We start from the raw sequence: 56,425 nt of genomic DNA, 5'->3' as shown, positions 1-56,425 counted from the left end.
TCGGCGAGGGCTGGTCTCCGGGGTGCTCACCGCGGGCAGCGCCACCGGGCAGCTCATCTTCCTCCCCGTGATCGCGACCGCCGCCGAAGACATCGGATGGCGCGGCGCCTCCTCATCATCGCGGGCGGCGCCCTCGCGGTGATGCCGCTCGTGTGGATCTTCCTGCGCAATCGTCCGAGCGACCTCGGCGTCGCGCGCTACGGCGATACCGCACCCGTCGCGGCTCCCGTGGACACTCCCCGAGGCTCGGCGTGGGGCGCAGCTCGACTGGCACTGACCACACTGCGGGATGCCGCCAGGACGAAGACCTTCTGGGCCTTGGCGATCGGTTTCGCGATCTGCGGCGCGACGACCAACGGCCTCATCGGCACGCACTTCATCCCCAGCGCGCACGACCACGGGATGGCGACCACGACCGCCGCGGGGCTGCTCGCGGTGGTCGGCGTCTTCGACATCGTGGGGACCGTGTTCTCTGGCTGGCTCACCGACCGCGTGAATCCGCGCATCCTGCTCGCCGCGTACTACGCGCTGCGCGGAGTGAGCCTGCTGTTCCTGCCCAGCCTGCTCTCGGCCGAGGTGCAGCCCAGCATCATCGTCTTCATCGTGATCTACGGGCTCGACTGGGTGGCTACCGTGCCCCCGACGATCGCCCTGTGCCGCGAGGTGTTCGGCGACAGGGGTCCGCTCGTCTTCGGCTGGGTGTTCGCGGCGCACCAGGTCGGCGCCGGGATCGCCTCGGTGCTCGCCGGACTCGTCCGCGACCATACCGGGCACTATACGTTCGCGTGGTTCGCCGCCGCGGGCCTCTGCGCCGTCGCCGCTCTCGTCAGCGCGACGATCCGTCGCCACCCCGCCCCGGCGCGCCGTTAGCACCGCCCCGCCGCGGCCGAGTGCACGGGAACCTGTCGAGTGCACGGCTTCGCGACGCGAACATCCCGTGCGCTCGACGAGAACCCGTGCACTCGGGAACACCCGCGCACTCGGCGCGCCGCGCTACAGCACCTTCGAGAGGAAGTCCTGCAGACGTTCGTTCTTGGGGGATCCGAAGAGCTCGGCGGGCGCGGCCTCTTCGACGACGACGCCGCCGTCCATGAAGACCGTGCGGTCGGACACCTCACGGGCGAAGCCCATCTCGTGCGTCACCAGGACCATGGTCATACCGCCATCGGCCAGATCACGGATGACCTGCAGCACCTCGCCGACCATCTCGGGGTCGAGGGCGCTCGTGGCCTCGTCGAAGAGCATGATCTCGGGGTCCATCGCAAGGGCACGGGCGATCGCGACGCGCTGCTTCTGCCCTCCGGAGAGGGATGCCGGCTTGGCATCGGCCTTCTCGGACAGCCCGACCCGCTCGAGGAGCGACAGGGCCCGCTCGCGCGCCTCGGCCTTCGAGAGCTTCCCGCACTCGACCGGCGCCAGCGTGATGTTCTCCAGCACGGTCATGTGCGGGAACAGGTTGAAGTGCTGGAACACCATGCCGATGCGCTGGCGCACCTCGTCGAGCTTGACGCTCTTGTCGGTGAGGTCGACACCGTCGATGATGACGTGCCCGGATGTGGGCTCCTCGAGCTTGTTGAGGCATCGCAGCAGAGTCGACTTGCCCGAACCGGACGGGCCGATCACCGCGACGACCTCGCCGTCCTCCACCGCGAGGTCGATGCCCTTGAGCACCTGGTTGTCCCCGAAGGACTTGTGCAGATCCTTGACCTCGATCTTGCTCATGCGTTGAACGTCCTCTCCAGGCGGTTCGCGAGCAGCGTCAGCAGCGTGATCACGACGAAGTAGATGATGGCGACGATCGTCAGGACCTGGGCCGACAGGTACGTCGACGCGATGATCTGACGGGAAACGAAGGTGAGCTCGGCGAGGCCGATGACGCTGATGAGCGAGGTGTCCTTGAGGGTGATGATCCCCTGGTTCACGAACGACGGGATCATGATGCGGAACGCCTGCGGCAGCACGACCTTCTGCATGGTCTTCCAGCGTGAGAGTCCCAGCGAGCGCGATGCCTCGGCCTGACCGGGGTCGACTGCCTGGATGCCGCCGCGGATGATCTCGGTCATGTACGCACCGGTGTTCAGCGACAGCGTGATCGCTCCGGCGACGAACGGATCGAACTTGAGATCGGGGATCAGCTGCGGGATCGCGAAGAACACGAAGAACGCCTGGATCAGGATCGGCGTCCCGCGGAAGACGTAGACGTAGGCCGTCGCGATCCAGCGGAACGGCGCGAACTTCGAGATGCGCCCGAACCCGAAGACGATGCCGAGGATGAAGGCGGCGACCACCGCGACGATCGTGGCGAGGATGGTGAGCCAGAGGCCCTGCATGAGAGCGGGCCAGTACTTCACCGCGACCGAGATGATGTCGGTGGGCTGCGCCGCCTGCGCTTCGTCGCCGGACGCGAGGTACGTGTCGACGATCTCGTCGTATTCGCCCGAGTCCTGGAGGTTGGCGAGTCCGGTGTTGAACATCTCCAGGAGCTCGGTGTTCTGCCCCTTGTTGACCGCGAACCCGTATTCGCCGCCCAGCTCCGGTTCGCCCACAAGACGGAAGCCGGACCCCTGCTGGATGCCGTACGCCAGCACCGGGAAGTCTTCGAAGTAGCCGACCGCCTGGCCCGCCTTGACGGCATCGACCATGTCGGTGGTGTCCTGATACGGCGTGACCCGGAAGCCGAACTCGTCTTTGTTCTCGTCGGCGAAGGTCTGTCCCTGGGTGCCCGTCTTGACGGCGACGGTCTTGCCGTCGAGGTCGTCGAGGGACTGGATGTCGCTCGCCTCGAGCACACCGAGCTGGATGCCGCTCGTGAAGTACGGCTCGCTGAAGTCGAAGGTCTTCTGCCGCTCCTCCGTGATCGACATGCCGGCCATGACCGCGTCGACCTGGTTCGACTGCAGGGCCTGCACGGCGGCGTCGAACCCGAGCTGGCGGATCTCGACCTCGAACCCCTGGTCCTTCGCGATCGCGCGGAGCAGGTCCATGTCGATGCCGACCAGCTCGCCGTCGGCGTTCGTGAACTCGAACGGCGCGAACGTGGTGTCGGTGCCGATGACGTACTTCTCGCCGTCGTTCGCGGCGGTGGCGGGGGCGGCTCCGGCGAGGAGCGCCCCGACGGCGACGAACGCGACGAGGGCGGCGGCGCCCACGGTGCGTGCGGCCCCACGCAGGCGGCCGGGCACGGCGGATGGATTTCGGATCACGACGTGTGCTCCTCGAGTCGACAGCAGCGACCGGACGACCGCCGGGAATCCACCCTAACCCTGCCCGGGCGGACCACCAGAATTCCGGTGCGGCCGCCGCGGGGCTCAGCCGACGGGAAGCCGCACCCCCGTCGTCCGATCGAAGCAGTGCAGCCGCGCGCCGCGGTGGTCGATCATCACGGCGTCGCCGACGTCGTACGATCCGAAGCCCGGCACGCGCACCAGGAACTCGAGATCGCCGACCGCGACGTGCACATCCGACACGTTGCCCAGCGGCTCCACGGCGACGACGTGGCCGTGCGGATCCTCTCCGGGGAGAGGCGCACGCACGTCGCACTCCTCCGGGCGCAGACCCGCGCGGATCTCGTCCTGCCCGACGGCGCCGATGTCGAGCGCGAACGCGGTGCCGGGAAGGACGTAGCGCCCTTCCTCCTGCCTCTGCACCGTGAACAGGTTCATGCGCGGCTTGCCGACGAACGAGGCGACGAACTCGGTCGCGGGCTCGTGGTAGACCTCGTAGGGGCTGCCGTACTGCTCGAGCCGCCCCCTGCTCATCACGGCGATCCGGTCGGAGAGCGTCATCGCCTCCTCCTGGTCGTGCGTGACGTACACGCTCGTCGCGTTGAGCTCGCGGTGCAGTACCTTCAACTCGCTGCGCGTCTGATCGCGCAGCAGGGCGTCCAGGTTCGACAGCGGCTCGTCGAACAGGAACACCGCCGGACGCCGCGCGATGGCCCTGGCCAGAGCCACGCGCTGACGCTGCCCTCCGGAGAGGCTCTTGGGCTTGACGTCGAGCACGTGGTCGATGTCGAGCCTGCGCGCCGCATCCACGACCCGCCGATCGATCTCGTTCTTGGGCACCTTGCGCATGCGCAGGCCGAACGCGATGTTCTCGTACACGCTCATGTGCGGATACAGCGCATAGTCCTGGAAGACGAAGGCGAGGTCGCGCTTGTCGGGGTCGAGGTCGTCGACCCGGCGCCCGTCGATGAGGATCTCGCCGCCGGAGATGTCCTCGAGCCCCGCGATCATGTTGAGCGTGGTCGTCTTGCCGCACCCCGACGGGCCGAGCAGCGAGACGAAGTGCCCGTCCTCGATCACGTAACTGAGGTCGGAGACCGCTTTGCGCGCCTCGTGTCCCCGCTTCGGACGTCCGTAGGTCTTCTCGACGTCCACCAATTCGATCTGAGCCATGATCAGCCTTTCACCGCACCCTCGGTCATGCCGCGGATGATCCACTTCTGTGCCACGAGCGTCAGGATCAGGACCGGGATGGCCGTGATCACGCCTGCTGTCGCGGCGGACGTGTAGTCCATCGCGAACAGCCCTTGGAATGCCGCCGTCTTCACCGGCAGCGTCACCGCGTTGTTCGACGTCAGGACCTTCGCGAGGAAGAAGTCGCTCCAACTGGTGATGAACGCCAGGATCGCGGTCGCCGCCATGCCGGGCGCCGCCAACGGGAAGGCGATCCGGTACATGATCTGAAGCCGGTTGCAGCCGTCGATCCGCGCCGCGCGCTCCAGGCTCGGCGGGATGTCCTCGAAGAATCCGACGAGCATCCAGATCACGAGCGGGAGGATGAACGCCGTGTACGTCGCGATCAAGCCGAGGATCTGGTCGTACAGGCCCACCGAGCGCAGCAGGATGAACAGCGGAACGGCCAGCACGATCACCGGGATCGCCTGCACCGTCATCATGCTGAGCAGCAGCGGCTGGCGCCCGCGGAACCGGAAGCGCGCGATCGCGTAGGCGCAGGCCGCGCCGACGGTCATGCAGATGATCGTGGTGGACAGCCCCACGATCGCCGAGTTCGCCATGGGGATGAGGAACGTGCCGTCTGACAGCAGCTGGATGTACGACTGCACCGTCAGGTTCGACGGCGACAGATCCGGTGTGCGTCCCTGCAGGGCGCTCGACGGATAGACGCTGAAGACGAACATCCACAGGAACGGGGCGAGGAAGAACGCCATCACCCCGATCAGCAGGATGCCGCACACGACGGCCGTGAGCCGTCTGCGCCCGCGTCGGGACACCCTCCTGGCGCGGGGGCGCTGCGCCGTCACCAGCGCGGTGGTGGTCAGGTCAGGCATGCGATTCCCTCCTCTTCCTGCGGAAACCGCCGAACAGCAGGATCCAGAACACGGCGACCACGAGCACGAGGATCATGATCCCCACGGCCATCGCGGAACCGTAGCCGCGGTCGAGATTGCTGAAGTTGACCAGATACGCGAGGAAGTTGATGGTCGTCGTCCCCTCGGCCGGCCCACCGGAACCGCCGGTGAGCACATAGATGGTGTCGAACACCTTGAGCGACCACATCGACTGCACGATGAGCGCGAACATCAGCGCACCGCGCATGTTGGGCAGGGTGATGCGCCAGAACGCCCGCCAGGGGCCCGCCCCGTCGATCGCCGCCGCACGATAGAGGTTCGACGGGATGCCCTGCAGCGCCGCGAGCATCAGCAGGCACAGGAACGGCAGCAGCTTCCACATCTCGGCGAACACCAGGATGTTCATCGCCAAGGCGGGGTCGCTGAGCCACTGCACGTTCTCGTCGATGAGACCGAGGCTGCGCAGGACCGTGTTGGCGATGCCGGTGCTGCCGTCGAAGATCAGCTTCCACATGATGCCGTTCACCACCGGCGGCACCGCCCACGGCACGAGCAGCAGGACGCGGGCGAGCGTGCGCCCGCGGAACTCCCGGTTCAACAGCACCGCGATCGCGACCGCCAGCGCGACACCCCCGATCACGGTGATCACCGAGAAGTACGCCGTGCGCTCCATCGCCCGGTGCACAGCCGGGTCCGTCATCAGCTGCCCGTAGTTCTGCAGACCGATGAACGGATGCTCCATCCCGAGCTTGTCGTTCCATTCGTGGAGCGACATGAACACGGCGTACCCCATCGGGTACCCCAGCAGCATCACGATGATGAGCACCGCCGGGGCGATCAGCATCATACCGAAGCGCAGATCGCGCCGACGACTCCTCTCCGCGAGGTTCACGCCCATGTGCCCGCCCCTACTTCAGGTACTTCTTCACGAGGTCCTCCGCGGTCTTCTGCGCCGAGGCGAGGGCCTCCTTCGGCGACGTCTTGCCGTTCATCGCGTTGATGAGCTGCACGGAGAGCGCCTGGTCGAGCTCGTTGGACCATGGGGTCCCGTAGCGCTTGGTGACGTAGTCCGTCGACTCCTCATAGGTCGAGAGGATGGGCAGCGCCTCGCGTGCGGCCGGGTCGGCGAGCACGGTCTGCGACACGGGGAACCAGCCCTCCTTCTCGACGATGTCGGTCTGCACGTCGCCGGTCGTGACGAACTGCAGCCACGCCAGCGCCGCCTCCTTGTTCTTCGAGAACTTGCTGATCGCGAAGCCCTCGGAGCCGTCGATCGATGCCGAGCGCACGGAGATGCCGGGGAGCAGGCCGTTGCCGACCGAGGCCGCGGTCGCGGCGCCGTCGGCCGTGGCCACCGCGTACTGGAACGGCCAGTTGAACACCATGCCGGTGTTGCCGCGGGCGAAGAGGTCGGCGAGGTCGGAGGCGTTGGTGATCTGCAGCGACGACGGGTCCATGACCTTGTGCACCTGCAGCAGCTCGACGAGCTTGGTGAGGGCTTCGACGCCTTCTTCTCCCGCGAAGGTCGGCCGGTAGTCGGCGTCGTAGAACTCGCCCCCGTTCAGCAGGAGCATGCGCAGGAAGTTCTGGTACGCCCCGGCCGGGTTGCCCATGTCGCAGGCGTAGCCGTAGCGGTCGCCGGTGGTCAGGGCCTTCGCGGCGGCGACGAACTCGTCCCAGTTCGCGGGGCCGACTTCGGGGTCGAGGCCCGCCGAGCCGTACAGGTCCTTGTTCCAGAACATGGTCTGTGCACTGACGAACTTCGGCAGGCCGTAGACCTTGCCGCGCCAGGAGACGGCGTCGAGGGCCGGCTGGATGAGGTCCTTGGGGATCGCCGAGGAGTCGAGCTCTTCGAGCCAACCCGCCTGCCCGAACTCGGCCGACCATCCCGCCCAGGTCATCACGACGTCGAACGACGAGTCCTGCGCGGCGAACATCGTCGCCATCTTGTCGTGCAGGTCGTTGAAGTTGCCCTGCTGGTAGGTGACCACCTTGATACCGGTCTTCTTCTCGAACGCGGCGATGGCCTGATCCTTGAAGACGCTGTTGGTGTTGTCGTCGAGGATGCTGATCTGTCCGGACGGCGTGCCGCCGCCGGAGAGCGGTGCACCGCTCTGCTGCTCTCCTGGCGCGCACCCGGCGAGGGCGATCGCGCCAACGGCCAGTCCGCCGAGCTGGAAGACCTGACGCCGGGAGAATCCCCGGCTCATCGACGATGATGCATTCATTTCCTTGCTCCTTCGTGAAGTTCGTGACGATGGGGGTGACGCGTGGATCGGGTGACGCGGTGGTGCAGGTTCATGCGGTGGTGCAGGTTCATGCGGTGGTGCAGGTTCATGCGGTGGTGCAGGTTCATGCGGTGGTGCGGGGTGATGCGGGGGGTCAGACCGAGATGTCGACGACTTGTCCGGACTCGAGTGCGGTGTGCACGGCCACGATCGCCGCCGTGATGAGCAGCCCGTCGTGCGCGTCCGGCACCTCGACCTCTTCGCCGCGCACGAGGCGGACGAAGTCGGAGACCATGTCGATCGGCACGCCGTGGATGCGGCCGGCACGCTCGTACACCGCCGACTGCACGAGCTGTCCGCGGTCGGCACCGTAGTCGATCACTCCATCGTCGGCGCCGTCGATGTGCACGACGTGCGCGGCGGACTGGATCTCGTAGCGGAAGTCGAAGACCGAGGGCATGGACTCGGGCAGCACCCACGAGGAGTTGAGCGCCACGTGCGAGCCGTCCGCCATGGTGAAGATGGCGTTGACGCGGTCCCAGGTGTCGATGCCGGAGTCCGAGAGCCGGTCGCGTGCGCCGACGGCATACACGGACACGGGAGTGGTGCGGCCGATCCAGCACGCCAGGTCGAGGGAGTGCGGCATGAGGAACCATGCCGGCGAGCTCTTCGCCGACCAGGAGAGCATCTCGGTCGGCACGAACACGGTGTCGTTGAGGTGGATGATCTGGGCGCTGATGCGGGGGTCGCCGTCGACGCCGAGCCGGTCGCGCACGGCGGAGTACCGCACGTTCCACCGGTTCTCGAAGCCCACCATGACACGGACGCCCGCCGCCGCGGCCTCGTCGAGGATGGCCCGAGCGTCGTCGACCTCGGTCGCCAGCGGCTTCTCGATCATGAGGTGGAGTCCGGCGCGGGCACTGAGCACGGCGGCCTCGCGATGCGCGAAGTCGGGGTGGCGATCACCACGGCGTCGAGCTCGGGGTGGGCCGACAGCAGGTCCTCGGTGCTCGCATGACCCGGAACTCCGAGCTGGTCGACCATCGCCGCGAGCACGGCGGGGCTGCGGTCGCAGATCGCGACGAGTTCCGCATCGGGGTTCTCCTGGAGCGCGCGGGCGAACATCCCGCCTCGGATCCCTCCGCCGATGACTCCGACTCGTGCTGACCTGCTCAGATTCACTGCCTACCCCACTTCGTCATGGATCGTCCCGCGCGCCGCGAGGTATGTATGACACTAAACCATACATTCTTCCTTGTAAACTGATCCGTAGACGGAGCATCGCCGCCACCCGTCGCGACCGGAAAGGCAGGTGCCATGGCACCGTCCCGCAAATCTCAGCCCGACCTGGTGTTCTCCGACCAGTCCGCGCGTCGGCCCCTGATCACCACGAGTGCGATCGGAGCAGCCAACCGCCGTCGGGTCCTCGAGACCCTGCACCGCCTCGGCCCGTCCAGCCGCGCTCAGCTGGCGAGGTCGCTGGGCGTGAACCGGGCCACGATCGCGACGATCCTGCAGCCGCTTCTCGACTCGTCCACCCTCGTCGAGGGCGACCCCGTCGCGCCGTCCGAGGCCGGAGGCAAGCCCGCCCGTCCGCTCTGGTTCCGCGACGACGGACCATGGCTCGGAGCCGTGCATCTCTCCCCCGACTTCGTCGTGGCTGCGCGGATCGCCTTCGACGGCACGATCCACGAGATGAACCGCGCCGAGTACAGCCGTGACGCCTCCGCCGAAGAGATCATCGAGCGGCTGCACGACGTGACCGACGCCTGCTTCGCGGGAGTGCAGCTGGTCGGCATCGGCGTCGCCGCGGCCGGCATGGTCGACACCAGCACGGGGAGCGTCATCTCGATGCATCTGACCCCGGGCCTCAACGGGCTCCCCGTCGTCGCGCTCCTCCAGAAGCGCTTCGGCGCGACCACGCTCGTGGACCATCACCCGCGCGTGCAGGCGCTCGGCGACCGCTGGTTCGGACTCGGCCGCGAGGTGCAGGACTTCGCCTCCGTGTACACCGGGGAGGCGCTGGGCTTCGGCATCGTGCACGGCGGCGAGGTGCTGCGCGGGGAGAACGGCGCCGGCGGAGAGTCCGGCCACACGATCGTGCAGCTGGACGGCGCCCTGTGCCGATGCGGCCGCCGCGGATGCTGGGAGACGGTCGCGACCCTCGGTTGGCTCCGCGATCGGGCAGCGGCAGCCGGACTCCGCGGTGCGGAGACCCTCGACTCCCGCGCCCTCGCCGCGTTGGCGGAGGACGGGTCGGAGGGCGCGTCCTCCCTGCTCGACCTCTACGCCAGGAACCTGGCGATCGGCATCGCGAACAACGAGCAGATCCTGGCTCCCGGCCACTACATCATGCACGGCGACGCCTGCACGGGCGGCGAGGCGATGCGGGTCGCGCTCCGGAACTGGGTCACCCGACTCGCTCCGGAGCGCGGCCGCCCCCGACGGTCATGTTCGCCGACGACCCCGACCAGATCACTCTCCTGGGCGGGGCCGGGCTCTCGTGCTCGTCGGTCTTCAGCACGCAGGCGTGACCTGCGGCGCCGACCGCGTCAGTCCTGCGGGATCGCGATCCAGTACTGCCGCACGCGGGGAGCCCCGGCCTGCGAGGGGTCGATCACGCCTTCGAGCTCGCCCCCGGCGCCTTCGATCGTGCGGATCGAGCCGGAGTTGTCGTCGTCGCAGGTGAGCATCACCCGGTCGTAGCCTTCGGCCCTGGCGCGCCGGAGCAGCAGGCGCAGAGCCTCACGGACGATGCCTTCACGGCGACGCGTCGGGATGACCGAGTAGCCGATGTGCCCGCCGAACCTCCGCAGGTAGTCGTTGAGCTCGCGCCGGAAGGCGATGAAGCCGACGACCTGGTCTCCTCCGTGATCCAGAAGTGATCGCACGGGACGCGGTCGTCCGGCAGCGCGGCACCCGGGGTCGCGTACAGCTCCGCCATCGCGATGAAGGCCTCGCACGCGGCCCGATCGGGCACGACCCCTGCTCCAGGCCCGCACCGTCGATGTGTCCTCCGTCGAACTCGGCCACGGCGGCGGCCCAGGAGTCGAAGAGGTCGATGGTCGGTCGGGTGAGGGCGATCGTCATCACCTCAGCAGACCAGATCCGGTCCCCGTGCGCAAACCGCCGGTCGCCGGACGCTACTCCGGACGCGCGGGCTCGGAGGCAGCCGCATCCGCCTTGTCGTAGCGCCCGAGGAAGAGGGATGCGATCAGGGCCACCACGATCACGGACGCGGGCAGCAGGATCGACTGCGACATGCCAGCGGCGAAACCCTCCGCGACCTGCGGGGGCAGCGCACCTCCGCCGATGCCGGCCGGGGCGTCGGAGAGACCGGGAAGGTTCGCCTCGAGCCGGGACTGCATGAAGGCGGCGATGGATGCGGAGCCGATGACCGAACCGATCGTGCGTGTGGTGTTGTAGATGCCGGCGCCCGCGCCCGCCTGACGCGGCGGCAGCTTGCGCGTGGCCGTGGTGGCGAGCGGTCCCCACATGCCGGCGTTGCCGATACCCATGAGCGCCGAAGGGAGCAGGAACATCCAGATCTCCGTCTCCATGTTGATCAGGGCCGCGTACCAGACCAGCGCACCGGCGACGCAGAGGAGGCCGGGGATGAGGATGATCCGGGGGTCGACCCGGTCCAGGATCTTTCCGGCGACCGGAGCCAGCGCGCCGGAGAGCACGGCCATCGGAATCAGGAGCAGTGCCGCCTCGGTGGGCGTGAGGCCGCGTGCGCTCTGGAGGAAGAACATCATCGGCAGCGACATGCTCGTCACGGTGAAGCCGACCGCGGCGATGGCGACGTTGGCCCCGGAGAAGTTGCGGTCGCGGAACAGCGCGAGCGGCACGAGGGGCTCGCTGCGCGTGCGGGCCTGCTGCACGATGAACAGGGCGAGCACCACGAGCCCCGTGATGATCAGACTCCACACGGAGATGGGCCCCCAGATCACGCCCCAGTCGAACTTCTCGCCCTCCTGGAGTCCGAACACGATCAGGAACAGGGCCACGGCGCTCAGCACGACGCCGACGATGTCGAAGCGGTGCGGATGGGTCGCGAGCTTCGGGACCAGTCGCCATGCGAGCACGAACGCGACGATGCCGACGGGGATGTTCACGAAGAAGATCCACTCCCAGCCGAACCCGTCCACCAGCAGACCACCCACGAGGGGCCCGACCAGGGTGGCGACACCGGCGGTCGCACCCCACAGGCCCATCGCGGCGCCTCGGCGCTCGGGCGGGAAGGTGCGGGTGATCACGGCCATCGTCTGCGGGGTCATGAACGCTGCACCGAGCCCCTGCACCGCACGGGCGGCGATGAGCATCTCGAGCGACTCCGACAGGCCGCACCACAGCGAGGCGAGCGTGAACACCGCGAGCCCGATGAGGTAGATGTTCTTCGGGCCGAAGCGGTCGCCGAGTCGACCGGTGATCAACAACGGCACCGCATACGCGAGCAGGTATGCGCTCGTGACCCACACCACGTTGTCGAGGTTGTTCGTGTTCGGGTCGAGCGCGGCCTTGATGGCCGGGTTCGCGACCGAGACGATCGTGGTGTCGACGAGGATCATGAAGAAGCCGATGACCAACGCCCACAGGGCCGGCCACGGGCTCGCGGGCCTGTGACCGGCGGAGTACGTGCCGGTCGTGGTGGGGACGGAGGCCGTGGAGCCGCCGTCGCGCGCCGATTCTGTCATTGTCGTGCTGCCTTTCTTTGAGCGCGGTAGCGCTCGGAGTTCGAGAAAGCGGAGGGACCCCAGGGGATGGCGTCGGACTCGAGACGGGAGAGCAGCGAGTCGAGCCAGCGCAGTTCGGCGTCGAGCATCGCTTCCTGTCGTTCGATCTCGACGAGCACCTGCGGGGGGACGCCCTTCGCCACGGCCGTGGAGAAGCCGTCGCGGTGCAGGACGTGCGATTCGGCGAGAGCGTGACGGCGTTCACGCAGGAGCGGGATCACCTCGTCGCGTTCGAGGTTGTGCGCCTCGGCGAGCGCGATGCGGGCATCGGTGTCGCGGTCGATGCGAGGCAGCGCACGGCGCACCCAGGCGACGACCGCCTCCCGTCCGGCGGCCGTGAGCGTGTAGGTCGTGCGTTCGGGGCGGTTCCCCTCCCGATCGACGCCGACCTCTTCCAGCAGTCCGGCTTTCTGGAGCCGCGCGACCGTGTGGTACAGCGTGCCGTTCGTGACGGCGAGCAGACGGTCGTCGTGGCGCGCGCGGAGCAGCCGCACCATCTCATAGGGGTGCATGTCGCCCTCGCGCAGCAGCGCGAGCACCATCACCCCCAGCGGGGTGAGCGTGTCGACGGCGTCCTTCTTCATGATCCCTCTCAAATAGTCCACATGGACTATACAGCCATCGGGCGGGATCGCGCACAGGACTCCGGGATAATGGGCGGGTGAGCACCCCTTCAGAAGGCACGGCACAGAGCATCCCCGGTTGGCGGCACATCTACTCGGGCAAGGTCCGCGACCTGTACGCCTCGGAAGACCCGGAGGACACGCGCATCCTCGTCGTGGCATCCGACCGGGTCAGCGCGTTCGACTTCGTGCTCTCCCCCGGCATCACCGACAAGGGTGCGCTGCTGACGCGATTGAGTCGCTGGTGGTTCGCACAGCTCTCCGACTTCCCCGACCACATCGCCGAGGGTGAGCTTCCCGAGGCCGTCGCCGACCGCGCGATGCTCGCGCAGTCGCTCGAGATGCTGCCGATCGAATGCGTCGTGCGCGGCTACATCACGGGGTCCGGCTGGGCCGAGTATCAGGAGAGCGGCACGGTGTGCGGCATCCCGCTGCCCGCCGGTCTGCACAACGGCGACCGACTGCCCGAGCCGCTGTTCACCCCGGCGTACAAGGCGCCGATGGGCGAGCACGACGAGAACATCACGTTCGAGCGCGTCGTCGAGCTGGTCGGTGCGGACCGCGCGGCCGAGCTTCGCGACACCTCACTCGCGATCTACGCCCGGGCCGCCGCGATCGCCGAGGAGAAGGGCCTGATCCTCGCCGACACCAAGTTCGAGTTCGGGACGGATGCCGACGGCACGCTGCGACTGGCCGACGAGGTGCTCACGAGCGACTCCTCCCGGTACTGGGACGCCCAAGCCTGGCGCACCGGCACCACCCCGAGCGAGCGCATGGCGAGCTTCGACAAGCAGATCGTGCGCGACTGGCTCGCCGCGAACTGGGACAAGCAGGGCGAGCCGCCCGCACTTCCCGACGAGGTGGTCGAGCGCACCGCCGACCGCTACCGCGAGCTGATCGACCGCCTGGGGGCCTGAGCCGTCAGGCGGACTCCATCCGTCGCACGTCGGTGTGCACGAAATCGTCGCCCTTGAACAGCAGCGGCTCGTCGCGCGTGATCGCGAGCGCATACGAGAAACAGTCGCCGTAGTTCAGGCGAGCGGGGCTCCCCGATCCGCGGCCGTAACGCGCATAGGCGTTTCCCGCCAGGCGCGCCTGTGCCTCGTCGACCGGAAGCACCGCCACGGCAGCGGAGCGCAGCAAGACATCGAGTTCACGCACCATCCCCTCTCCGGCCTTGCCATGGAGGACGATCATGCACTCGGTGAGCGACGCTGCCGAGATCATGGGATCTTCCGTCGCGAGGCGGAAGGAGAACTCCGCTGCCTCCGCCTCCTCCATCAAGATCGCGACCAGAGCCGACGAATCGACGATCACCGGGGCATCCCCGCCTCGTCGTAGAGCTCATCCATGATCTCTTCTGTGGTGCGGCCCGTCCGCGGAATGAGTCGGGCTCGCGCGACCACGGCGTCGATCGCCGCCCGCTTGCGCTCGATCTCCTCCTCTCGGCTCTGCTCCAACTCGGCGAGCCGGCGACGAACCGCATCCTCGACCGCACCCGTCTGACTCTGCCCCGTGAGGGCCGCCAACCGACGGACGAGCTCATGCGTCGTCTCGTTCTTGATGTTCAGGCTCATGTCTACCATTCTACCGCGCCTTCTACCATGGGAGACGGCGCTCAGGGAAAACTCAGGAATCGGTAGTGTTGCTCCAGCACTCCTGCCATCCCCCGAACCCTGAGGAGCCCGCATGGCCCTGTGGAAGCTGCATGGAAACGGTCGCACGGTCGAGCCCGGCGCCGTCGTCCGCCCCGATGAGCGACTGAACTGGCCGGCGACGATCGCGATCGGCCTCCAGCACGTGGTCGCCATGTTCGGCGCGACCTTCCTCGTCCCGATCATCACCGGATTCCCGGTCGCCACGACGCTGCTCTTCAGCGGTGTCGGCACGATCCTGTTCCTGCTCGTCACGCGCAACAAGCTGCCCAGCTACCTGGGCTCGTCGTTCGCGTTCATCGCGCCCGTCACGGCCGCGACCGCCTCCGCGAACATGGGCACCGCCCTCGCCGGCATCGTCGCGGTCGGTGTGCTGCTGGCGATCATCGGCGTCGTGGTGCACACGGTCGGGGTCAAGTGGGTCGACCGCTTCCTGCCGCCGGTGCTCGCCGGCACGATCGTCGCCCTCATCGGGTTCAACCTCGCAGGGGCCGCGCACAACAACTACGCCGCAGCCCCCGTGACCGCGACGTTCACCCTCGCGATCACTATCCTCTTCGCGGTCGTGTTCCGCGGCTTCCTCGGCCGCATCTCGATCTTCCTCGGCGTGATCGCGGGCTACATCTTCGCGGCCTTCCGCGGCGAACTGAACTTCGAGGCCGTCGAGAAGGCCGACTGGGTCGGCCTGCCCACCTTCCACCTCCCGAACTTCACCGAGCCGGGCACGCTGACGGCTCTCGCGATGTTCCTCCCGGTGGTGCTGGTGCTGATCGCGGAGAACGTGGGCCACGTCCGCGGCGTCGCGACCATGACGGGTGACGCGACCGTGAACGAGCAGACCGGCAAGGCGCTGATCGCCGACGGCGTGTCGACGACCCTGGCCGGTTTCTTCGGCGGGTCGGGCACCACGACCTACGGCGAGAACATCGGTGTGATGGCTTCCACGCGCGTCTACTCCACCGCCGCATACTGGGTCGCCGGTGCGGCCGCGATCCTGCTCAGCCTGTCGCCCAAGTTCGGCGAGGTCATCAACTCGGTGCCCGCCGGCGTGCTCGGCGGCGTGACGACCGCCCTGTACGGCCTGATCGGCGTCATCGGCATCAAGATCTGGGTCGACAACCGCGTCGACTTCTCGCGCCCGGTCAACCAGTACACGGCAGCCGTGGCCCTGATCATGGCCGTCGGCGGGTTCATGATCAAGGACGAGGCATCCGGCTTCGAGCTCGGCGGCATCGTCATCGCCACGGTCGCGGCGATCCTCATCTACCACCTGGGCAACCTCATCGCCCGGCTGCGCAAGACCGGCGCCGACGACCCGAAGCCCCTCGAGGCCGTCGGCCCGCTCGGCGGCGACCCCGCGTAGGCAGGACAGCGCACGCACGAGACCCCGGCCGCCTCTCACGAGGCAACCGGGGTCTTCGCGTTTCGCGGCAGCGTCTCAGGAGATGACCGCGAGCACCCCGTCCGCGGCGACCATCGCCGAGAGTTCGGCACGCTGCGACAGGGTGCCTCCGCGGTGCGCGGGCACCGTGGTCTCCATCTTCATCGCGTCGAGGACGGCGACCGGGTCGCCCTCCGCCACCTCGGCGCCGTCGTCGACGAGCCACCGCACGAGCGTTCCCGGCACCGGCGAGCGCAGTTCCGTCGGATCGGCGACGGATGCCACCGCCGCGGAATCCGCCGGACGCCCGAGACCGGCGAGGAGAGCCGAGGGCAGACCGAGCATCACGCGTCGCCCGTCGATCTCGACGGGGAACCGCTGCAACCCGGCATCCGCCACGGCTGCCGACCGCGGCTGCATCTCGAGCTTCGGCAGCAGGGCGCTCTCGATCCACTGCGTGTGCACCGCGAAGGTCTCGGTGGCGAACGCCGGGTCGTCGAGCGCCCGCAGGTCGAACGGGATGACGGTCGCCGGGCCCTCCACCACGAGTTCCCGCAGCGCGCGTCTCGCACGCACCAGGGCGGCGTCACGCGTCTCCGCGAGCACGATCAGTTTGGCCATCATCGAGTCGAAGGCCGGCTCGACGACGTCTCCCTCATCGATGCCGCTGTCCCAGCGCACACCGGGACCCCCGGGTATCCGGAGCTTCTCGACTCGACCGGGGCTGGGCAGGAAACCGCGGCCGGGGTCCTCGGCGTTGATGCGGAACTCGAAGGCGTGCCCCTGCGGTTCGGGCGTCTCGGTGAAAGACGGTCCCTCGCCGAATGCGATCCGGAACTGCTCGCGCACCAGATCCGCCCCTGTCACCGCCTCGGTCACCGGATGCTCGACCTGGAGCCGCGTGTTCACCTCGAGGAACGAGATCGTGCCGTCCGCCGCGAGCAGGAACTCCACCGTCCCCGCACCCCGATACTCGACCGCGCCGCAGATCGACCGTGCCGCCTCGTGGAACCGTGCCCGCTGCTCGGGTGAGAGTCCAGGGGCTGGGGCCTCCTCGATGAGCTTCTGGTTGCGCCGCTGCATCGAACAGTCACGGTCGCCGACGACCACGACACCGCCGCGACCGTCGCCGAGCACCTGCACCTCGATATGCCGTGGGCTCTCGAGGAAGCGCTCGACGAAGCACTCCCCGCGGCCGAACGCCGCGATGGCCTCACGCGTCGCGGCATCGAAGGCCTCGGCGACCTCCGACAGCTCGCGTACGACCTTCAACCCGCGGCCGCCCCCGCCGAACGCGGCCTTGATCGCGATCGGGAGTCCGTGCTGCTCGGCGAAGGCGACGGCTTCCTCCGGGCCGGCGAGCGGCTCGTCGGTCCCCGCGGCGAGCGGAGCCCCGACCTGCTGCGCGATGCGTCGCGCCGTCATCTTGTCGCCGAGCGCGTCGATGCTGTCGGGCGTCGGTCCGATCCAGACCAGTCCAGCGCCCTCCACCGCCCGCGCGAACGCCGCACTCTCGGAGAGGAACCCGTACCCCGGGTGCACGGCGTCTGCTCCGGACTCGCGCGCGGCGGCGAGCAGCGCGTCGATCGACAGGTACGTCGTCGCCGCGGTATCGCCGCCGAGACCCACGGCCTCGTCGGCCAGACGCACGTGCAGGGCATCGACATCCTGGTCCGCGTACACCGCGACCGAGGTGTACCCGGCCTCGGCACAGGCGCGGACGACGCGCACGGCGATCTCTCCGCGGTTCGCGATCAGCACCTTTGTCATGAGGTCTCCTTGACGATGAAGCGGACGCGCACGCCCGGTGCCAGCTGGCCCGCGAGATCGAGGCTGCTGTCGGTGAGGGCGCCGATGATCGGATAGCCGCCGGTGAGAGGGTGGTCGGGCAGGAACAGCACGGGCTGCCCGTCGGGCGGCACCTGGATCGCACCGGTGACCGCGCCCTCGCTGGGCAGCTCGCCCCGGTGGAGCGCTCGAGGGGCACCTCTCCTTCGAGGCGGATTCCGACGCGATCGGAGCGGGGTGTGACGGTCCAGTCCTGACCGGTGAGAGTCGCCAGCGCCGCCGGTGTGAACCAGTCGTCGCGCGGGCCGAGGGTGATCTCCAGGTCGACGACGTCGCCGGGTTCCGGGAGCTCTCGCCCCGGGGCATCGAGCTCGACCGGGTGTGCGGCGGCATCGCCGATCGGGACCAGGTCGCCCGCCGCCAGGGGCATCGGCCCGAGTCCTGCAAGCGTGTCCGCGGCGCGGCTGCCGAGCGCCGGCGTCGTATCGACCCCGCCGCGGACCGCGATGACATAGCGCAGCCCGCGTTCAGGGTGGCCGAGGGTCAGCTCGTCACCGTCGACCGTGGCGAACGGCTCTCCGTGCGTGACGTCGCGCACGGCGCCATCAGCTTCGGTCAGTGTGATCGTGCCGAGTGCCCCGGCGACAGCGGCGACACCGGGGCCGTGGAACCGCAGCACCGCTCCCCGACGCTCTCCAACACGGCGGCCTCGGTCGTGTTGCCCACGGCACGGTTGGCGTCGCGCATCGCGCGGCGGTCGGCGGCCCCGGACGCCGAGACTCCGAGCGCCGCATAACCGGGGCGCCCGGCATCCTGCACCAGCAGCTGCAGCGAGGGGCGGACGATCTCGACGGCGGGGTTCGCGCCAAGGCCGCGAACATCCGCATCGGCAGGTCGCGCGGCCGCACGCAGTGCCTCGTCGCTGCCTCCGTCTCCGCCGAGTCGAGCGCTCGCCCTGACGTGTTCGAACCGCACGGTCGTCCCGGGTGACAGCAACGCGGGAGGAGTGCGGTCGATGTCCCACATCACGGCGTCCGTGCGGCCGATGAGCTGCCAGCCACCCGGACTCTCCCGCGGGTACACCCCGGTGAACTGCCCTGCCAGCGCGACCGAGCCGGCGGGCACACGGGTGCGCGGCGATGCTCGGCGCGGCACGTCGAAGAGCGGGTCGCTGCTCACCACGTAGCCGAACCCGGGGGCGAAGCCCGAGAACGCGACCCTCCAGTCGGCGGCGAGGTGGCGGTGCACCAGCTCCCCGTCGAGACGCCGAGCAGAGAAGCCGCCTCGTCGAGGTCTTCCCCGTCGTAGCTCACGGGCACAGTGGCCTCTCCGGTCTCCGGCAGGTGATCCGCGTCGACCCGTGTCGATGACAGCACCGCCGCGAGCTCTCGCGCCGACACGCGCAGGGGATCGAAGCGCACCAGTACCGTCCTGGCTCCGGGGATGCGCTCGACGATGCCAGGCACGTCCTCCCAGGCGAGGTTCAGCCGCATGGCCTCGTCGAGGTCTGACGCCTCGACGAGCAGGGCCCGATCGGATGCCGTGAGGATGCGCATCAGACGATGTACTCCGCATCCGGGACGTCGGTGATGAACATGTACCCCGGGGCGTGTGTGATGGCGAACGGCGGCTTCGAGGCCATGATCGCGGCCTGGGGCGTGACACCGCACGCCCAGAACACCGGCACCTCGCCCTCGCGCACCTCGGGGGCGTCTCCGAAGTCGGGGTGCGCCAGGTCGACGATGCCGAGCGACGCGGGGTCGCCGATGTGGACGGGAGCGCCGTGCACCGCGGGAGTGCGTCCCGAGATCTGCACGGCATCGGCCACCCGATCCGCGGCGATCGGACGCATCGACACGACCATCTCACCGCTCAGGCGCCCCGCCGGGACGCACGCGACCGCCGTGCGGTACATCGGCACGTTCCGTTCGAGCTCCTGGTGGCGGATCGGGATCCCCGCCTGAACGAGACCCGATTCGAACGTGAAGCTGCATCCGATGAGGAACGCGACGAGGTCGGGGTGCTCTGCCCAGACCTCCGTCGCATCGTCGACCTCCTCCGCCAGCTCGCCGTCGCGCCAGATGCGGTACCGGCCGATGTCGGTGCGGATGTCGCTGCCCGGCGCGAGCCGAGACTCCACATCGCCCTGCTCGATGACCTCGAGAACGGGGCACGGCTTGGGGTTCCGTTGCGTGAACAGCAGAGTCTCGAAGGCCCAGTCGGCCGGCACGGCGATGAGGTTCGCCTGGGTCAGCCCCACGGCGACTCCGCTGGTCGGCTCGGCGCGCCCCGCCCTGATGGCGGCACGGGCGGCGCGGGCGTCGGCGAGTTGCTCGGCGGTGGCGAGAACGGTCATCGCGCGCCCGCGAACGGCGCGATGGTGATGCCCGCATCCTGCAGCATCCGCCTGGTCTCCGCAGCCATGGCGACCGAACCAGGGCTGTCGCCGTGCACGCAGATCGACTGCGCGACCACGGGCACGTCGGAGCCGTCGATCGCCCGGATCACGCCGTCGGACGCGAGACGCACCATGCGCTCCGCGACCTCGGAGGGGTCGTGCAGCACGGAGCCGGCCTCGGTGCGCGAGACGAGCTGACCATCCGGCTGATATGCCCGATCCGCGAAGGCCTCTGCCGCGATGGCGAGACCGGCACGCTCGGCGACGTCGAGCACGACGCCGCCCGCGAGGCCGAGCAGGACCAGACTCGGGTCGATCGCGCGGATCGCCGCCACGACGTCCTTCGACTGCCGCTCGTCGCGGGCGATCGTGTTGTACAGCGCGCCGTGCGGCTTGACGTACGAGACCCGTCCGCCGACCGCGGAGGCGAGGCCCAGCAGAGCGCCGAGCTGATACTCGACATGCGCTTGAAGGGTGGCCGAGTCGATGTCGACCTTCGTGCGCCCGAAGTTCTCGTAGTCGCGGTAGCCCGGGTGCGCGCCGATCACGACGCCGCCCTGCACGGCCGCCGCGAGCGTCTCGCGGATGCCCTCGGGGCTGCCCGCATGGAACCCGCACGACACGTTCGCACTCGTGACGATGCGCAGCATGCTCTCATCGTCGCTGACGATCCGATCGGCGACGTTCTCGCCGAGGTCCGAGTTCAGGTCGATGGATGTCATGCGATCACGCTCCGATTCCGAGGAAGGCGAAGATGGGGCCGACCGAGACGATACCCATGTACCAGGTGAGCAGCGTCACGAGCGTACCCGCCACGAGCAGCCACATCGGGTACTTCTTCGTGCCGAGCAGGTCGCGGCGGAACCAGCCGATGTACATGAACACCGTGAGACCGATCGGCAGGATGAGTCCGTTGAAACCGCCGACGAAGACGAGGATGGCGGCCGGCGCCGTGCCGATGGAGAGGTACACGATGAGCGAGACGACGATGAAGGCGACGGTCGCCAGCTGCAGCGCCCAGCCTCCCTTGAGCTTCGCGGTGAAGGTCGAGAGGAACGTGGCCGAGGTGTACGCCGCACCGATGACCGAGCTGATCGCCGCGGCCCAGAAGATGGCGCCGAAGATGCGCAATCCGGCGTCGCCGAGCACCGCGCCGAACGCCTGACCAGCGGGGTTCGCCGCCTGGCTCGACAGGTCGAGCGCGACCCCGGAGGCGACGACGCCGAGGATGGCGAGGAACAGCACGTAACGCATGATTCCGGTGACGAGGATGCCGTTGGCGGCGGCGCGCATCACGGGACCGGCGTGCGCGGGGCCGGTGTGGCCGGAGTCGAGGTAGCGGTGTGCGCCGGAGTAGGTGATGTACCCGCCGACGGTGCCGCCGACGATCGTGGTGATCGTGGCGAAGTTCAGCTCGTCGGGCAGGAAGGTCTGCCGCAGCGCCTCGCCGATCGGGGGCTGGGAGACGAAGGCGACGATCAGGGTCATCACGATCATCCCGATGCCCAGGACGATGAGGACGATGTCCATCACCCGGCCGGCCTTCTTGATCAGGAAGATGATGATCGCGAGGCCGGCGGTGAGGACGCCACCGACCTTGGGGTCGATGCCGAGCAGGGCGTTGAGCCCCAGCCCGCCTCCGGCGATGTTGCCGATGTTGAAGGCGAGACCGCCGATCACGACGAGGACGGCGATCACGTGCCCGGAGAAGGGGATGGCGCTGTTGGCGAGCTCGCCCGCACGCTTTCCCGAGGAGGTGATCATGCGCCACACGTTCAGCTGCACCGCGATGTCGATCAGGATCGAGACGAGGATGGCGAACGCGAACGCGGCGCCCATCTGCGCGGTGAAGGTGGCGGTCTGCGTGATGAAGCCGGGGCCGATGGCGCTGGTGGCCATGAGGAAGATCGCGCCGATGACGGCGCTGCGGCCCGCGCGCTTCTTCGCGGTGGCAAGGCGGGTCTCGTCTTCGGGGGACAAGGATGCGGGGGACTGATCGGACATGTGCGGGGGATTCCCATCGTCGTTGGTGGGTGTCGATAGACACTCAGTGTAGAACGTATTAGAGAGGATTGTTCAACAATCATGTTTCGATCGTGCTACGGCGTGGTTGCGTTTCTGTGATCCTCGCCGCCCCGGGCACCTACGATGAAGGCATGAACCAGCAGGGCATGCTCGCCGACGTGCTCCGTCAGCGCATCATCGACGGCGACTTCGCCCCGGGCTCCCGCCTGTCGGAGTCGACTCTCGCCGAGCAGTTCGACGTGTCGCGCAACACGCTCCGCGAAGCGTTCCGCGTCCTCGCCGAGCAGGGGCTGGTCGAGCACATCCCCCACCGAGGAGTCTCGGTGGCGTCTCCGGCCATCGCCGACGTGATCGACATCTACCGGGCGCGCCGGGTGATCGAATGCACGGCCCTTCGCGAGTCGGAGCCCGAGCACCCCGCGGTCCAGCGGATGAAGGATGCCGTGGACGCCGCCGAGGCCGCCGGCACCGGGGCAGGCCACGACGACGCGTCCGCCTGGCGCGCGGTCGGCAGCGCCAACATGGCTTTCCACGTCGCGCTCGTCGACCTGGCGGACAGCCCCCGCCTCGCGCGCACCTACCGCGACGTCGCGGCGGAGCTGCGACTGGCCTTCCTGAAGATCGACGATCCTCGCTCGCTCCACGAGCCCTTCGTCCGCAAGAACCGGGCCGTGCTCGACACCTTCCTCAACCGGGGTCCGCACGCGGGAGCCACCGAGCTCGAGAGGTATCTCGTGCAGTCCGAGCGCGTGGTCCTCGGCGCCTTCGCCCGCATGAACCTGACCTGAGGCGCCGCGACCCTCAGTCGCCCTGGCTCCGCTGCTCCGGAGACAGCGCCGCGGTCGCGCGCGGGCGCGGCTCACCGTCACGCAGCGGGACCGGAGGCACGATGGGCGTCGTCGGATCGGGCAGACCGTAGCGGCGATGCATCCACCGCCTGGCCTCTTCCAACGGATAGGTCTCGCCGAAGACCGCAGCCTTCACGAAAACGCCCTCGAGTGTGCTGCGGAGCATGACCTCCTCGAGGGAGGGGTCGTCCGCGCCGCGCGCGCGGAACAGGTCGCGCACGGCATCCTCGGCCGCGGTCGCCGCCTCTTCATGCCGCGCCTCCGACTCGGCGAAGAGCCGGTGCGTCGAGGGCTGCTGCTGCATCGCCAGCACCGCGCGCTGCAGCGGGATCGCATAGGCGGTCGCGGTGAGCGCCCCGTCGATGACCGCGGCCAGCATCTCGTCTGGCGTGCCCTCGACACGGGCGAAGCTGAGCACGGTCTCGAACCACCGGTCGATGACGGCGCCGACGAGCTGGTCCTTCGCGCCGAAGTGGTAGTTCACGAGCCCCTGGGCGACGCCTGCCCTGGAGGTGATCTCGGCGATGCTCGCGCCCGACACGCCGCGCTCGCTGAACACCTCGATCGCGGCCTGCAGGATGTTCTCCCGCGCGCGTTCTCTGGCCAGGCGATTCTGCGCGTCGGTGCGTGCCATGCGGCGTCCACCTCCTGAGATCCGTCGGCTGCGGTGTTTCCGAATCGGTCCCCTGACGTATAGATTACTCACTGAATGTACGTTCAATCTAATAGCGGACGCGCCACCCCACTTCCAGGAGCACCATGCACTCTTTCGCGAGCGTCGACTTCAACAGCATCACGTCGATCTTCGAATGGCTCATCAGCCAGTGGTGGGTCTGGGCCGTCGTCGGCGCCGTGGTGCTGTTCTTCCTCGTGGTCTGGATCCTGCCCGACGCGAAGGTCAAGGCCGCACCGGAGTTCACGACGACCGACACCGAGGCCGACGAGATCGCGCTCGGCTTCCTGCAGATCGTGAACCTCCCGTCCGGCCTCTGGAACGACCCGAAGGCGTCGCTCCTCGGCGATCGCGAGAAGAAGGTGCTCGTCGAGCAGTGGGGAGTGCACACCCGTGGCGACTGGCTGGCCAACATCGAGCGGCTCACGGGCGCCCGTCGTCGGCGCGAGGTGTGGATGCTGTACCTCGCGGTGCGCGCGGAACTCGCCGAGCGCCTCGGGCGCACTCCGAAGGCGAAGGAATGGCTGGCCGCGATCGTGCAGGAGGGCGGGGACAAGCGCGACGCCCGCACCTTCGTGACCTCGATCGAGTACTCCGAGGCGCAGGTGCGCAAGCGCGTCGGCAAGGACGTCGTCACCCCCGACCTCTTCGTGCGGACGCTCGACGGCTACGCGCTCGGACAGGCCGTCGCGATGACGACCTGGGGCGTCGCGTTGGGTCACGGCGACGTGACGGAGGCCCGAGGGATCATCCACCGCATCAACGAGGAGGGTCGTCCCGCGTTCACGTCCTGGGCCGACTTCGGGCTGAGCTACCTCGTCGGTCGGGTCATGCACTGGTCGGACGGAAACGTCGACGAGAAGTCGTTCGAGAAGTTCGGTGATGGATGGTCCGACTTCAAGGCCGCGATGTCCGAGAAGCGCAACGGCCCCTGGGCGACGCTGCCATGGAGCCTGTAGCCGTAGACCTGGAACCGCTGCGACGGGGCGCGGGTCTCCGCGACATCCTCGCGTACGAAAGGCTCTGCGGAATCCCTCCGCATCGCCGGTTCTTGGTCATCCTCACCGCGGTGCTGCTGTTCGCCGCCGCGATGCTGACCGGCCTGTGGTTCCTCGGACGCGGCGACATCCTCACGGTCGCGCCGATCCTCGGCGTCGTCGTCGTGGGGTACACGCTCCTCGCCGCGGGCGGATTCCTCTGGTACGCCGTGGGGGTGGGCCGCCGGGTGAAGATCGCCGCGTTCGCCTGGCAGAACGGATGGGCGTACGCCGACGCGCTCGAGCGCACGCGTCGCCCCGGTGCCGCCTTCGCGCGGGTCGCGCACGGTCGGGAACGCGGGATCGTCGCGTGCGACGACGAACGGATGCCGTTCGAGCTCGGCATGCATCACTCGGTGTCGCGCGGACAGCAGCGTGCCACGATCCAGCGGCCGTTCGCCTTCGTCGAGCTGCCGCTGCCGTCGTCGGTGCCGCACATAGTGCTGGCCAACCGCACCCGCAGCATCATCCCGACGCTGGGCCTCGGGCGCGGTGCCGCACGACTGGACCTCGAAGGAGACTTCGCGAAGACGTTCCGCCTGATCGTGCCGGACGGCTACCAGCAGGACGCGCTCTACATCTTCACGCCCGACCTGATGGCGCGCGTGCTCGACCTCGGCTCCGGCGCCGAGATCGAGCTCGTGTCCGATCGGCTGTACGTGTATCTTCCGGCGAGCACCCGCTTCGACCGCGCCGAGACCATGGCCGCCACGGTCGTGCTCGCCGAGGAGTTCCATCGCCGGTTCGCCGCACGCACGGAGTTGTACCGCGACGACGCGGCCGGAGCGATCGCCGCGAAGGCCGGTGTCGCCGTCGGACTGCGTGGGCAGCGGCTCGGCGGCCGCGGGATCTCCCTCCTCGCCGTCGCCGGAACGGCCGCGGCGCTGCTGGTCACCGCCGGCATCACCGCCTTCACCCTGTTCGGCGGTGATCTGCGGGCATCGATCTTCGGCTGAGACGCTCAGCCGAACCAGACGCACGGGTGCGTCCCTGGCCCGGAGGGGGCGCCAGGGGCGTGCCCGTGTCCATACCGGTCGCGGGATCGACGTCAGGCCGAGGCGCGGACCACGAGCTCCGTCGGCAGGATCGTCGTCTGCGGCGGATCCTCGCCGGCGAGACGGGAGAGCAGGATCCGGGCCATGGCCTCGCCCTGCGCGTACATCGGCTGCCGCATGGTCGTGAGCTGCGGATCGGTCGTCACGGCGACGGACGAGTCGTCGAAGCCGACCAGAGCGATGTCCTCCGGCACGCGCACACCCGCGGCGCGCAGCACCGTCAGCGCGCCCCTCGCCATGAGATCGCTGGCGACGAAGAGCGCATCGGGGCGGCCGACGTCGAGGATGCGTCGCATCGCGTCCGCTCCGCTGGCCTCGCTGTAGTCGCCCTCCTCCTCCGCGAACGGCGTGAGCCCGGCATCCGCGAGCGCGGCGCGGAAGCCCTGGATGCGATCACCCGAGGAGACCATCGTCACGGGGCCGGAGATCGTCGCGATCCGTTTCCGTCCGATGTCGATCAGCCGCCGCGTCGCCTCGCGGGCGCCTGCCACGTTGTCGACATCGACGACGTAATCGCCTTCATGTCGGCGCACCGGCCGCCCGCCGTAGACGACCGGCACCGCGTCGGCCACCCTGTCGATGAAGGCGTCGCTCGTGTGATGTGACACGATCAGGGCGCCGTCCACCCCGCCGTTGCGCACGAACCCGGTCATCTTGTCGCCGGGGTCGTCACTGGCGATGAGCAGGTTCAGCAGGTAGTCGGAGCCACCGAGCGCCCCCGTGATCCCCGCGACGATCGCGGCGAAGAACGGGTCTCCGAAGAAACGGTTCGTGTCTTCGGGGACGATCAGCGCGATCGCATGGGTCTGTCGCGACGCGAGGGAGCGGGCGGCCCTGTTGGGCACGTAGTTCAGCTCGTCGATCGCCGCGCGCACGGCGGCGAGCGCCTCCGGACTCACCGCCGTCGACCCGTTCACGACCCGCGACACGGTCGACCGGGAGACACCGGCGGCGGATGCCACCTCTTCGATGGTCGCTCGGGGCGACATCAGCGTACGCACTCTTCCATCGCCCTATTCTCACCGGTCGGGTGGGCATCTCGTGTCGAATCGCGCAAACGGCGCCATCTGCCCCCGCCGCCGCTCACTCGGTCCGAGACTCGGCGTCGCCCCTTAGAGCGCCCTGGTGGAGATGATGCGCGCGTACTCGCGGCCCGAATCCTTCACGCTCCGCTCCTGGGTGTCGTAGTCGACCCGCACGATGCCGAACCGCTTGTCGTAGCCCCAGGCCCACTCGAAGTTGTCGAACAGCGACCAGTAGAAGTAGCCGCGCACGTCGACACCCGCCTCGGCGGCGTCGAGCACCGCTCCGAGGTGCAGTCGCAGGAACTCGGTGCGCTCGGCGTCGTGCACCCGCGTCTCGCCCTCCTCGACCACCACGACGTCGTCATACGCCGCACCGTTCTCGGTCATGTAGAGCACGGTGCCCGCGGGTTCGGCGTACTCGGTCCAGACGCGCTGCAGCAGGCGGGTGAGGCCCTCGGGCTGCACCTCCCAGTTCTGCGCCGTGCGCGGGAGTCCTCGCTCGACCGCATGGATGCCGGTGCTCGACGGATAGGGGCTGCGGACCGGGCGTGCAGTCGCAGGTCCGCCCGCGGCCGGAGCCTCCGCCGGGGCCGTGCCGGACACGAGGTCGCCGTGGTAGTAGTTCACGCCCTGGGTGTCGATGTGCTGCGAGATCGTCTCCAGGTCGCCCTCGTGCACGGCGGCCTCGAACTGCGCGACCGCGTCGGCATCCACCGCACGGATGTCTTCCACGATGTCGGCAGGGTAGCTGCCGCGGTAGATCGGGTCGAGGAACCACCGGTTGAACTGCCCGTCCACGCGACGGGCGGCGTCGACGTCGGCAGGGTTCTGCGGGTCGGCCGGATCGGCCACCGTGTGGTTCAGGGTGATGCCGAGGTTGAGGGAGGCATCACGTCCACGCAGCTCCTGCACGGTCTTCCCGTGTGCGAGCAGCAGGTGATGCGCGGCGAGCAGTCCCTCGGCGACGCTGGTGTGCCCCGGGGCGTGCTCACCGCCCGTATAGGAGAGGAACGACGAGCACCACGGCTCGTTCAGCGTGGTCCACACGTTCACGCGATCGCCGAGCGCATCGTGCATCGTGCCGGCGTATTCGAGGAACCGGTCGACCGTGTCGCGGTTCGTCCAACCACCGGCATGCTGCAGCGCCTGCGGCATGTCCCAGTGATACAGGGTGAGCCAGGGCAGGATGTCGGCGGCGAGGAGTTCGTCGACCAGCCGCTCGTAGAAGTCGACACCGGCCGGGTTGACCGCTCCGCCGTCCGGTCGCACGCGCGACCATGAGGTCGAGAAGCGGTATGTCTCCAGCCCGAGATCCTTCATGAGCGCGACATCCTGCGGGTACCGGTGATAGTGGTCGCAGGCGACATCGCCGTCGTCCCCGCCGATCACGGCGCCCGGCACCCGGCAGAACGCGTCCCAGATCGACGCCGTACGGCCGTCTTCGAACGCCGCACCCTCGATCTGATAGGCGGCCGTCGCGGCGCCGAAGAGGAAGTTCTCGGGGAAGGAGCGGGTCATAGGGGTCATCCTTTCACCGCGCCCGCCATGATGCCACTGACCAGCTGCCGGCCCGCGACCACGAAGAGCACGAGCAGCGGGAGGGTCGCGAGCACCGCTCCGGCGAGCACGATCGAGTAGTCGATGTAGTACCCGGACTGGAGCTGGCTGAGGGCCGTCTGCAGGGTCGGGTTCTGGGGAGAGAGCACGATCAGCGGCCACAGGTAGTCGGTCCACGCGGTCATGAACGTGAACAGCCCGAGGATCGCCATGGCCGGCCGCGCGGCGGGGAGCCCGACCGTGAGGAAGGTGCGGAACTGGTTCGCCCCGTCCATGCGCGCCGCCTCGATCAGCTCGTCCGGGATCACGTCGACCAGATACTGCCGCATGAAGAAGACGCCGAACGCCGTGACGAGTGTCGGCACGATGACGGCGCCGATCGAGCCGGTCCAGCCGAGCTCGCGCATCAGCATGAACAGGGGGATGATGCCCAGCTGCGTCGGGATGGCCATGGTCGCGATCACGAAGACCATGAGCCCGTCGCGTCCCTTGAACCGCAGCTTGGCGAACGCGTAGCCCGCGAGCGTCGAGAACGTGACCACCGAGATCGTGATGATGCCCGAGATCAGGAAGGAGTTGCCGAGGGCGAGCCAGAAGGGGATCGCATCGAACACCTGGGCCGCGTTGGTGAAGAAGTTCCCGCCGGGGATCAGCGGGAGCGTCTCGCCGCGGGTGGCGTTCGTGCCGCTGGCGACCACGACCGACCACCACAGCGGATACACGCTGCCGATGATGAACGCGGCAAGGAGTCCGTAGGTGAGGAACCCGGGGCGGCTGCCGATGCCCGCGGTCCCGGACGACGTTCCGCGTCTACGGCGGATCTTCTCGGGGACGCTCAGCGCCTGCGTGGCGGTCATCGCGCGTTCTCCTCGGTCGTGGTGGCGATCGTCGTGCCGGCGGCAGCGGTGGCGGCCGCGTTGTCGGCGGTGCGCGCGCGGGCGGCGAGCCGCGCGGTTCTTGGGAGCGTCCCCGGTGGAGATGCGCCGGGAGATGAGGAAGTTGATCACGCCGATCCCCACGATCAGCAGGAACAGCAGGATCGCGACGGCGGATGCCTCTCCGAGGTCTCGCCGGAAGAAGGCCAGCTCCCACAGGAACAGCACCGTGGTCTGGAACTGACGGTCGCTGCCTCCGATGCCGCCGGCGGTCGACACGTCGAACAGGCGCGGCTCGGCGAAGATCTGCAGACCGCCGATGGTCGCGGTGATGATCACGAAGATCAAGGTCGGCCGGATCGTCGGGATCGTGATGGAGAAGAAGCGGCGCGCGGACCCTGCCCCGTCAAGGGCGGCGGACTCGTACAGGTCGCGCGGGACGGCCTGCATCGCGGCCAGCAGGATGAGGGCGTTGTAGCCGGTCCAGCGGAAGTTGACCATGACCGCGATCGCGATGTGCGACAGGGCGGTGTTGTGCTTCCACTCCTGGTCGGCGATGCCGATGAGGTTGAGCAGGTTGTTGGCGAGGCCGTCCGCCTCGTTGAAGATGCTCGAGAAGATGATGGCGACCGCGACCGGGGTGACCACGAACGGGATCAGCACGCTCATGCGCCAGAAGGTCGGGGCACGCAGACCGCGGTCGAGGAGGTAGGCGATCACGAGCGCGACGGCGAGCTGCGGGATCGCGGAGAGGAGGAAGATGCTCAGGGTGTTGCCGATGGAGTTCCAGAACATCGCATCGCCCAGGATCTCGGCGAAGTTGCCGAATCCGACGAAGTCGCCCTCACCCTTGAGCAGGTCCCACTCGTGCACGGCGACCCACACGGTGTAGAGCAGCGGGAACAGGCCGACGAGTCCGAACAACAGGAAGAACGGCGAGATGTAGAAGTACGGCGACGCGTTCTGGTCGAACCGCGAGACGCGGTGGCGCCAGGAGCGCCTCGGCGGAGCATCCTCGGTCGCGGATGCCGCGGCATGCTGCTGCGCAGGCGGGGCGGTGAGAGTCATGGGTGTGTCCTTATCCCGGGTATCCGAGGGTTCCCGTCGCAGTTTCTGCCGTCATCCGCTCGGAGGCGACAGAAACTGCGACGGGAGGAGGGGAATCAGCCGACGAGATCGTTCAGCAGGCCGATGGCCTGATCCCAGGCGCCCTCGGTGTCGGTCTCGCCGCGGTCGAGGCTGCTGAGAGCCGGGCCGAAGACGTTCTCCTGGATCACCGAGTCATCCGCACCCTTGAACTGCGCGACGACGCCCTTGGCCCGCTCGGCGAGGATCGCACCGGTCGGCGCGTCGTTGAAGAACTCGTTGGGCGTGGCCTCCTCGGCCAGGGACTCCTGCGCCTTGATGGTCGAGGGGAAGTTGCCCGCTGCGGCGGACTGCTTCACCTGCTGCTCGGGCTGCGTCAGCCAGTCGGCGAGCTCCGCCGCGGCCTCCTTGTGCTCCGAGGACTCGGGGATCGAGAGGAACGCGCCACCCCAGTTGGCCGCGCCTCCGGGGAACACATCCGCGAAGTCCCATCCGGTCGACGCGTCGCCGCCGCCGGCCTCGACCTGACCCTGCACGACACCGAGCATCCAGCCGGGGCAGACGAAGGTCGCGAAGGTGCCGTCGACGAACGACTTGCCGCCGTTCCAGTCCCACGCGGTCTGCGCGGCGGACTGGCCGCCCTCTGTCGCGGCGCCCAGCAGCTCGAAGCGCTCCTGGAGCTCGTCGTTGCCCTCGACGTTCAGTTCGCCGTCGGCGGTGTAGTAGCCCTCGTCGAGCTGGTTGACCATGGCGTTCCACACGAAGCCGGAGTGGTCGTACCAGGCCTTGCCGGTCTTGGCCGTGTAGTCGGCGCCGACCTTGAAGTAGTTCTCCCAATCGCCGTTGAGCAGCTCGGCGACGGACTCGCGGTCGCTCGGGAGGCCGGCGGCCTCGAACGCGGCACCGTTGTAGCAGATGCCGCTCGGACCGATGTCGGTGCCGTAGCCGATGACGCGGCCTTCGGCGTCGGTGGCCTGGCCGTACTTCCAGTCGACCCAGTCGTCCTTGCGGTCTTCGATGCCGTAGTCGCGCAGGTCGACGAAGGTGTCGGAGACGTCCATGATCGCCCCGAGCCAGCCCTCCTCGATCGCGACGACGTCGCTGAGACCGGAGCCGGCGGCGATCTTGGTGAAGGCATCGGTGCGGGCGTTGCCACCCGTGTCGATGTTGGTCGCCTCGATCTTCACATTCGGGTGCGCCTTCTCGTATTCCTTGTAGAGGTCTTCGTAGCCGAAGGTGCCGAAGGTGGTGACGGTCAGTGTGACCTCTTCGTCGGCGCTTCCTCCGTCGGCGTCGCCGGTGTTTCCGGAACAGCCGGCGAGGGCGAGGGCGGAGACGGATGCCACGGCGGCGATCGCGAGGATCCGGTGGCGGGCACGTGTGTTCACAGTTCACTCCTTTGTGGTGGTCGTGCGGTGTTGCTGCATCGGGACGTCGTGGGAGCGCTCCCACGAACTGAGTAGCCACTGTATGGGAGCGCTCCCATGGTGTCAAGCCAGCCCCGTCGGCGACGGATCGCCGATGCCCCGAGGGCTGTGCCGGCAACGATCCGCCGAGGGGATGACGATCCGCCGAGGTTCTCCTTCCGAAAGGTCGGCGGATCGTCACGGCATCCGCGAATCATCAAGGCCAGGTCGGCGAATCGTCACCGTCGCGTCGACCGGCGTACCCTTGTCCGGTGCCCGAAGCCACGCTCTCCCCTGCCCTCGTCCGCGCCGAAGCCCTGATCCGCAACGTGCCGGACTATCCGCAGCCGGGCATCATCTTCCGCGACATCACGCCCCTGCTCGCCGACGCCGAGGCCCTGCGCGTGACCACCGAGGCGATCATCGAGCCCTTCGCCGGCCAGTTCGACGTCATCGCCGGCATCGAGGCGCGCGGGTTCATCCTCGCCAGCGCCGCTGCGATCGCCGCGGGCGTCGGCCTCATCCCGATCCGCAAGGCGGGCAAGCTGCCGCGCCCCGCGGCATCCGTCGACTACGCCCTCGAGTACGGCACCGCCACGATCGAGATGCACGACGACCTGCCGGTCGGCTCGCGTGTGCTGCTGATCGACGACGTCCTCGCGACCGGCGGCACGCTCGCCGCGGGACGGGAGTTGGTCGAGCGTCTGGGCAGCCACGTCGTCGGCATCTCGGTGCTGTTCGAGATCGACGGCCTCGGCGGCCGCGAGGCGGTCGGCGACCTCCACACCGTCTTCCACTCCGCCTGACCCCTCACCTCCCCCACCCCCTGACGCCGAGTGCACGGCATCCCGCCGAGTGCACGGCATCCCCGCGCCAACAGGCGGTGCATTCGCCACGAAGCCGTGCACCCGGCGAACCGAACGCGGGACGCGGGAGGAACGGGAAAGAGGGTAGGGCGGGGGCGGTAGACTGAAGGCGCCCGTCCGCCCGCGACTCTTGGAGCCGTCATGCCCACCATCGTCGTCGACGTCATGCCCAAGCCCGAACTGCTCGACCCGCAGGGGAAGGCCGTCTCCGGCGCCTTCGCACGCCTGGGCGTCGACGGCTTCAGCGACGTCCGCATCGGCAAGCGCTTCGAGCTCACCGTCGAGGGCGAGGTCACCGACGAGGTTCTCGCCGAGGCCAAGCGCATCGCCGACGAGGTGCTCTCGAACTCCGTGATCGAAGACGTCGTCGGTATCGAGGTCGCGGAGTGACCGTCCGCATCGGCGTCATCACCTTCCCCGGTTCGCTCGACGACCGCGACGCGCAGCGCGCCGTCCGCATCGCCGGCGCCGAGCCGGTCGAACTGTGGCATGGGTCGCATGACCTCGAGGGCGTCGACGCACTGGTCCTCCCGGGTGGTTTCAGCTACGGCGACTACCTCCGCGCCGGCGCGATCGCCGCGCTCTCGCCGATCATGAGCGAGGTCAAGGATGCTGCAGCCAAGGGCATGCCCGTGCTCGGCATCTGCAACGGCTTCCAGATGCTGGTCGAGGCGCACCTGCTTCCCGGCGGACTGATCCGCAACAACCACCAGCACTTCGTCCGGCGCGACCAGAAGCTCACGGTCGAGAACTCCGACACCGCCTGGACCAACGCGTTCCGCACCGGCCAGGAGATCGTGATCCCGCTGAAGAACGCCGACGGCGGCTACATCGCCGACGAGCAGACCCTCGACCGCATCGAGGGCGAGGGCCTCGTGGCCTTCCGCTATGCCGGGGTCAACCCGAACGGCTCGCTCCGCGACATCGCCGGCCTCACGAACGAGGCGGGCAACGTCGTCGGCCTCATGCCGCACCCGGAGCACGCCACGGAGCCCGGCTTCGGCCCCGACACCTCGGCCGCCATGCGCAGCGGTGTCGACGGACTCGACTTCTTCACGAGCGCGATCGCCGCCGTCGCCCGCGTCGCCGCATAGCCCCGCTCAGCCTGCAGGAAGCGTGAACGGGTTCGCCCCCGACGCCGCCAGCAGGTACCACGCGGTCGCGCCGGTGTGCAGGCTCGCGTAGTACAGGTCGCCGAAGCCGGAGTCGAGGCCGTCGTTCGAGGTCGCGACGATGCCCTTGCCGTCGCCGTTGGGAGCGTCGCGCTGCGCCAGGCGGATGCTGCGCAGCAGGGACTCGACCTGGCCGTCGTCGCCGGCTCCGCCGCGGAGGGTCAGCGCCAGAGCCAGGTGTCCGCTGCCCTCGAACCATGCCTTCGAGACGTCGACCTCGCTGATCGACGGCCCCGTGTACGGGCCATCCGTCGCGATCAGGTGCGCGAGCGTCCAGTCGAGTGCCGCGCCGTACCGCGGGTCTCCCGTCGCGAGCGCACTCCACGTCTGGCCGTCCAGCGGGATGGGGCGGGTGTTGATCGTCGAGCCGTCGAGGCCCGTCCCGGTGTTCACGTGGCCGTCCGCGCTCTGCATGGCGGCGACGAACCCCGCAGCGACCGCCGCACGCTCCGCCCACACCGCATCGCCGGTGAGCTGCGCCAGCTGGGTGAAGAATCCCGTGATGTCGGCGTTGTGCTCGGTGGACTTCCACGTGAGCGAGGTGCCGTCCTCGAGCTGACCACCCGTGTAGCCGAAGGGCGCTCTGTCCATGTCGGCGGTGTTGTCCTGGATCCACTGACCGACGCGGACGGCGCCGTCGAGATACCGAGGGTCACCGGTCGCGTGCGCGAGCCGAGCGAGGGCCAAGCCGACCCACGCCTGGTTGCCGGTGAACGTGCCGGGTCCGGTGATCTCCACACGCCCCTGACGGATGCCGTGCGGCTCGTACGATGCACGCGTGCGCCCATCGCCGATCGGGTCGTTCTGCTGCACGAAGAGGAGCGTGTCGCCGATCGCCCGCGCGCGACGGAGGTCGTCTGGGCGACCGCGGGCGGTATAGGCGATGACGACCAGGGCGTCGTCGTAGACGAACGAGGGAGTGAAGTCCCAGCTCGGAGTCGTGAAGAACCCGCCCTGGTAGCTGCGCGGCAGGCAGCGACCGGCACCGTCGCAGAACTCGTCCACGCGCGCGTCGAGGAATTCGTACGCCAGCGCGACGGACTGCGCGGGATCCAGCGGAGTCATCCCCGACGTCGGCTCGTCCGCCGGCCGTGCGGCCCCGAGCGCGGCGGGGGCGGCCCCCACCAGAACGGCGGCGGCGACGAGCGCGGCGGCGACCGCCCATGGCGCCGATCGGCGCGAAGAACCGGACATCGGGATCCCTCGGTCAGAACCGCGCGAGTCGATGACGCGCGGGCGACCAGGAGGTCACGAGACGAGCGTGGCAGCTCCGCCGGATCGACAGAAGCGGCAAAGGTCTACGATCGCCTTTCCGATCGGCGAACCCTCGCTCGTCGGCCCGCGAGGGAGTCCTGTCTGCGCGCTACCCGAGCGCCGGCGGCCAGACGCCGATGATCAGCGCCATGATCACGACCGTCACCAGCTCGTGCGCGATGTTGAGGGTCGTCAGCCTGGTCGACCGACCTTCGAACGCGTCGTGCGTGATGAAACGCGCGGCCGTGAACCCCGCCCACAGCGTGACGGCGGTGACGACGGCGCCCCAGAAGAACGACCCACCATAGAAGTGCCAGGAGATGGCGGACGCCCCCGCGAGCACCCATGCGGTGATGAAGCTCACGATGACCGTGGTGACGATGGGCCACACCGCGGTCGCCGCCGGACGATCCATGTCGACGTTCGCCAGCTTCGACCATCGCGTGCCGAACACCTTCGGCGCGTACCAGACCGAGCCGACGAGCATGCTCGAGGCGGTGGCCAGGAGGACCGCCCAATAGTTGATCTCGGGAACCATGACAGCCTCCACTCGTCGGATGCCGCCACCCTACTCCCGCATGGCGACGCGGCGGGAGGAGACGCGGCACGATCACCTCACCGCACACGGGCGGAGGCCGGTCGCCGAACCGATTCGATGCCTTCCCTGGCGGGAGTGTAAGCGTTTGCAGTAGCCTGTTCGCATGGCACAGCTTGAGCAGAACGCAGCCCCCGGTTCCGAGTGGTGGCGCAGCGCCGTCATCTACCAGATCTACCCCCGTTCCTTCGCGGACGCCTCCGGCGACGGCATCGGCGACCTCCCGGGCATCACCAGCCGTCTGGACGCGCTGCAGGATCTCGGCGTCGACGCGATCTGGCTGAGCCCGTTCATGACCAGCCCGCAGCGCGACGCCGGCTACGACGTGGCCGACTACCGTGACGTGGACCCGCTGTTCGGCACGCTCGCCGACTTCGACGAGATGCTCGCGCAGGCCCACGCCCGCGACATCCGTGTGATCGTCGACCTGGTCCCGAACCACTCCTCCGACCAGCACGTCTGGTTCCAGGAGGCGCTCAAGGCCGCGCCCGGCAGCCCGGAGCGCGCGCGCTACATCTTCCGCGACGGCAAGGGCGAGAACGGCGAGCTGCCTCCGAACAACTGGGAGTCGGTGTTCGGCGGCGGCATGTGGCAGCGCGTGACCGAGGCGGACGGCACCCCCGGCCAGTGGTACCTGCACATCTTCGATGCGACGCAGCCCGACTTCGACTGGAACAACGAGGAGGTGCAGGAGGAGTTCCGCTCGATCCTGCGCTTCTGGCTCGACCGCGGTGTCGACGGGTTCCGGGTCGACGTGGCCCACGGCATGATCAAGACCGAGGGTCTGCCCGACTACACCCCGCCGACGGATGCCGACTCGATGGGCGGCGGCGAGTCGAACGTGCCGTACTGGGGTCAGGACGGCGTGCACGACATCTACCGCGACTGGCACAAGGTGCTGGCGGAGTACGACGGCGACCGCGCCCTGTGCGGCGAGGCCTGGATGCCGACGCTGCAGCAGACCGCTCTCTGGGTGCGGCCGGACGAGATGCACCAGACGTTCAACTTCCCGTACCTGATGACGCCGTGGGACGCTCAGCGTCTCGGCGACGTCATCCGCGAGTCGCTCGACGAGTTCGGCGCGGTGGGCGCACCCAGCACGTGGGTGCTGTCGAACCACGACGTCGTGCGCCATGCATCGCGCCTCGCGCTCACGGCCGACAACCCGCAGGGCGAGGGCATCGGCCCGAACACCCCGCACAAGCCCGACACCGCGACCGGCCTGGCCCGTGCGCGCGCCGCCACGACCCTGATGCTGGCGCTCCCCGGATCGTCGTACCTCTACCAGGGCGAGGAACTCGGTCTCCCGGAGGCCATGGAGATCCCGGACGAGTTCCGTCAGGACCCGACGTGGTACCGCACGAACGGCGAGCGCTACGGCCGTGACGGCTGCCGCGTCCCGCTGCCCTGGGAGGCGGATGCTCCGGCCTTCGGCTTCAACGAGACGGGACTCTCGTGGCTCCCGCAGCCGACCGAGTGGGCGACATACGCTCGCGATGTCGAAGAGGTCGACCCCGCGTCGACGCTCGCGCTGTACAAGCGACTGCTCGCCGCCCGTCGCGAGCACGGCTTCGGCACCGGCTCGCTGATCTGGGAGGATGCCGGCGCTGACGCGGTGGCCTTCCGCCGCGGCGAGGTGCACGTGATCGCGAACCTCGGCACCGAGCCGATCGAGCTGCCGGCCGACGCGACGGTCATCCTGCAGAGCCAGCCCTTCGACGGCGCGGCCATCGGTCGACACCGCTGTCTGGTACACCACGCCCACGCAGGTCTGACCCGCGCCCGTCCCGTCGCACTCTCAGCCGCACGGCTCGACAGAGAGTGCGACGGGAGCGGATCACACAGAGGAACACATGGCCAGCATCGATGAGGTCGCCCGGCTCGCCGGGGTCTCCACCGCGACCGTCTCCCGCGCGCTCAGCGGCCGCGGACACGTGTCCGAGTCCGCCAAGGAGCGGGTGCAGGCAGCGGCGCAGTCGCTCGGCTACGTCGTGTCGTCCCGCGCATCGAGTCTCGCTTCGGGTCGGACGCGCAACATCGGCGTCGTCGTGCCGTTCCTCGACCGGTGGTTCTTCAGCACGGTGCTCTCCGGCGTCTCGGCGGCGCTCATGCGCGCCGGCTACGACATCACGCTGTACAACATCACCGCCGACAAAGACGTGCGCCGGCACGTGTTCGACACGTTCCTGCGGCGTCAGCGGGTGGACGCCGTGATCGCGGTGTCGATCGAGCTCGACGAGGACGAGACGCAGCACCTGCTCGATCTCGGACTTCCGGTGATCGCGATCGGCGGCCCGAACCCGAAGCTCGACACCCTCACCGTCGACGACGTGGCCGTCGCCCAGCTCGCCACAGAGCACCTCATCGGGCTCGGTCACACCGACATCGCGCACATCGGCGCGAACCCCGAGTTCGACATCGACTTCCACATCCCCACGAACCGCCGCCTCGGCTTCGAGAAGGCGTTGCTGACGGCGGGCATCCCCCTGAACCACGCGTTCCTCGAACCCGCGGACTTCACGGTCGAGGGCGGGTATCGGGCGGCGAAGCAGCTGCTCGGACGCCCTGGCCCCCGCCCGACCGCGGTGTTCGCCGCATCCGACGAGATGGCGATCGGAGCCCTGCTCGCCGCGCGCGACCTCGGCTTCAGCGTGCCGGAGGAGCTGTCGATCGTCGGCATCGACGGACACGAGCTCGGGGAGTTCTTCCGCCTGACCACGGTGGACCAGTTCCCGCTCGGCCAGGGCGAACGGGCCGCGGATGCCGTGCTGGCGAAGCTCGCCACCCCGGACGAGGTGCACATCCCCTCCGAGCTGCCGTACGAGCTCAACGTGCGCGGCACCACGGCACGGCTCGTCTGACCGGAGCCCCGCCTACTCCTCGCGCTGATACACATCGGGAACGCCGTCGCCGTCGGCGTCGACGGACTCCTGCGCGGCGATCGCCCGATACCGGCGGTTGCGCGCGCCCAGCAGGATCGAAGCGGCGACCGCGGCGAGCACCGAGGCGATCAGGATGGCGACCTTCGCGGCATCGTGCTCGAGTCCTGCGGGGAAGCTCAGCTCGGCGACCAGCAGCGACACCGTGAATCCGATACCCGCGAGGATGCCGACGCCGATCAGGTCGACCCACCGGAGTCCCCCACCCAACTCGGCACGCGTCGCCTTCGTCGCGATCCACGTGGCGATCACGATCCCGATCGGCTTGCCGAGCACCAGACCGCAGACGATCGCGATGGCCACGGGATGGGTGACCGTCTGCACGAAGCCGTCGCCGACGACTGCGACGCCGGCGGCGAAGAACGCGAAGACGGGGACCGCGAAACCGGCCGACAGCGGACGGAACCGATGTTCGAACTCCTCCGCGAGGCCGGGGCGCTCGACCCCATCGGCATCCGTCTCCCCGGAACGGACCGGGATCATGAAGCCCAGGGCGACGCCCGCGATGGTCGCGTGGATCCCCGAGGCGTGGACGAAGGCCCACACGACCACGCCGATCGGGAGCAGGATCAGCCAGGCCGCGAAGCGGTTGCGGGCGAAGAACCCCTGCCGCATCTGGGCGAGCGCCGCGTACAGGGCGAGGCCCAGGATCGCGGCGGGCAGCGGCATCGGGTTCAGGTCGTCGGTGTAGAAGATCGCGATGATGCCGATCGCGATGAGGTCGTCCACGACGGCGAGTGTCAGGAGGAACAGGCGCAGTCGCGCGGGCAGATGCGAGCCGATGATCGCGAGCACGGCCACGGCGAAGGCGATGTCGGTCGCCGTCGGAACCGCCCATCCGCGCAGCAGTTCGGGATCGGGCCCGATGACGAGCACGTAGATCAGGGCGGGGACCACGACGCCGCCGACGGCAGCAGCCACCGGGACGACGGCGGTGCGGAGATCGCGGAGATCGCCGATCACGAACTCCCGCTTCAGCTCCAGACCGACGAGGAAGAAGAAGATCGCCAGCAGTCCGTCCGCGGCCCAGGCTCCGAGGCTGAGGCGCAGGTGCCACGGCTCGTAGCCGATCTCGAAGTCGCGGAGCGCGAAGTAGCTCTCCGCGAGCGGGGAGTTCGCCCACACGAGGGCGATCGCTGCCATCACCACGAGGAGTATGCCGCCGACGCTCTCCTTTCGCAGGAGGGTGCCGATGCGGCGGACCTCGCGGTAGCTGCCGCGGGCGGGGAAGGAACGACGGGCGTCTGTCATGGGAGCTCCGAGGTGTCGACGAACGATGATGTCGACCAGGCTTCCCGACGCTCCTCCCTCCACCCTAGACGGTCACGCGAGTGCGTGCCTGGGCGGACGCAGGGCGCCCCGCGGGATCAGGATCCGACGATCAGACCCTGTGTCGCGGTGCGGGCGGTCTCGAAGCGGCGCTGCACGTCGGGCCAGTTCACGAGGTTCCAGAAGGCCTTGACGTAGTCGGCGCGCACGTTGAGGTAGTCGAGGTAGTAGGCGTGCTCCCAGACGTCGAGCTGCAGCAGCGGGGTGACGCCGAGCGGCGCGTTCCCCTGCTGGTCGAAGAGCTGGAAGATCACAGGACGGGCGCCCACGCTGTCCCACGCCAGCACGGCCCAGCCCGACCCCTGCACACCGAGCGCGGTCGCGGTGAAGTGCGCGCGGAAGGCGTCGATCGACCCGAATGCGTCCTCGAGCGCTGCCGCCAGCTCGCCCTCGGGAGCGCCGCCGCCCTCGGGCGACATGTTCTGCCAGAACACCGAGTGGTTGATGTGGCCGCCGAGGTTGAAGGCGAGGTCCTTCTCGAGCTTGTTCACGTTGGCGAGGTCCCCGGCGCTGCGGGCGGTGGCGAGCTGCTCGAGCGCGGTGTTCGCGCCGGTGACGTACGCCTGGTGGTGCTTGGAGTGGTGCAGCTCCATGATCTTGCCGGAGATGTGCGGCTCGAGCGCCGCGTAGTCGTAGGGCAGCTCGGGGAGTGTGTAGAGCGCGGACATGGTGTTCCTTTCGTGGTGCGGGATCAGAGGGCGGTGTCGTGCGGGAGGGCATGGAAACGGCGGTCGAGGTAGACCAGTGGACGGGCGGCGCGCCCCGGCAGCACCTCGAGCACCTCGGCGATCACGACCGTGGAGGAGCCGACGGGGACGTTCTGGATCGAACGGCACCGCAGCGCCGCACGCGCCTCGGGGAGGTGCGGCTCTCCCGTGGGTAGTGTCGTCCAGCCCTGAGCCGGTGTGAAGCGCTCGGAGCCGCTGATCGCGAAGCTCTGCGCCAGCGCGGAGTGCTCGTCGTCGATCAGGTGCACGAGGAAGGTCTCGGCGCCGAGGATCGCCCCCGCGCTCCCGGTGGCTCGGGTGACGGAGAACACGATCGCGGCGGGATCCACTGCCACGGATGACACGCTCGACGCGGTGAGGCCGACCGGACCGTCCGGAGTCTGCGCCGTGATGATGGCCACGCCGGCGGGGTGGGTGCGGAACGCGGACTTGAGCCCTTCGCCGACGGGAGTGGGGACCGGCGCTGCCGGGTGCGGCGCTGGATCGGGGGCATGGGCGGTCATCGGACGGTCTCCTTCGCGGGCGCGGGTTGCGCGTGGTCGAGCGTGACGCCGATGATCACGAGGCGCGGGCTCATGCGTGCGCCTCCTGCGGGGGGAGTGCGGCGACGAGCGGATGGTCGAACGTGAGCATCCCCGTCTTGGCCGCCCCTCCGGGCGAGCCGATCTCGTCGAAGAACTCCACGTTCGCCTTGTAGTAGTCCCGCCACTCGTCGGGCAGGTCGTCTTCGTAGAAGATCGCCTCCACGGGGCACACGGGTTCGCAGGCGCCGCAGTCCACGCACTCGTCGGGGTGGATGTACAGCGAGCGCTCCCCCTCGTAGATGCAGTCGACCGGGCATTCGTCGATGCAGGCCTTGTCCTTCAGATCGACGCAGGGGAGGGCGATCACATACGTCATCGGTCGGTCTTCGTTCGGGTCACGGTTCCACCGTAAAACCTAAAGTACACTTGAGGTCAAATCGAGGAGGCCACGGATGAGCCCGCACGCACCCGACGAGCCGCTGACGATCGGCGAGATGACCAGGCGCACCGGCGTAGCAGCCTCAGCACTGCACTTCTACGAGTCCCTCGGACTCATCGCCTCGACCCGCACGTCGGGGAACCAGCGCCGCTACGCACGGCACATGCTGCGCCGCGTCTCGCTCATCACGGTGGCCAAGCGCCTCGGCATCCCGCTCTCCGACGTGCAGACGGCCTTCGCCGACGTGCCGCTGACCGAGACCCCGAGCCACGCCGACTGGCAACGCGCCTCTCGACGGTGGAAGCGCGAGCTCGAGAAACGACGCGAGGGCATCGAACGCCTCGAACGCGAACTCACCGGATGCATCGGCTGCGGCTGCTTGTCGATGAAGGCGTGCGGCCTGCTCAACCCCGACGATGCTCTCGGCACCCAGGGTGTCGGCCCCCAGCGCCTTCAGGACTGAACCCACCGATCTGCAGAACGATAGGGCGCTACAGCTTCAAGGGACGTAGACTTGTTTCAGCCCGCCCCCGCTGGGGGTAGGGAAGTAGAAGCCGGGACCCCCGCCCCTCTGGACGGGACCCGGCTTTCGCGCATCAGAGCGGGATCTGCTGGATGGTCGTGACCGGACTCACTGCATCGAACCACTCGCTCCGACCGCCGGCCAGCTTCTCTCCCAGCGCTCCAAGCACCTGGTCGGCGATCCACACCATCGGCTCCTCGCTGGGTTGCGCATGATCGATCCGAAGCCCCTCAGGGAGTGCCAGCTTGCCGCGCAGCGCGTCGACAGTCCGGAGATCCCGTCGCATCAACTGGGGTGGACGCGCTTCGAGGGTGAGTAGTCGCACGCCCTGTGCGTCGAGCTGCCACGCGAGTCTCTCCAGACACAGCGCGCGAGCGCGTTCCTGCCGACGGGGATCGACCGGCGCTGCGATGACGATGACGTGGTAGGCATCGAAACCCGAGATCGCTGCGATCGATGCATCCCTGGCGCGTCTGTCCTGATCTCGCCAATGGAGTTTCGGCCCGCGTCGAGGAAGACGCTGGAGCTCCGCACGCATGTCTTCACAGTGTGAGACATCGGCGACCGCAGCGCCCAGGAGGTAGGAAGGCCGCTCCACACCCGCCGTTCGAAAAGACTCGTCTCCCCAGGCCTGCAGCACGAGCGAATCCATCACCCAAGGCTAGGAGCGACGTCACGCGCTCGGACTGCATATCGGAACGCGATCTGCACCGCAGAGCGAGAACGGCGCATACGCAGCGACGGTCAGGTCACCTCGAACTCGGCGGAGAGGAGCACCTCGTCGCGTGAGCTCGGACCGACCAGGAGTTCGAACATGCCGTGCTCGACCAGGCGTGCACCCGCCGCATCCACGATCGTGCACTCCGCGACCGGAAGCTCGACCCGCACCCGCACGGTCTCCCCCGGCGCGAGATCGACCTGGCGGAACGTCTTGAGCTCCTTGTCGGTCCAGCTCACGCTCGTCACGGCATCGCGCACGTACACCTGCACGGTCTCGCGCACCGACCGCGCACCCGTGTTCGACACGGTGATGTGTCCGACGATCGTGTCGGACACCCCGAGTGCCGTCTTCTCGAGCGACAGGTCCGCGTACTCCACGGTCGTGTACGACAGTCCCTCGCCGAACGCCCAGGCGGGTGACTGCGTGAGGTCGGCATACCGGTCGCCGTGCTGGCCGCGGATCTGGTTGTAGTACGTCGGCTGCTGCCCCACGTGACGGGCGAACGAGATCGGCAGGCGTCCCGAGGGCTCGGCCGCTCCGGAGACGATGTCGGCCAATGCCCGGCCGCCCTGCATCCCGGGGTTGGCCGCCCAGATCACGGCGGCCGCCTTCGATGCGGAGGCCGGGAGCACGAGGGGCTTCGAGGCGAGCAGCACGATCACGACGGGCTTCCCGGTCGCGATGAGCGCGTCGATCAGGGCGTTCTGCCCGCCGATGAGCTCGAGCGTCGCGGTGGATCGCCCCTCGCCGACGAGTTCGATCCGGTCGCCCACGACCGCCACGACCACGTCCGATTCCGATGCGGCAGCCACGGCCTCCGCGATCAGCGCCGCATCCGGCTCGCACGGCTTCACGACCGGCGGGCGCGGCTGGTGATCGGGGAAGAACCGTCCGCGCGGATCCTCCTCGAGCGTGAGGATGTCGGCACCCCTGGTGTGCGTCACCGTCCAGCCGTCGATCGCCTGCAGCCCGTCGAGCACCGTCGTGATCATGTCGCGTGGCTGACCGTCGAGCCACCCCGCCTGACCGGAGCCGCCCGCCCAGTCGCCGAGCTGCGTCTGCGCGTCGTCGGCGAGGGGCCCGGCGACGAGCACCCTGAGCGGCGCCGTCGGGTCGAGCGGCAGCACGCCGTCGTTCTCGAGCAGCACGAGCGAACGGCGCGCGACCTCGAGGTTCAGCTCCGCGTGCGCGGTGCTGCCCACCACCGCGTCGAGCTCGGTGCCGGGCAGCCGGGGGCTCTCGAACAGCCCCAGCTCGAACTTGAGCGTCAGGATGCGGGCGGCGGCGGCATCGAACGCGTCTTCGTCGAGCATGCCCGCCGCGACCGCGTCGAGCGCGCCCTCGAAGAAGCTCGGCGTGGTCATGATCATGTCGTTGCCAGCGCGCACCGCCGCCGCGGCCGCGTGGGCGATGTCGGGCTGGATCCGCTGCTCCCACACCATGCGTCCGACGTTGTCCCAGTCGGTGATGAGCGTGCCGGTGTAGCCCCACTCGCCCCGAAGCACATCGCTGAGCAGCCAGTCGTTCGTGGTGATCGGCACGCCGTCGGTGGTCTGGTAGCCGAGCATGAACGTGCGGCATCCCTCACGGGCGACGCGCTCGAACGGCGGAAGGAACCAGGAGCGCAGTTTGCGGCGCGAGATGTCGGCCTCGCTCGCGTCGCGCCCACCCTGCGTCTCGGGTATCCGGCGAAGTGCTTCGCGGTCGCCAGGATCGCGGTCGGGTCGTCGAGGCCGTCGCCCTGGTAGCCACGCACCATCGCCGAGGCCAGCTCGCCGATCAGGAACGGGTCTTCGCCGAACGTCTCGTCGATGCGGCCCCAGCGCAGGTCGCGGGCGATGCACAGCACGGGCGAGAACGTCCAGTGGATGCCGGTCACCGCGACCTCCTCCGCCGTCGCGCGGGCGACGCGTTCGACGAGCCCCGCATCCCACGAAGCGGCCATGCCCAGCTGCGTCGGATAGATCGTGGCTCCTGGCCAGAACGAGTGTCCGTGGATGCAGTCCTCCCCACGAGCAGCGGGATGCGGAGGCGGGTCTGCGCCGTGAGCTCGTTCGCACGCAGGATGCGCTCGGGGGAGGTGTGCAGGATCGACCCCGCGTGACGGCGGGCGATGTGGTCGTCGAGGTCGTCACGGGCGTCGAGCTGGAGCATCTGCCCGACCTTCTCCTCCAGCGTCATGCGCCCGAGGAGGTCGGCGACGCGCTCAGGGATCGAGAGCGCGGGGTCCTGGTACGGGAGCTGCGTGGTGAGGGTCTGAGAGGTCATCACTTCGTGTTCTGGTTCGTGTTCGCGGGCGAGGAGGTCGAGGAGTCGGGCGAGGTCGCCGACGATACGGGATCGGGGGTCGGCGCGGGCAGGGGCACGCTGCGCACCGCCGTGACGGCGTCGTTGACGTTCAGCCCCTTCTTCTTCATGGCTCTGGCCCGCTCGCCCGCCGAGCGCAGGCGCGGGTTGACGTATTCGTCGATGCCGAAGTTGATGAGCGAGAGCGCGACGCCGATGATCGCGATGCAGAGCCCGGCGGGCACGTACCACCACCACAGCCGCGGGAACGCGCCGTTCTGCTGCGCCCAGAACAGGATCGTGCCCCAGTTCAGGTTGCTGACCGGGATCACCCCGATGAACGCGAGCGTCGTGAGTCCGAGGATCGCGGCGGTCACGGTGCCGACGAAGCTCGACGCGATGAGAGCCATGAGGTTCGGCAGCATCTCGACCGTGATGATGCGGCGCAGCGGCTCGCCGTTCGCACGCGCAGCCTGGATGAAGTCGCGGTTGCGCAGCGACATCGTCTGCGCGCGCAGCACTCTGGCCCCCACGCCCAGCCCGTGAGGCCGAGGACGGCGGCGATAACGATGAGCGGCGGGTTGTCGAACTGCGAGGCGATGATGATGATGAGCGGGATGCCGGGGATCACCAGGAACACGTTGGTCAGCGCCGACAGCGACTCGCTCTTCCACCCGCGCACATAGCCGGCGATCACGCCGATCGTGATCGCGATGATGGTGGCGATGAAGGCGGCGAGGAAGCCGACGACGATCACGCCGCGGGTGCCGAAGATGATCTGGCTCAGCACGTCCTCCCCCATGTGCGTGGTGCCGAGCCAGTGTTCCCAGGAGGGCGGCTGGCGCAGCGCTGTCCTGTCCTTCTCGGTCGGGCCGTACGGCGCGATCCGGGGGGCGAGGATCGCGATGAGCACGAAGACCCCGAGGATGATGAGCCCGGCGATCGACTTGGGGTTGCGGAACATCGCGAACGCCTGGGCGAGCTGCGACCAGAAGGTCTTGCGCGGCGGGGCTCCGGTCGGGGCGGTGCGCAGAGTCGCGGTCTCGGGCATGCCCGAGACGACGGCCGACCCGTCGGGGGCGGTGCTCGCTGCGGTGGTGGGAACGGTCATGTCAGGACTCCATCTGGCGCGTGCGCGGGTCGAGGTAGGCGTAGACGACGTCCGCGAGGATGTTGGCCACGAGCACCGACAGCGTGATCACGAGGAACACACCCTGCATGAGGGCGAAGTCCTTGGCGTTGGTGGCATCGAGCAGGAGTTTGCCGACACCCGGATAGCTGAAGACCATCTCCATCACGATCGTGCCGCCGACGATGAAGCCGATCGACAGCGCGAAGCTCTGGATCTGCGGCAGCACCGCGTTGCGGGCGGCGTAGCCCCAGAGCACCCGCTTGTTGGGCATGCCCTTCGCCTGGGCGACCGTGATGTAGTCGTCGTCGAGCACGGTCAGCATCATGTTGCGCATGCCGAGCACCCACCCGCCGAGCGAGGCGACCACGATGGTGAGCGCCGGGAGCGTCCCGTGCATGATCACCTGGCCGATGAAGTCGAGACTCCATTCCGGGGACTGCCCCTTGTCGTAGGCGTGCGATGACGGGAACCACTTGAGCGTCGAGGAGAAGACAGCGATCGCGATGAGTCCGAGCCAGAAGTACGGGATGGTGTTGAAGAACGTCGTCACCGGGATGATCGCGTCGAGCTTGCTGCCGCGCTTCCATCCCACGATGGCTCCCGCGACCGTGCCGATCGCGAACGAGATGATGGTCGCGATGCCGACCAGACCCAGCGTCCAGGGCAAGGCGGCCGCGAGCACCTCGGCCACCGGGCGGAGGCCATGCAGGGTCGAGATGCCGAGGTCGCCGCGCAGCAGCATCGCCCAGTACTCGAGGTACTGCTGCCAGATGGACTTGTCGGTGTCGATGCCGAGCAGGATGCGCAGCGCCTCCTCGGCCTCGGGGCTCACGCTGCGGTTGCGGGCGAGGTACGAGCTGACCGCGTCGCCCTTCATGAGCCGCGGCAGGAAGAAGTTGATCGTGATGGCCGCCCACAGCGTGAACAGGTAGAAGCCCGCGCGCCCGGCGAAGAACCGCCACGGCACGCGCCGTCGCCCGCGCTCGGCTGTGGTCGCGGTGGTGCCGACTTCGAGGGCATCGCGGGCCAGGAGGTCGTTGTCGTCGAGTTGGGGGTATGCCGTGCTCACAGCGCGCCTCCGTTCGATGCCGCCGAGGCGAAGTGCTTCTCCGGGTCGGGAGACGCGGCGCGCAGCTCGCGGGTGTACGGGTCCTGCGGGTTCAGGATCACGTCGTCGGCCGTGCCGTACTCGACGACTCGGCCCTGGTTGAGCACCATGATCTCGTCGCTGAAGTGGCGGGCGGTCGCCAGGTCATGGGTGATGTAGAGCACGCCGAGTCCCTCCTCGCGCTGCAGGTCGGCGAGCAGGTTCAGCACGCCGAGACGGATCGAGACGTCGAGCATCGAGACGGGCTCGTCGGCGACCAGGAGCGAGGGCCGGGAGGCGAGGGCGCGGGCGATGGCCACCCGCTGCCTCTGCCCGCCGGAGAGCTCGTGCGGACGGCGGTCGATCACGGCGTCCGCGTCGAGTCGCACGCGCTCGAGGAGTCGGCGGACCTCGTCTTCCGTCTCCTTCTTGGGCACGACGTCGTCGAGCCGGATCGGTCGCTCCAGGTGGTAGCGGATCGAGTGGTACGGGTTGAGCGATGCGAACGGGTCCTGGAACACCATGCGCAGCTGCTGCCGGTAGGTCCGCAGCCCCTTGCCGCGACGCGGGATGGGCGTGCCGTCGAGCAGCACCTCACCACTGGTCGGCGTCTCCAGCTGCGTCAGGATCTTCGCGATCGTGGACTTGCCGCTGCCGGACTGGCCGACCAGGCCGATCGTGCGGCCGGAGGTCAGGGTGAAGCTCACGTCGTCGAGGGCCTTGATCTGGCCGGCGCCGCGGACGTTGTAGGCCTTCGTGACATGGCGGAACTCGAGCGTGGTCATCGCACCAGCACCCCTCTCTCCCCGGTCAGGCGGGGGAACGACGACAGCAGTGTCTTCGTGTATTCGTGCTCGGGCTGTCTCCAGATCCGTTCGGCTGTCGCGAGCTCGATGATCTCGCCCTCGCGCATGATCGCGATCCGGTCGCTGATCTCGAGCAGGAGGGGAAGGTCGTGGGTGATGAAGATCACCGAGAAGCCGAACTCGTGACGCAGCTGCGAGATCTGCGAGAGGATCTCGCGCTGCACCAGCACATCGAGCGCCGTGGTCGGCTCGTCCATCACCATCAGCTGCGGACGCAGCGCCAGGGCCATCGCGATCATCACGCGCTGCCGCATGCCTCCGGAGAGCTCGTGCGGGAAGGAGCGGATGCGCTGGCGTCCGACCTTCACGATCTCGAGCAGCTCCTCGGCCTCGGCGCGCCGCTGCTTGCGGTTCATGTCGGGGCGGTGGATCTCGAAGACGTCCTCGAGCTGCGAGCCGACCGTCGCGACCGGGTTGAGGGCGTTCATGGCGCCCTGGAACACCATCGACACCTTGTCCCAGCGGAATCGCTGCATCGCTTCGGCATCGAGGGCGTTGATGTCGACGTCGACGCCGGTGACGTCGTGGAACGTCACGCTGCCGCCCGTGATGACGGCCGGGGCACGGAGCAGGCGCTGCACCCCGTAGGCGAGCGTGGTCTTGCCGCAGCCGCTCTCACCGGCGAGACCGAGGATCTCGCCGCGCTGCAGTTCGAGGGTCACGTTCTTCACCGCCTCGACGGGCGGATCGACGTCGTACACGACCGAGAAGTCGCGCACACTGAGCAGAGGGTCTGGCATGGGGTGTCCTTCGTCGACCTGGCCGGGGGAGCCCGCGCCGCTGCGGGCACGGTCTCCCCCGACAGGAGGGTGCTTACTCGGCGGGTGTCAGCTTCGTGAGGATCTGCACGATGTTCTGCTGCGTCGGGTCGGCGGATGCGTACGGGTCCTCCTCCGACGGCCAGCCCACGTAGTTGCGGGTGTTGAACTCGCCCAGCAGCGGGTGGGCACCGAGCGGGATGGCCGGCACCTGCTCGGAGAAGATCGTCTGCAGCGTGTCGAGTGCCGCCGTGCGCTCCTCATCGGACGAGGCGTTCGCGTAGGTGTTCAGCGCTGCCGTCGCCGCGGGGTCCTCGAAGCGACCGAAGTTGAAGCCGGCCTTGCCGTCCGAGATCCACCGAGGGTCCATGGTCGACGTGTAGAGACCGTAGGCCGTGCCGCTGTCCTCCAGCCAGTGGATGATGGCCGAGAAGGTGCCGTTGTCGCGCGGGTCGGCCCATCCGCCCCAGTCGGGCATGTCGATCTTGACCTCGGCGCCGATGGCATCGGTCACGTCTTCGGCGATCAGCTCCTGGGCGGTGTTCCAGTCGCTCCATCCGGAGGGGACCGAGAGCGTGAACGAGACGGGTGCGCCGTCGGGGTCGATCAGCGCGTCGTCCTTCCAGGTGTACCCGGCGGTCTCGAGCAGGTCGCGGGCCTTCTCGGCGTCGACCGAGTAGTCCACATCCTTGAACTCGGGCTGGATCTCGTCCTCGAGGATCGACGAGAGTCCGGTGACCGACCAGACGGCCTCGCTGGCGCCTTCACGCGCGATGTCGACGTAGGCATCGCGGTCGATCACCCACGCGAGCGCCTGACGGAAGGCCGGGTCGTCGAAGGGCTTCTGCTGCAGGTTCATGAACAGCGTCGCCGAGCCGGTGGTCGGAGCGGCCCAGAACTTGTTGTGCTCGGGGTCGGCGTCGAGGAACTGCTCCTGGATCTGCGGGATGAACGCCTGTGCCCAGTCGGCTTCGCCCTGCGCGAGCGCCGTGGTCAGGGCGGTGTTGTCGCCGTAGGAGACGTAGTGCAGCTCGGGGACCGCGAGATCGCCGCCCCAGTAGTCGTCTCGGGCTTCGAGGGTGACCGATTCGGTCGACCAGTTCGACAGGACGTAGGGGCCGGTGCCGACGAGGTCGTCGCCCTTGACGGGGTCGGTGGCCGGGTCGTCGAGGTTCTCCCAGATGTGCTTCGGGACGATGGGCACGTGCAGGGCGCGGGCCAGGTTGACGAACTTCGACGCGGCGAACGTCAGCACGACGCTGTCGCCATCGACCACGGCGCTGTCGAGCTGGAGGCCGGCCGTGTCGAGGGCGGGCGTGGAGGCGAGCTCGTACGAGTAGACGATGTCGTCGGCGGTGAACGGCTCGCCGTCGCTCCAGGTGACGTCCGCGCGCGGGACGACCGTGAGGACGGTGTAGTCGTCGTTCCACTCGAGGCTCTCGGCGAGCCAGGGGGTGACGCCGCGATCGCCGGTCTGGTTCACGAGGGCGAGGGTCTCGAAGATCACCTTGCCGTACCCGTACTTCGAGGCGGACGAGTCGCCGACGTACGGGTTGTTGGACTCGGTGGTGATCGCCCCGTCGGGCTTCGCGATGGTGAGGGAGGCGCCTCCGGCGGCACTGCCCGAGTCGTCACCTCCTCCTCCTGCGGAGCATCCGGCGAGGGCCGAGATGCCGAGTGCGGTGATCGCGGTCACGGCGATCAGAGACTTCCTGAGCTTCATTGCTTCTCCTTGGCACGGGTCTTTGTGCTGCGTCGTCGGTGGACGGGAGCCCTCCGACGGTCGTGATTAGCTTACTGTCGAGAAAGTAAGCTCCCGTGAGGTTACCGAGGAGTAAGTTGGATCGCAAGCACAGCTCGACGAGGGAGAGGAAGCCGCAGTGGCAGACAGCGACCAGACGGTACGCGTGCGCCCGGCGACACGCGCGAAACGCGAGCAGATCCTCAAGGCGGCGATCGAGATCTTCGGCAACAAGGGCTCGACGAACGGCACGCTCGCAGACGTCGCGGAACAGGTCGGCATCACCCACGCCGGCGTGCTGCATCACTTCGGCTCGAAGCAGAATCTGCTGCTCGAGGTGCTCGCGTACCGCGATCAGGACGACGTCGCCGGCCTGGCCCAGAAGCACATCCCCGGCGGCCCTGAGCTGTTCCTGCACCTCGTGCGCACGGCCTTCACCAACCAGAAGCGTCCCGGCATCGTGCAGGCGTACACCGTGCTCTCGGCCGAGTCCGTCACCGACGAGCATCCGTCGCGGCCGTTCTTCGCCGAGCGGTACACGACGCTCCGCCGCGAGGTGACGGCGGCGTTCCATGAGCTGTGCGCGCAGGAGGGCGTGTCCGATCCCGACACCATCGCGTCGGCCGCAGCGGCGATCCTCGCCGTCATGGACGGACTGCAGCTGCAGTGGCTCCTGCACCCCGACGAGATCGACCTCGGTGAGACCAGTGCGTTCGCGATCCAGGCCATCGTCAACGCCGTGCTGCACCCGGGCCCCGCCCTGCAGACGTACGTGCGCACCTGACCCTTCTCGCCCGGGCGGTGTCGTGACCGCGCCCACTAGGCTCGGGCCATGACGATCGATCTCGAAGCGCTGTACATCGACCTGCATCAGCATCCTGAGCTCTCGTTCCAGGAGACGCGCACCGCCGGCATCGCCGCCCAGCATCTGCGCGACCTCGGACTCGAGGTCGAGGAAGGCGTCGGCGTCACGGGCGTCGTGGGCGTGCTGCGCAACGGCGAAGGACCCGTCGTCTGGGTGCGCGCCGACATGGACGCACTCCCGGTCGAGGAGCAGACCGGGCTGGCGTACGCGAGCACCGCGAAGGGCGTCGACCCCGCAGGCACGACCGTTCCCGTCATGCACGCGTGCGGCCACGACATGCATGTCACGGCCATGATCGGCGCGGTCGAGAAGCTCGTCGCCGAGCGCGCCGAGTGGGCGGGCACCCTCGTCGTGCTGATCCAGCCCGCCGAGGAGTACGGCGCCGGCGCACGCGCGATGCTCGACGACGGCATCCTCGACCGCTACCCGAAGCCCGACGTCGTGCTCGGCCAGCACGTCACCCCGCTCCCCGCCGGCATCATCGGAGTGCGCAGCGGCACCCAGATGGCGGCATCGGACGGACTCACCGTGACCCTGCACGGGCGCGGTGGTCACGGCTCGCGCCCGCACGCCACGATCGACCCGGTCGTGATGGCCGCGGCGACCGTGATGCGCCTGCAGACCATCACCTCGCGCGAGATCGACCCGCAGAGCGTCGCCGTCGTCACGGTCGGCTCGATCCACGCAGGGCTCAAGAACAACATCATCCCCGCCGAGGCGAAGCTGGAGCTCAGCCTGCGCTACCCGAACGACGAGATGCGCGAGAAGGTACTCACGAGCGTCGAGCGCATCGTCCGAGCCGAGGCCACGGCATCGGGGGCGGAGCGCGAGCCCGAGATCCGCACCGACCACACCCTGCCGGCCACGATCAACGACGAGGACGCCACGACCAGGGTGACCGCAGCCCTGCAGCGCGCGCTCGGCGAGACATCCGTCATCGACCCCGGCATGTTCACCGGCAGCGAGGACGTGTCGTGGTTCGCCCGCGACGCCGGTGCTCCGCTGGTGTTCTGGTTCTGGGGCGGACACGACCCTGCGAAGTTCGCCGAGGCCGTCGCCGCCGGCCGCCAGGAGGTCGACGTGCCCACGAACCACTCGCCGTTCTTCGCGCCGGAGATCCATCCCACGATCGAGGTCGGCGTCACGGCGATGTCGGCGGCCGCGAAGGAATTCCTCGGTTCGTAGGCCCGCGGGTTCGAGGGCCTACGCGGGTCGCACTGCCGGGAGACGTCCGGCGGCAGCGCGGATGTCCCCCGAACGGCCGATAGCGCGGGGGCCGGATGTCCGCGATGATGACCACATGGTTCCTCGGAAGGGCGCTGCCTCGACGTCGGAGCGGACTTTCATCGGAGGTACCTCGTGCTCATGTCGGACACGCTCGGCGACGGGCTCTCTCGTTGACCGCCCCCGATCAGCCCACGGACGATCTCTCCGACTTCGCGGCGTTGATGACGCGCGAGCAGGAGTTCCCCTCCCGTCGTGATCGCATCGATCCGGACGTCCGCCGAGCACGCAGACGCCGGGGACTCCTCATCACCGCCGTCTGCGTCGTGCTGCTGCTGGCCGCGAGCGGTGGATACATCGCGTGGGCTCTCACCGCCCCGGTGAATCCGCCGGCGGTGACGACCCGGATGCCGCCGGTCCCGGTCGGCGACGCGGCGGCCATCGCTGCGGTCCCCGCGTCCGCCTCGGCGATCAGCATCTCCGGCGCGGACGCCTACCTGGGCGAAGGGGCGAGCGGCACCTGGTCGTCGAGCGGGACCGGCGACCCTCTCCCCATCGCGAGCATCACCAAACTCATCACCGCGCTGGTCATCCTGGATGCCGTCCCGCTCGCCTCCGCCGACGACCCCGGACCCACGATCACCTTCAGCAAGGCCGACCACGACCTCTACGACAGGTATTACGTGCAGGGCGCGACCATCGCCCCCATGCCCACCGGCACCGCGATGTCACTGCATGATGCCCTCGCGACCATGCTGATCCCGTCGGCGAGCAATTACGCCGAAGCCCTGTCCTCCCGGATCTTCGGATCGCAGAACGCGTTCCTCGGCGCGACGCGGGACTGGCTCTCCGCCCACGGCTTGACGGGCACCACGATCACCGAGCCCACCGGCATCAGCCCGCGCAATACGAGCACGACTGCCGACCTCCTGGCCATCGGGAAGCTGGCCGCGGCGAATCCGACGATCGCGCAGATCGTCGCGACCCCGTCGATCTCGCTCCCCGGCGCCGGCCAGTTGTACAACACCAACGGCCTGCTCGGCACGAGCGGGATCACGGGGTTGAAGACCGGCACGCTGGGCCACGGCACGTACAGCCTGCTCTACACCGCGACGCTCGTCGTGGGCACCGCCGATCCGCTCGCCGTGACCGGCGTCGTCCTCGGCGGTCCGACGCGTGAGTCCGTGAACGACAGCGTGATCGCCACCCTGAGCGGCATCCGTGCCGGCTTCCGCGAGATGCCCGTCGCGACATCCGGACAGGAGGTCGGCACGATAACCACGCCCTGGGGATCCACCGCCCAGCTGGTCATCGGCGAGGATGCGACGATCTTCACCTGGTCGGACACTCCGATCGTCGCGACGATGGACATCGAGACTCCGCCGACCTATCGGGATGGCTCGGTCGTGGGGAGCATCACCTGGACCGCCGGACCGCACACCGTGACCGCACCGGTCGAGATCACGGGGAGTATCGACCCGCCGTCCGAGTGGTGGCGGCTCACCCACCCGTCCGAGCTCGGTTCGACGACGGCGGACTGAGGCGCAGACCTCCTCGGGCGACAGCGACTGCCCGGCGCTGAGGCGCGATCGATCCCAGGGATTTCAGATGACCGCGGAGAGGAATCCAGTCGACGAGCGCTTCCTAGGCGCGCGATTTGAAGAGGACGAAGAGTCGATCCTCGCGCGTGAGGATGACGGGGATGACTGCGCCGATGACGGCGGCACCTGTGGCGATGACCAAGGTCATGGCCAACGATGTCTCGTAGCCGGCCAATGCCTCGCGGAGGAGGAACCTCGCGGTGAGCCTGGCGAGGACGAACGTGGCGATCGCTGTCGCAACTGCCCAGATGACGGTTTCGATGGCGATCCCCGCGAGGACATGGCGACGGCGTGCTCCCGCATGCAGATTGCCTGCCACCTCCATCCGTCTGCGAGCGGTGAAGCTGAACGCCAGCACCCCGAAGAGGACAACCACGCCGGCGGCAGCAAGCGCCGTGGCCCGAGTGGTGTACTCGCGTGTGAAGTCGAACCGCTGTCCGACCGCCGGATTCAGTGGCGCGATCTGGGGGGCAGAACCTTCTGGCCCGGACGAGGTGATGGTTCCGTACGCGTACTGGTCGGCAACGTTCGACGGCGGCCAGACACTGAACCAGCATTCGGAGGCCCGTTCGGAGTCTTCGCCTATGACGACGATGGCGTTGGCGAGGCGTGGGTCTCGACCGTCGTCCTCTGAGTACCTGTAGACGCCATCGACCACCATGACGCCGTCAGAGGTCTCGAGCCGACTTCCTTCGCGGGCGTGCCAACGTTCGGCGAGGGACTCGGGGATGTAGGTCCCCCCGGGTCGGATGCGGGGGAAGTCCAGCATCCGGGCGGCTCCGGTACTGAGTTCGAAGACGGGCACTTCGACCAGGGGCAAGGCGAGGAGCTGTAGCGAATCGAGCGGCCAGATCGGGCCGGCATCGGCGATGCTCTTGAGTTCGGCAAGGCTCGCGCACGCGGTGGGATCGATCGCGTGGTCGGCGACGAGGACACGGATCGCTCCCGCTTGTGAACGGACCTGACCGGCTCGCTCCTGCAGCGCTCCGATCGTGGCCGCATCGACGGCGAGGAGCGCCGTCGATGTGAGGACGAGGATCAGCGCAATGATGCCGGCACGACTGGATCCTGATCTGATGTTACGGATCGCCTCTCCTACGCTGTCGAAGATTCGCATCAGCTCACCGCTCCCAGATCTATCGACGTCTTGCAGGCGCATATCGTGTCGGCATCGTGGGAAGCCACAAGCACAATCGAGCCGGCGTCGGCAAGCCCGGCAAGGACATCGTTCACTGTTCGCGCAGCGGCACGGTCGAGCTGTGCGGTGGGCTCGTCGACGAGAAGGAGGTCGGGGCGTGTCGCGGCGGCGCGCGCAAGCATCAGCCGTTGGGCCTCACCCCCGGAGAGGTTCGCGAAAGGCAGATCGCCTCGGCCTTCGAGGCCGAACCTGCCCAGGAGCACCTCCGCCTCCGCATCCGCGGCGGTTCGCTTCAGGCCGCGGGCGAGAAAGGGATAGGAGACGTGATCGAGGGTCTTGCGGCGAGGTTGCCCATAGGGATTCTGGAAAACCCAATGAGTCCGACTGATCCCGATCCGTTCCACCTTCCCCAAGGTCGGCGCGAGCCACCCGGCGATGATCGATAGCAATGTCGATTTTCCCGACCCGGAGGGACCCGTGATCGCCGTGACGTCACCGGGCCGAAGCGTCGCACTCACGCCGTCGAAGAGCGGAGGCCCAGCGCCCCATCCGTGCCCGACCTCCTGGAGCATGAGGACCGGCCCCTCATGGAGCACGGCACGTCTCCGCGTCCGGCCGGAGCAGAATCTTCGAGGGAGAGTCACCGTCGAAGGTGACCTGAGACATTCCGAGTTTCGCACCGACCACCGTGACCGGATACGACTCGCTCTCCGAGGCGACGCATCCCTGACTGCCACGAACATCGAAGACACTCGCGGCGGGAACGGGCGCCACACGGAGAGGGGTGACCAGTTGACTGGTGCCGGAGATCGGCGCCGCCTCCTCGTCGCCGTTCCCCCGAAGCTCACCCTTCCCCTCAGGGGCAGCGGCGATCCGGGCGAGAGCCTCCGGATCTGACAGCACACCGCTCTCAGGCATGACGGCGTC

Annotated in this window: 52 protein-coding genes and 7 pseudogenes (2 of these 59 cut by a window edge); 16 read left to right on the top strand and 43 right to left on the bottom strand. The window is 68.6% G+C overall.

Going from position 1 to position 56,425, the window contains the following annotated elements; all coding sequences use genetic code 11:
• Positions 1–870, top strand: a pseudogene (locus K1X59_RS02540) (MFS transporter) (it extends 455 nt beyond the left edge of the window).
• Between the two features lie 123 nt (positions 871–993).
• Here K1X59_RS02540 and K1X59_RS02535 read toward each other — a convergent pair.
• From K1X59_RS02535 to K1X59_RS02500, 8 genes are all read right to left on the bottom strand, one after another.
• On the bottom strand, positions 994–1,722 hold the full coding sequence (locus K1X59_RS02535) for an amino acid ABC transporter ATP-binding protein (RefSeq protein WP_183152739.1): 729 nt from the start codon (positions 1,720–1,722) through the stop codon (positions 994–996).
• Entirely contained in the window at positions 1,719–3,203 is a 1,485-nt protein-coding gene (locus tag K1X59_RS02530; protein WP_183151741.1) for an amino acid ABC transporter substrate-binding protein/permease, read from the bottom strand. The genes K1X59_RS02535 and K1X59_RS02530 overlap by 4 nt, the downstream gene beginning before the upstream one ends.
• 105 nt (positions 3,204–3,308) lie before the next feature.
• Positions 3,309–4,397: an ABC transporter ATP-binding protein gene (locus K1X59_RS02525; protein WP_220173884.1), complete on the bottom strand. Its 1,089-nt coding sequence runs from the start codon at positions 4,395–4,397 to the stop codon at positions 3,309–3,311.
• Positions 4,398–4,399: 2 nt separating this feature from the next.
• The gene (locus K1X59_RS02520; RefSeq protein WP_183151740.1) at positions 4,400–5,293 is read right to left on the bottom strand and encodes a carbohydrate ABC transporter permease; all 894 of its coding nucleotides are present in this window, start codon (positions 5,291–5,293) and stop codon (positions 4,400–4,402) included.
• Complete coding sequence (locus K1X59_RS02515) at positions 5,286–6,212, bottom strand: carbohydrate ABC transporter permease (protein ID WP_183151739.1); 927 nt, start codon at positions 6,210–6,212, stop codon at positions 5,286–5,288. The genes K1X59_RS02520 and K1X59_RS02515 overlap by 8 nt, the downstream gene beginning before the upstream one ends.
• A gap of 10 nt (positions 6,213–6,222) precedes the next feature.
• Positions 6,223–7,542, bottom strand: a complete 1,320-nt coding sequence (locus K1X59_RS02510) for an extracellular solute-binding protein (protein ID WP_183151738.1) — start codon at positions 7,540–7,542, stop codon at positions 6,223–6,225.
• Between the two features lie 154 nt (positions 7,543–7,696).
• Positions 7,697–8,440, bottom strand: coding sequence for a Gfo/Idh/MocA family protein (locus K1X59_RS02505; RefSeq protein WP_396652597.1), 744 nt, complete (start codon positions 8,438–8,440; stop codon positions 7,697–7,699).
• The gene (locus tag K1X59_RS02500; protein WP_258567032.1) at positions 8,437–8,724 is read right to left on the bottom strand and encodes a Gfo/Idh/MocA family oxidoreductase; all 288 of its coding nucleotides are present in this window, start codon (positions 8,722–8,724) and stop codon (positions 8,437–8,439) included. Before K1X59_RS02500 ends, K1X59_RS02505 begins: the two co-directional genes overlap by 4 nt.
• Before the next feature lie 135 nt (positions 8,725–8,859).
• Here K1X59_RS02500 and K1X59_RS20640 point away from each other — a divergent pair.
• Positions 8,860–9,936 (top strand): annotated as a pseudogene (locus K1X59_RS20640) (ROK family protein); the annotation flags it as partial.
• A 158-nt stretch (positions 9,937–10,094) separates the two neighbouring features.
• Here K1X59_RS20640 and K1X59_RS20635 read toward each other — a convergent pair.
• The 3 genes from K1X59_RS20635 to K1X59_RS02485 all read right to left on the bottom strand — a co-directional run bounded on the left by K1X59_RS20635 (position 10,095) and on the right by K1X59_RS02485 (position 12,862).
• Complete coding sequence (locus tag K1X59_RS20635; protein WP_258567031.1) at positions 10,095–10,433, bottom strand: GNAT family N-acetyltransferase; 339 nt, start codon at positions 10,431–10,433, stop codon at positions 10,095–10,097.
• Positions 10,434–10,685: 252 nt separating this feature from the next.
• Positions 10,686–12,239 (bottom strand): DHA2 family efflux MFS transporter permease subunit, encoded by a 1,554-nt coding sequence (locus tag K1X59_RS02490; RefSeq protein WP_183151736.1) that lies wholly within the window; start codon positions 12,237–12,239, stop codon positions 10,686–10,688.
• Positions 12,236–12,862 (bottom strand): PadR family transcriptional regulator, encoded by a 627-nt coding sequence (locus K1X59_RS02485; RefSeq protein WP_220173881.1) that lies wholly within the window; start codon positions 12,860–12,862, stop codon positions 12,236–12,238. The genes K1X59_RS02490 and K1X59_RS02485 overlap by 4 nt, the downstream gene beginning before the upstream one ends.
• A gap of 77 nt (positions 12,863–12,939) precedes the next feature.
• On the opposite strand from K1X59_RS02485, the gene K1X59_RS02480 reads away from it, so the two are divergent.
• On the top strand, positions 12,940–13,818 hold the full coding sequence (locus K1X59_RS02480) for a phosphoribosylaminoimidazolesuccinocarboxamide synthase (protein ID WP_183151735.1): 879 nt from the start codon (positions 12,940–12,942) through the stop codon (positions 13,816–13,818).
• Between the two features lie 4 nt (positions 13,819–13,822).
• Here K1X59_RS02480 and K1X59_RS02475 read toward each other — a convergent pair whose 3' ends face one another.
• Both K1X59_RS02475 and K1X59_RS02470 read right to left on the bottom strand, forming a co-directional pair.
• Complete coding sequence (locus K1X59_RS02475) at positions 13,823–14,218, bottom strand: type II toxin-antitoxin system VapC family toxin (protein ID WP_183151734.1); 396 nt, start codon at positions 14,216–14,218, stop codon at positions 13,823–13,825.
• Complete coding sequence (locus K1X59_RS02470; RefSeq protein ID WP_183151733.1) at positions 14,215–14,478, bottom strand: type II toxin-antitoxin system VapB family antitoxin; 264 nt, start codon at positions 14,476–14,478, stop codon at positions 14,215–14,217. The genes K1X59_RS02475 and K1X59_RS02470 overlap by 4 nt, the downstream gene beginning before the upstream one ends.
• Positions 14,479–14,590: 112 nt before the next feature.
• Between K1X59_RS02470 and K1X59_RS02465 the strand changes: the two genes are divergently transcribed.
• Positions 14,591–15,919 carry a uracil-xanthine permease family protein gene (locus K1X59_RS02465; protein WP_183151732.1) on the top strand — a complete coding sequence of 443 codons (1,329 nt, stop codon included), beginning with the start codon at positions 14,591–14,593 and terminating at the stop codon, positions 15,917–15,919.
• Positions 15,920–15,994: 75 nt separating this feature from the next.
• Here the strand turns inward: K1X59_RS02465 and K1X59_RS02460 are convergent, their stop codons facing one another.
• From K1X59_RS02460 to K1X59_RS02440, 8 genes and pseudogenes are all read right to left on the bottom strand, one after another.
• Positions 15,995–17,707, bottom strand: coding sequence for a biotin carboxylase N-terminal domain-containing protein (locus tag K1X59_RS02460; protein WP_183151731.1), 1,713 nt, complete (start codon positions 17,705–17,707; stop codon positions 15,995–15,997).
• Positions 17,704–17,895, bottom strand: coding sequence for a biotin-dependent carboxyltransferase family protein (locus tag K1X59_RS20630; protein ID WP_258567252.1), 192 nt, complete (start codon positions 17,893–17,895; stop codon positions 17,704–17,706). The genes K1X59_RS02460 and K1X59_RS20630 overlap by 4 nt, the downstream gene beginning before the upstream one ends.
• 95 nt (positions 17,896–17,990) lie before the next feature.
• Positions 17,991–18,404, bottom strand: a pseudogene (locus K1X59_RS20625) (allophanate hydrolase); the annotation flags it as partial.
• Positions 18,341–18,973 (bottom strand): allophanate hydrolase subunit 1, encoded by a 633-nt coding sequence (locus K1X59_RS20620; RefSeq protein ID WP_258567030.1) that lies wholly within the window; start codon positions 18,971–18,973, stop codon positions 18,341–18,343. The gene K1X59_RS20620 and the pseudogene K1X59_RS20625, both read right to left, overlap by 64 nt.
• Complete coding sequence (locus K1X59_RS20615) at positions 18,901–19,281, bottom strand: carboxyltransferase domain-containing protein (protein WP_258567029.1); 381 nt, start codon at positions 19,279–19,281, stop codon at positions 18,901–18,903. The genes K1X59_RS20620 and K1X59_RS20615 overlap by 73 nt, the downstream gene beginning before the upstream one ends.
• Positions 19,281–20,081 carry a putative hydro-lyase gene (locus K1X59_RS02450; RefSeq protein WP_183151730.1) on the bottom strand — a complete coding sequence of 267 codons (801 nt, stop codon included), beginning with the start codon at positions 20,079–20,081 and terminating at the stop codon, positions 19,281–19,283. The genes K1X59_RS20615 and K1X59_RS02450 overlap by 1 nt, the downstream gene beginning before the upstream one ends.
• On the bottom strand, positions 20,078–20,845 hold the full coding sequence (locus tag K1X59_RS02445; RefSeq protein WP_183151729.1) for a LamB/YcsF family protein: 768 nt from the start codon (positions 20,843–20,845) through the stop codon (positions 20,078–20,080). Before K1X59_RS02445 ends, K1X59_RS02450 begins: the two co-directional genes overlap by 4 nt.
• Before the next feature lie 4 nt (positions 20,846–20,849).
• On the bottom strand, positions 20,850–22,127 hold the full coding sequence (locus K1X59_RS02440; RefSeq protein ID WP_183151728.1) for an NRAMP family divalent metal transporter: 1,278 nt from the start codon (positions 22,125–22,127) through the stop codon (positions 20,850–20,852).
• A gap of 152 nt (positions 22,128–22,279) precedes the next feature.
• Here K1X59_RS02440 and K1X59_RS02435 point away from each other — a divergent pair, with 152 nt between their 5' ends.
• Positions 22,280–22,936, top strand: a complete 657-nt coding sequence (locus tag K1X59_RS02435) for a GntR family transcriptional regulator (RefSeq protein ID WP_183151727.1) — start codon at positions 22,280–22,282, stop codon at positions 22,934–22,936.
• Between the two features lie 13 nt (positions 22,937–22,949).
• Here the strand turns inward: K1X59_RS02435 and K1X59_RS02430 are convergent, their stop codons facing one another.
• Complete coding sequence (locus tag K1X59_RS02430) at positions 22,950–23,630, bottom strand: TetR/AcrR family transcriptional regulator (protein ID WP_183151726.1); 681 nt, start codon at positions 23,628–23,630, stop codon at positions 22,950–22,952.
• 125 nt (positions 23,631–23,755) lie between these two features.
• Here K1X59_RS02430 and K1X59_RS02425 point away from each other — a divergent pair, with 125 nt between their 5' ends.
• Positions 23,756–24,628 (top strand): DUF1266 domain-containing protein, encoded by an 873-nt coding sequence (locus K1X59_RS02425; RefSeq protein ID WP_183151725.1) that lies wholly within the window; start codon positions 23,756–23,758, stop codon positions 24,626–24,628.
• A gap of 92 nt (positions 24,629–24,720) precedes the next feature.
• On the top strand, positions 24,721–25,662 hold the full coding sequence (locus tag K1X59_RS02420; RefSeq protein ID WP_183151724.1) for a hypothetical protein: 942 nt from the start codon (positions 24,721–24,723) through the stop codon (positions 25,660–25,662).
• Between the two features lie 92 nt (positions 25,663–25,754).
• Here the strand turns inward: K1X59_RS02420 and K1X59_RS02415 are convergent, their stop codons facing one another.
• From K1X59_RS02415 to K1X59_RS02395, 5 genes and pseudogenes are all read right to left on the bottom strand, one after another.
• On the bottom strand, positions 25,755–26,750 hold the full coding sequence (locus K1X59_RS02415) for a LacI family DNA-binding transcriptional regulator (RefSeq protein ID WP_183152738.1): 996 nt from the start codon (positions 26,748–26,750) through the stop codon (positions 25,755–25,757).
• Between the two features lie 123 nt (positions 26,751–26,873).
• Positions 26,874–28,304 (bottom strand): GH1 family beta-glucosidase, encoded by a 1,431-nt coding sequence (locus K1X59_RS02410; RefSeq protein WP_183151723.1) that lies wholly within the window; start codon positions 28,302–28,304, stop codon positions 26,874–26,876.
• Positions 28,305–28,309: 5 nt separating this feature from the next.
• Positions 28,310–29,200: a carbohydrate ABC transporter permease gene (locus tag K1X59_RS02405; RefSeq protein WP_183151722.1), complete on the bottom strand. Its 891-nt coding sequence runs from the start codon at positions 29,198–29,200 to the stop codon at positions 28,310–28,312.
• 180 nt (positions 29,201–29,380) lie between these two features.
• Positions 29,381–30,013: pseudogene (locus K1X59_RS22670) on the bottom strand (carbohydrate ABC transporter permease); the annotation flags it as partial.
• Between the two features lie 368 nt (positions 30,014–30,381).
• Positions 30,382–31,692 (bottom strand): ABC transporter substrate-binding protein, encoded by a 1,311-nt coding sequence (locus K1X59_RS02395; RefSeq protein ID WP_183151720.1) that lies wholly within the window; start codon positions 31,690–31,692, stop codon positions 30,382–30,384.
• Positions 31,693–31,982: 290 nt separating this feature from the next.
• Between K1X59_RS02395 and K1X59_RS02390 the strand changes: the two genes are divergently transcribed.
• The 3 genes from K1X59_RS02390 (at position 31,983) to purQ (ending at position 33,670) form a co-directional block, all read left to right on the top strand.
• Entirely contained in the window at positions 31,983–32,516 is a 534-nt protein-coding gene (locus K1X59_RS02390; protein WP_183151719.1) for an adenine phosphoribosyltransferase, read from the top strand.
• Between the two features lie 201 nt (positions 32,517–32,717).
• Positions 32,718–32,966 carry a phosphoribosylformylglycinamidine synthase subunit PurS gene (gene purS, locus K1X59_RS02385; RefSeq protein WP_183151718.1) on the top strand — a complete coding sequence of 83 codons (249 nt, stop codon included), beginning with the start codon at positions 32,718–32,720 and terminating at the stop codon, positions 32,964–32,966.
• Positions 32,963–33,670, top strand: a complete 708-nt coding sequence (purQ, locus tag K1X59_RS02380) for a phosphoribosylformylglycinamidine synthase subunit PurQ (protein ID WP_183151717.1) — start codon at positions 32,963–32,965, stop codon at positions 33,668–33,670. Before purS ends, purQ begins: the two co-directional genes overlap by 4 nt.
• A gap of 6 nt (positions 33,671–33,676) precedes the next feature.
• Here the strand turns inward: purQ and K1X59_RS02375 are convergent, their stop codons facing one another.
• Together K1X59_RS02375 and K1X59_RS02370 are read right to left on the bottom strand one after the other, a co-directional pair.
• Entirely contained in the window at positions 33,677–34,942 is a 1,266-nt protein-coding gene (locus K1X59_RS02375) for a hypothetical protein (RefSeq protein ID WP_183151716.1), read from the bottom strand.
• Between the two features lie 169 nt (positions 34,943–35,111).
• Entirely contained in the window at positions 35,112–35,540 is a 429-nt protein-coding gene (locus K1X59_RS02370; protein ID WP_183151715.1) for a DUF1761 domain-containing protein, read from the bottom strand.
• Positions 35,541–35,703: 163 nt separating this feature from the next.
• On the opposite strand from K1X59_RS02370, the pseudogene K1X59_RS02365 reads away from it, so the two are divergent.
• Positions 35,704–37,372: pseudogene (locus tag K1X59_RS02365) on the top strand (glycoside hydrolase family 13 protein).
• A gap of 78 nt (positions 37,373–37,450) precedes the next feature.
• Positions 37,451–38,458 carry a LacI family DNA-binding transcriptional regulator gene (locus tag K1X59_RS02360; RefSeq protein ID WP_220173880.1) on the top strand — a complete coding sequence of 336 codons (1,008 nt, stop codon included), beginning with the start codon at positions 37,451–37,453 and terminating at the stop codon, positions 38,456–38,458.
• Between the two features lie 12 nt (positions 38,459–38,470).
• Here K1X59_RS02360 and nhaA read toward each other — a convergent pair whose 3' ends face one another.
• The 4 genes from nhaA to fdxA all read right to left on the bottom strand — a co-directional run bounded on the left by nhaA (position 38,471) and on the right by fdxA (position 41,493).
• Positions 38,471–39,787 carry a Na+/H+ antiporter NhaA gene (gene nhaA / locus K1X59_RS02355; protein ID WP_220173879.1) on the bottom strand — a complete coding sequence of 439 codons (1,317 nt, stop codon included), beginning with the start codon at positions 39,785–39,787 and terminating at the stop codon, positions 38,471–38,473.
• Positions 39,788–39,903: 116 nt separating this feature from the next.
• Entirely contained in the window at positions 39,904–40,533 is a 630-nt protein-coding gene (locus K1X59_RS02350) for a superoxide dismutase (protein WP_183151713.1), read from the bottom strand.
• Positions 40,534–40,556: 23 nt separating this feature from the next.
• Positions 40,557–41,096 (bottom strand): flavin reductase family protein, encoded by a 540-nt coding sequence (locus tag K1X59_RS02345; RefSeq protein ID WP_183151712.1) that lies wholly within the window; start codon positions 41,094–41,096, stop codon positions 40,557–40,559.
• A 70-nt stretch (positions 41,097–41,166) separates the two neighbouring features.
• Positions 41,167–41,493, bottom strand: coding sequence for a ferredoxin (fdxA, locus tag K1X59_RS02340; RefSeq protein WP_183151711.1), 327 nt, complete (start codon positions 41,491–41,493; stop codon positions 41,167–41,169).
• A 76-nt stretch (positions 41,494–41,569) separates the two neighbouring features.
• Between fdxA and soxR the strand changes: the two genes are divergently transcribed.
• Positions 41,570–42,019 (top strand): redox-sensitive transcriptional activator SoxR, encoded by a 450-nt coding sequence (gene soxR / locus K1X59_RS02335; protein WP_183151710.1) that lies wholly within the window; start codon positions 41,570–41,572, stop codon positions 42,017–42,019.
• Between the two features lie 133 nt (positions 42,020–42,152).
• On the opposite strand, the gene K1X59_RS02330 is transcribed toward soxR, so the two are convergent.
• The 7 genes and pseudogenes from K1X59_RS02330 to K1X59_RS02300 all read right to left on the bottom strand — a co-directional run bounded on the left by K1X59_RS02330 (position 42,153) and on the right by K1X59_RS02300 (position 50,652).
• On the bottom strand, positions 42,153–42,731 hold the full coding sequence (locus K1X59_RS02330; RefSeq protein ID WP_183151709.1) for a hypothetical protein: 579 nt from the start codon (positions 42,729–42,731) through the stop codon (positions 42,153–42,155).
• A 92-nt stretch (positions 42,732–42,823) separates the two neighbouring features.
• Positions 42,824–45,068: pseudogene (locus K1X59_RS02325) on the bottom strand (glycoside hydrolase family 3 N-terminal domain-containing protein).
• Positions 45,068–46,137: pseudogene (locus K1X59_RS02320) on the bottom strand (ABC transporter permease). Before K1X59_RS02320 ends, K1X59_RS02325 begins: the two co-directional pseudogenes overlap by 1 nt.
• A gap of 61 nt (positions 46,138–46,198) precedes the next feature.
• Positions 46,199–47,287, bottom strand: a complete 1,089-nt coding sequence (locus K1X59_RS02315) for an ABC transporter permease (protein ID WP_183151708.1) — start codon at positions 47,285–47,287, stop codon at positions 46,199–46,201.
• Positions 47,284–48,090, bottom strand: coding sequence for an ABC transporter ATP-binding protein (locus K1X59_RS02310; protein WP_220173878.1), 807 nt, complete (start codon positions 48,088–48,090; stop codon positions 47,284–47,286). Before K1X59_RS02310 ends, K1X59_RS02315 begins: the two co-directional genes overlap by 4 nt.
• Positions 48,087–48,911, bottom strand: a complete 825-nt coding sequence (locus K1X59_RS02305; RefSeq protein WP_183151706.1) for an ABC transporter ATP-binding protein — start codon at positions 48,909–48,911, stop codon at positions 48,087–48,089. Before K1X59_RS02305 ends, K1X59_RS02310 begins: the two co-directional genes overlap by 4 nt.
• A 73-nt stretch (positions 48,912–48,984) precedes the next feature.
• Entirely contained in the window at positions 48,985–50,652 is a 1,668-nt protein-coding gene (locus tag K1X59_RS02300) for an ABC transporter substrate-binding protein (protein ID WP_183151705.1), read from the bottom strand.
• Between the two features lie 157 nt (positions 50,653–50,809).
• Here K1X59_RS02300 and K1X59_RS02295 point away from each other — a divergent pair, with 157 nt between their 5' ends.
• From K1X59_RS02295 to K1X59_RS02285, 3 genes are all read left to right on the top strand, one after another.
• On the top strand, positions 50,810–51,454 hold the full coding sequence (locus tag K1X59_RS02295) for a TetR/AcrR family transcriptional regulator (RefSeq protein WP_183151704.1): 645 nt from the start codon (positions 50,810–50,812) through the stop codon (positions 51,452–51,454).
• A 48-nt stretch (positions 51,455–51,502) separates the two neighbouring features.
• Entirely contained in the window at positions 51,503–52,720 is a 1,218-nt protein-coding gene (locus K1X59_RS02290) for an amidohydrolase (RefSeq protein WP_183151703.1), read from the top strand.
• 212 nt (positions 52,721–52,932) lie between these two features.
• Positions 52,933–54,300: a D-alanyl-D-alanine carboxypeptidase family protein gene (locus tag K1X59_RS02285; RefSeq protein ID WP_183151702.1), complete on the top strand. Its 1,368-nt coding sequence runs from the start codon at positions 52,933–52,935 to the stop codon at positions 54,298–54,300.
• Positions 54,301–54,403: 103 nt separating this feature from the next.
• On the opposite strand, the gene K1X59_RS02280 is transcribed toward K1X59_RS02285, so the two are convergent.
• The 3 genes from K1X59_RS02280 to K1X59_RS02270 form a co-directional block, all read right to left on the bottom strand.
• Positions 54,404–55,519 (bottom strand): hypothetical protein, encoded by a 1,116-nt coding sequence (locus K1X59_RS02280; RefSeq protein WP_183151701.1) that lies wholly within the window; start codon positions 55,517–55,519, stop codon positions 54,404–54,406.
• Positions 55,477–56,016 (bottom strand): ATP-binding cassette domain-containing protein, encoded by a 540-nt coding sequence (locus K1X59_RS02275; RefSeq protein WP_258567028.1) that lies wholly within the window; start codon positions 56,014–56,016, stop codon positions 55,477–55,479. The genes K1X59_RS02280 and K1X59_RS02275 overlap by 43 nt, the downstream gene beginning before the upstream one ends.
• Positions 56,017–56,083: 67 nt before the next feature.
• Positions 56,084–56,425, bottom strand: the final stretch of a protein-coding gene (locus K1X59_RS02270; RefSeq protein WP_183151699.1) for a hypothetical protein. It continues 696 nt past the right edge of the window; the window shows 342 of its 1,038 coding nt (coding positions 697–1,038); its start codon lies off the right edge, out of view; the stop codon is at positions 56,084–56,086.

This window comes from Microbacterium sp. Se5.02b (genome assembly GCF_019464375.1).
In the GTDB taxonomy this organism is placed as follows: domain Bacteria; phylum Actinomycetota; class Actinomycetes; order Actinomycetales; family Microbacteriaceae; genus Microbacterium.
Note: the sequence above shows the minus strand (reverse complement) of the source record. Positions and strands in the feature narration are given on the sequence as shown.

Bases quoted from the DNA above. Each gene is read 5' to 3' on its own strand.
- purS (WP_183151718.1), top strand. From the start codon at position 32,718: ATGCCCACCATCGTCGTCGACGTCATGCCCAAGCCCGAACTGCTCGAC.
- K1X59_RS02535 (WP_183152739.1), bottom strand. From the start codon at position 1,722: ATGAGCAAGATCGAGGTCAAGGATCTGCACAAGTCCTTCGGGGACAAC.
- K1X59_RS02430 (WP_183151726.1), bottom strand. From the start codon at position 23,630: ATGGCACGCACCGACGCGCAGAATCGCCTGGCCAGAGAACGCGCGCGG.
- K1X59_RS02485 (WP_220173881.1), bottom strand. From the start codon at position 12,862: ATGAAGAAGGACGCCGTCGACACGCTCACCCCGCTGGGGGTGATGGTG.
- K1X59_RS02505 (WP_396652597.1), bottom strand. From the start codon at position 8,440: ATGATCGAGAAGCCGCTGGCGACCGAGGTCGACGACGCTCGGGCCATC.
- K1X59_RS20615 (WP_258567029.1), bottom strand. From the start codon at position 19,281: ATGCGCATCCTCACGGCATCCGATCGGGCCCTGCTCGTCGAGGCGTCA.
- K1X59_RS02460 (WP_183151731.1), bottom strand. From the start codon at position 17,707: ATGACAAAGGTGCTGATCGCGAACCGCGGAGAGATCGCCGTGCGCGTC.
- K1X59_RS02300 (WP_183151705.1), bottom strand. From the start codon at position 50,652: ATGAAGCTCAGGAAGTCTCTGATCGCCGTGACCGCGATCACCGCACTC.
- K1X59_RS02465 (WP_183151732.1), top strand. From the start codon at position 14,591: ATGGCCCTGTGGAAGCTGCATGGAAACGGTCGCACGGTCGAGCCCGGC.
- K1X59_RS02425 (WP_183151725.1), top strand. From the start codon at position 23,756: ATGCACTCTTTCGCGAGCGTCGACTTCAACAGCATCACGTCGATCTTC.
- nhaA (WP_220173879.1), bottom strand. From the start codon at position 39,787: ATGACAGACGCCCGTCGTTCCTTCCCCGCCCGCGGCAGCTACCGCGAG.
- K1X59_RS02405 (WP_183151722.1), bottom strand. From the start codon at position 29,200: ATGACCGCCACGCAGGCGCTGAGCGTCCCCGAGAAGATCCGCCGTAGA.
- K1X59_RS02515 (WP_183151739.1), bottom strand. From the start codon at position 6,212: ATGGGCGTGAACCTCGCGGAGAGGAGTCGTCGGCGCGATCTGCGCTTC.
- K1X59_RS02310 (WP_220173878.1), bottom strand. From the start codon at position 48,090: ATGACCACGCTCGAGTTCCGCCATGTCACGAAGGCCTACAACGTCCGC.
- K1X59_RS02345 (WP_183151712.1), bottom strand. From the start codon at position 41,096: ATGACCGCCCATGCCCCCGATCCAGCGCCGCACCCGGCAGCGCCGGTC.
- K1X59_RS02360 (WP_220173880.1), top strand. From the start codon at position 37,451: ATGGCCAGCATCGATGAGGTCGCCCGGCTCGCCGGGGTCTCCACCGCG.
- K1X59_RS02525 (WP_220173884.1), bottom strand. From the start codon at position 4,397: ATGGCTCAGATCGAATTGGTGGACGTCGAGAAGACCTACGGACGTCCG.
- K1X59_RS02470 (WP_183151733.1), bottom strand. From the start codon at position 14,478: ATGAGCCTGAACATCAAGAACGAGACGACGCATGAGCTCGTCCGTCGG.
- K1X59_RS02415 (WP_183152738.1), bottom strand. From the start codon at position 26,750: ATGTCGCCCCGAGCGACCATCGAAGAGGTGGCATCCGCCGCCGGTGTC.
- K1X59_RS02450 (WP_183151730.1), bottom strand. From the start codon at position 20,081: ATGACCGTTCTCGCCACCGCCGAGCAACTCGCCGACGCCCGCGCCGCC.
- K1X59_RS02305 (WP_183151706.1), bottom strand. From the start codon at position 48,911: ATGCCAGACCCTCTGCTCAGTGTGCGCGACTTCTCGGTCGTGTACGAC.
- soxR (WP_183151710.1), top strand. From the start codon at position 41,570: ATGAGCCCGCACGCACCCGACGAGCCGCTGACGATCGGCGAGATGACC.
- K1X59_RS02490 (WP_183151736.1), bottom strand. From the start codon at position 12,239: ATGACAGAATCGGCGCGCGACGGCGGCTCCACGGCCTCCGTCCCCACC.
- K1X59_RS02435 (WP_183151727.1), top strand. From the start codon at position 22,280: ATGAACCAGCAGGGCATGCTCGCCGACGTGCTCCGTCAGCGCATCATC.
- K1X59_RS02290 (WP_183151703.1), top strand. From the start codon at position 51,503: ATGACGATCGATCTCGAAGCGCTGTACATCGACCTGCATCAGCATCCT.
- K1X59_RS02280 (WP_183151701.1), bottom strand. From the start codon at position 55,519: ATGCGCCTGCAAGACGTCGATAGATCTGGGAGCGGTGAGCTGATGCGA.
- K1X59_RS02445 (WP_183151729.1), bottom strand. From the start codon at position 20,845: ATGACATCCATCGACCTGAACTCGGACCTCGGCGAGAACGTCGCCGAT.
- K1X59_RS02510 (WP_183151738.1), bottom strand. From the start codon at position 7,542: ATGAATGCATCATCGTCGATGAGCCGGGGATTCTCCCGGCGTCAGGTC.
- fdxA (WP_183151711.1), bottom strand. From the start codon at position 41,493: ATGACGTATGTGATCGCCCTCCCCTGCGTCGATCTGAAGGACAAGGCC.
- K1X59_RS02375 (WP_183151716.1), bottom strand. From the start codon at position 34,942: ATGTCCGGTTCTTCGCGCCGATCGGCGCCATGGGCGGTCGCCGCCGCG.
- K1X59_RS02330 (WP_183151709.1), bottom strand. From the start codon at position 42,731: ATGGATTCGCTCGTGCTGCAGGCCTGGGGAGACGAGTCTTTTCGAACG.
- K1X59_RS02440 (WP_183151728.1), bottom strand. From the start codon at position 22,127: ATGTCCGATCAGTCCCCCGCATCCTTGTCCCCCGAAGACGAGACCCGC.
- K1X59_RS02350 (WP_183151713.1), bottom strand. From the start codon at position 40,533: ATGTCCGCGCTCTACACACTCCCCGAGCTGCCCTACGACTACGCGGCG.
- K1X59_RS02520 (WP_183151740.1), bottom strand. From the start codon at position 5,293: ATGCCTGACCTGACCACCACCGCGCTGGTGACGGCGCAGCGCCCCCGC.
- K1X59_RS02410 (WP_183151723.1), bottom strand. From the start codon at position 28,304: ATGACCCGCTCCTTCCCCGAGAACTTCCTCTTCGGCGCCGCGACGGCC.
- K1X59_RS02370 (WP_183151715.1), bottom strand. From the start codon at position 35,540: ATGGTTCCCGAGATCAACTATTGGGCGGTCCTCCTGGCCACCGCCTCG.